We start from the raw sequence: 57,671 nt of genomic DNA on the forward strand, positions 1-57,671 counted from the left end.
AGAATGTACTGGTTTCTTCGCTGATAAAGAAAAAGCAGAAGCTCACATTAATGCAGGTGCTAAAAAAGTATTAATTTCTGCTCCAGCAACTGGTGATCTTAAAACAATCGTTTACAATACGAACCACACTGAATTAGACGGTACAGAAACTGTAGTTTCAGGTGCTTCATGTACTACTAACTCATTAGCTCCAGTAGCTAAAGTATTAAATGACGACTTCGGTTTAGTTGAAGGTTTAATGACTACTATTCACGCATACACTGGTGACCAAAGTACTCAAGATGCTCCACATCCAAAAGGCGACAAACGTCGTGCACGTGCAGCAGCTGAAAACATTATCCCTAACTCAACTGGTGCTGCTAAAGCAATTGGTTTAGTTATCCCTGAAATCGATGGTAAATTAGACGGTGGCGCTCAACGTGTTCCAGTTGCAACTGGTTCATTAACTGAAATCACTGTTGTATTAGAAAAAGACGTAAGTGTTGAAGACGTTAACAAAGCAATGAAAAATGCTTCTAACGAATCATTTGGTTACACTGAAGATGAAATCGTTTCTTCTGACGTAGTTGGAATGACTTACGGTTCATTATTCGATGCAACTCAAACTCGTGTAATGACTGTTGGCGATCGTCAATTAGTTAAAGTAGCTGCTTGGTACGATAACGAAATGTCTTACACTTCACAATTAGTTCGTACATTAGAACACTTAGCAACTCAAGCTAAATAATTTGAAGCAAAAATTAATTTAGCAAGCCCAATGTGCTTTGTTAAATTTAACGATAAGCTTAGGAGTAAGCGGGGAGCACAAACGCTTCTCCGCTTATTTTACTTTATTGTTCCATTAAGAGGAGGAAGTTTAGATGGCTAAAAAAATTGTATCTGACATAGAATTAAAAGGTAAAACTGTACTTGTCCGTGCTGATTTCAACGTCCCAATGAAAGATGGAGAAATCACAAACGATAACCGTATCGTTCAAGCATTAACGACTATCAATTATATTATTGATGAAGGTGGTAAAGTCGTATTATTCTCTCACTTAGGTAAAGTTAAAGAAGAAAGTGATAAAGCAGAATTGACTTTAAAACCTGTTGCAGAAGCTTTATCAGAGAAATTAGGTAAAGATGTTAAATTCATACCTGAGACTCGTGGCGAACAACTTGAACAAGCCGTTAAAGACCTTAATGAAGGAGATGTTCTTTTAGTCGAAAATACTCGTTTTGAAGATATTGACGGTAAAAAAGAATCTAAAAATGATCCTGAATTAGGTAAATACTGGGCTTCACTTGGTGACGTATTTGTAAATGATGCGTTCGGTACAGCTCACCGTGAACATGCTTCTAATGTAGGTATTGCATCTAACTTAGAAACTGTTGCAGGATTCTTAATGGAAAAAGAAATCAAATATATCGGTGGTGTAGTTGAGAACCCTGAGAAACCTGTAGTTGCAATTATTGGTGGAGCTAAAGTTTCAGATAAAATTGGTGTTATCACTAACTTATTGAATATTGCTGATAAAGTAATCATCGGTGGTGGAATGTCTTATACATTCTTTAAAGCACAAGGTAAAGAAATTGGTTTATCATTATTAGAAGAAGATAAAGTAGATTTCGCTAAAGACTTATTAGAACGTGCTGGTGACCAAATTGTATTACCAGTTGATTGTAAAGTTTCAAAAGAATTCTCAAATGATGCAGTAATTACTGAAGTTTCTATAGATGATATTCCAGCTGATCAAGAAGCAATGGATGTTGGACCGAAAACTGTAGAATTATTCAAAGAGCAATTACAAGGTGCGCACACAGTAATCTGGAATGGACCTATGGGTGTATTTGAATTAAGCAACTTTGCTAAAGGTACAATTGGAGTTTGTGAAGCAATTGCTGGCTTAAAAGATGCAAATACAATCATTGGTGGCGGCGATTCAGCTGCTGCAGCAATTTCATTAGGATACGCAGATGATTTCAGTCATATTTCAACAGGTGGCGGTGCATCATTAGAGTACCTAGAGGGTAAAGAATTACCAGGCGTTGTTGCAATCGCTAATAAATAAACGCACAACTAGTAAAATGATAGACATTGATGAAACGTTTTAAAACGTTTCATCATAATTAACTAATAGGAGTGTAATATAATGAGAAAACCAATTATCGCAGGTAACTGGAAAATGAACAAAACTGTTCAAGAAGCTAAAGATTTTGTTAATGCATTACCAGCTTTACCAGATACAAAAGAAGTAGAATCTGTTATTTGTGCCCCAACAATTCAATTAGACGCTTTAGTTACATTAATTAACGATGGTAAAGCGCAAGGCTTACAAATCGGTGCACAAAATGCATATTTCGAAGATAACGGTGCATTTACTGGTGAAACTTCTCCAGTTGCATTATCAGACTTAGGTGTGAAATTTGTTGTTATTGGACATTCAGAACGTCGTGAAATTTTCCACGAAACTGATGAAGAAATTAACAAGAAAGCACATGCTGTATTCAACCATGGCATGACACCAATCATCTGTGTAGGCGAAACAGACGAAGAACGTGAAAGTGGTAAAGCAAACGAAGTTGTTGGCAACCAAGTTAAAAAAGCTGTAGAAGGTTTATCTGAAGAACAATTGAAACAAGTTGTTATCGCATATGAACCAATCTGGGCTATTGGTACTGGTAAATCATCAACTGCTAAAGATGCAAACGAAATGTGTGCTTTCGTAAGAGAAACAGTTGCAGAATTATCTAGCCAAACAGTTGCAGATGCAACTCGTATTCAATATGGTGGTAGTGTTAAACCTAACAACATCAAAGAATACATGGCTGAATCAGATATTGATGGTGCATTAGTAGGTGGCGCATCACTTAAAGTTGAAGATTTTGTCCAATTGTTGGAAGGTGCAAAGTAATATGGCTAAACAACCAACTGCATTAATTATTTTAGATGGTTTTGCAAACAGAGAGAGCGAACACGGTAATGCTGTGAAACTAGCTAACAAACCCAATTTTGATCGTTACTACAGTAACTACCCAACAACTCAAATCGAAGCAAGCGGTTTAGATGTAGGTCTTCCAGAAGGCCAAATGGGTAATTCAGAGGTTGGACATATGAATATTGGTGCCGGACGTGTTGTTTATCAAAGTTTGACTCGTATCAATAAGTCAATTGAAGACGGGGATTTCTTTGACAATGACGTATTAAACGATGCAATTCAACACGTAAAAGATAATCATTCAGCGCTTCATCTTTTTGGTTTGTTATCAGACGGTGGTGTGCATAGTCATTACAAACATTTATTTGCTTTATTAGAACTAGCGAAAAAGCAAGGCGTTGAAAACGTTTATGTACATGCATTCTTAGATGGACGTGATGTAGACCAAAAATCTGCATTAAAATATATCGAAGAAACTGAAGCTAAATTTAAAGACTTAGGCATTGGTCAATTCGCATCTATCTCAGGACGTTATTATGCAATGGATCGTGATAAACGTTGGGATAGAGAAGAAAAAGCTTATAATGCTATCCGTAATTTCGATGGAGAAACATTTGAGTCAGCAAAAGCTGGTGTCGAAGCAAATTATGCTAAAGATTTAACAGATGAATTTGTTGAACCATTTATCGTTACTGATCAAAATAACGGTATTAATGATGGCGATTCAGTAATATTTTATAACTTCCGTCCGGATAGAGCGGGACAACTTTCTGAAGTATTTACTGACAAAGCATTTGAAGGCTTTAAAGTAGATCGAATTAATGATCTATTCTATGCAACATTTACGAAATACAATGATAATGTTGACGCAGAAATTGTTTTTGAAAAAGTTGACTTAACTAACACAATTGGTGAAGTTGCTCAAGACAATGGTTTAAAACAATTGCGTATTGCTGAAACAGAAAAATTCCCACATGTAACTTATTTCATGAGTGGTGGACGTAATGATGAATTTGAAGGTGAACGTCGTCGTTTAATTGATTCACCTAAAGTTGCAACTTACGATTTAAAACCAGAAATGAGTGCATACGAAGTTAAAGATGCTTTAATAGAAGAGTTAGATAAAGGTGATTTGGATTTAATCTTATTAAACTTTGCTAATCCGGATATGGTTGGACATAGTGGTATGCTTGAACCAACTGTTAAAGCAATAGAAGCTGTAGACGAGTGTCTAGGTGAAGTCGTTGATAAAATTATCGATATGGGTGGTCATGCAATCATTACAGCCGACCATGGTAACTCAGACATGGTATTGACTGATGATGACCAACCAATGACGACACATACGACAAATCCAGTTCCTGTAATCGTTACTAAAGAAGGTGTAACATTACGTGAAACAGGCCGTTTAGGTGACTTAGCACCGACATTATTAGATTTACTTAATGTTAACCAACCAGAGGATATGACTGGTGAATCATTAATTAATCATTAATCATTTTTAAATTAAAAATGAGAAAACAACAATGTTTTAAATACATGAATTTTTTTAAAATTAGTGTTGTTTTAAAGCATGGACAAACAAATTAAAAACAATTAAATTACTTTGTATTTATAGCTTTAGAGGCTATAATGAAGAGGAAATTTAATATTTCTAAACTACTTATTTATAAAGGAGATTATAAACATGCCAATTATTACAGATGTTTACGCTCGCGAAGTCTTAGACTCACGTGGTAACCCAACAGTTGAAGTAGAAGTATTAACTGAAAGTGGCGCTTTTGGTCGCGCATTAGTACCATCAGGTGCCTCTACTGGTGAACATGAAGCAGTAGAATTACGTGACGGTGATAAATCACGTTATTTAGGTAAAGGTGTTATTAAAGCAGTTGAAAATGTTAATGACATTATCGCACCAGAAATTATTGAAGGTGAATTTTCAGTTTTAGAACAAGTATCTATCGACAAAATGATGATTCAATTAGATGGTACTGAAAATAAAGGTAAATTAGGTGCTAATGCTATTCTTGGTGTTTCAATCGCCGTAGCTCGTGCAGCAGCTGATTTATTAGGCCAACCACTTTACAAATATTTAGGCGGATTCAATGGTAAACAATTACCAGTTCCAATGATGAATATTGTAAATGGTGGATCTCACTCAGATGCTCCAATTGCATTCCAAGAGTTCATGGTATTACCAGTTGGTGCAGAAACATTTAAAGAATCATTACGTTGGGGAGCAGAAATCTTCCACAACCTTAAATCAATCCTTAAAGACCGTGGTTTAGAAACAGCAGTAGGCGACGAAGGTGGCTTCGCTCCTAAATTCGAAGGTACTGAAGATGCTGTAGAAACAATTTTAGAAGCTATTAAAGCAGTTGGTTTAGAACCAGGTAAAGATGTATTCTTAGGTTTTGACTGTGCTTCTTCAGAATTCTTTGAAGATGGCGTTTATAACTACGCTAAATTCGAAGGAGAAAATGGTGCTAAACGTACAGCAGAACAACAAGTTGACTACTTAGAAGAATTAGTTAACAAATATCCAATCATCACAATTGAAGATGGCATGGACGAAAACGACTGGGATGGTTGGAAAGTATTAACTGACCGTATCGGCGATCGTGTTCAATTAGTTGGTGACGATTTATTCGTTACAAACACTGTTAAATTATCTGAAGGTATTGAAAAAGGTATTGGTAACTCTATCTTAATCAAAGTTAACCAAATTGGTACTTTAACTGAAACATTTGACGCTATTGAAATGGCTCAAAAAGCTGGTTACACAGCAGTTGTATCTCACCGTTCAGGTGAAACAGAAGATACTACAATTTCTGACATCGCTGTTGCAACTAATGCAGGACAAATCAAAACAGGTTCATTATCAAGAACTGACCGTATTGCAAAATACAACCAATTATTACGTATTGAAGATGAATTATACGAAACAGGTAAGTTTGACGGACTTAAATCTTTCTATAATTTAGCTAAATAATACACAGTTAAAAAAGAGTTCACGCGCTAACACGCAAGTCATTGACTTGCGTGTTTTTTATAGTCCTACTTTCTCAATGAAATTGAGATTAGTAGGACTTATGCAATAGCAAGGCTATTGTAAACGACCAAAGACTTTCTCAATGAAATTGAGATTAGTAGGACTAAGAAATTGAGATTAGTAGGACTATAAAATAAGATTTGGGATTGCAGTATTTTAACGTTATATATATCATATAGGAATATTTGAATACGTTTATTTCTAAGTACTTTCTATTTAAATAGTAGGAGTTGTTTAAATTGTTCATATTTCACTTTGAAACTGATATAATTAAAGATGTAAATTATAGAAGGAGTCCTAACTTATTATGGATTTAAAACCGAGTTCAAGAGAAACGAAAACGGCTCATCTGATTGCATATAGTTCACTAATCATCGCCATTCTTTATGCTATACATTTATTTGTTATTTTAGATGATAGTGTCGTTAAGCAAATGTTAATTAATAGTGGCCAGAAACCGTCAGATAACGCTGTTGGAACGATCAAAAATAGCTTTCAGTTTACCGGTGTGATGTACATACTTGCAAACTTAGCAGGTATCATTTCAATTTGGAATAGACACACGTATTTATGGTGGTTTATGTTTGCTGTATTTACTTCACAAATTTTATACAACCTCATTAATATTGGCGCTGTTTATGGGGCGATATTAGATAGTAAATCTATGATTAATATTCTTCCGTTAACAATTGTAATGGTCATGTCATTCATATTAGCAATTTATATGTTTATCGTTTCAATTAAACGCAAAAGTACTTTCAACAGATAGAAGTTTGCTAAAAAAGACGAACGTGTGATATAATGCGATTCGTATATAATGAATGGAGGACAATTTTCATGCATACATTAATCACGATCCTTTTAATTTTAGATTGTATTGCATTAGTAACTGTTGTGTTACTCCAAGAAGGTAAAAGTAATGGACTATCAGGTGCGATAAGTGGTGGATCCGAACAGTTATTTGGTAAACAAAAGCAACGCGGCATCGATTTATTCTTGCATAGATTAACAATTGTATTGTCTATCATTTTCTTCTTATTAATGTTAGGCATAAGTTATTTTGGTTTATAAGGTCCGACAATGTTAAAGTCGGGCTTTTTTATTTATAATGGATATATAAGATGTTGAAATTATAGTTAATGATAATATAAATGATATAAATAGATTATTAAAGTAGTTAAAAGCATAAGCGAAAGGGTTGGATCACGATGCAAATCAAACTTCCAGAACCATTCTTTTTTGAAGAAGGTAATCGTGCAGTACTATTGTTACATGGTTTTACTGGAAATTCATCAGATGTTAGACAATTAGGTCGATTTTTACAGAAAAAAGGGTATACATGTTATGCGCCACAATATGAAGGACATGCAGCGCCACCTGAAGAGATATTAGAATCAAGTCCTTATGTATGGTATAAAGATGCATTAGATGGCTATGACTTTTTAGTAGAAAAAGGTTATGATGAAATTGTAGTTGCTGGGCTATCCCTTGGTGGCTGTTATGCATTAAAATTAAGCTTAAACAGAGATGTTAAGGGTATTGTAACCATGTGTTCGCCTATGTACATTAAGACTGAAGGAGCTATGTTTGAAGGCGTCTTATCATACGCTCGTAACTTCAAGAAGTATGAAGGTAAAGACGAAGCTACAATTGAAAAAGAAATGGATGCATTTAAACCTACTGAGACCTTGAAAGAACTTCAAGGACAAATTCAAGATGTGAGAGATCACGTAGATGAAGTGATGGATCCATTATTGGTTATTCAAGCAGAACAAGACCAAATGATTAACACGGATTCTGCAAACATTATATACAATGAAAGCGAATCTGATGATAAAGATATTAAATGGTATGCGAATTCAGGGCATGTCATTACAATAGACAAAGAAAAAGAAGCTGTATTTGAAGATTTATATGTCTTTTTAGAATCATTAGATTGGTCTGAATAGAAATTAGAATTATTTATTAATAGAAAGGAGGGGCATAATGAATTTAAAACAATCCATTGAAGAGATTATTAAACAACCAGATTATGAACCAATGTCAGTATCTGATTTTCAAGATGCCTTAGGCTTAAATAGTGCCGACTCATTTAGAGATTTAATTAAGGTGCTTGTAGAGTTAGAACAAACTGGTTTAATTGAACGTACCAAAACAGATAGATACCAACGTAGGGAATCTAATAAAGGAAAGCAATCCAAATTGATAAAAGGTAAATTAAGTCAAAATAAAAAAGGATTTGCATTCTTACGTCCAGAAGAAGGTGACACAGATGACATCTTTATTCCACCGAATAAGATCAATAGAGCGATGGATGGAGATACTGTCCTAGTTGAGGTGCAAAATTCTAAGGGAGACCATAAAGGAAAAACAGAAGGTGAAGTTAAATCTATAGAGACCCATTCAGTCACGCAAGTGGTAGGGACATATAGTGAAGCGCGTCACTTTGGTTTTGTAATCCCTGATGATAAACGTATTATGCAAGATATCTTTATACCAAAAGGTCAGAACCTTGGTGCTATTGATGGTCATAAAGTATTAGTTCAAATTACTAAGTACGCAGATGGCACAGATAACCCAGAAGGCCACGTATCAGCTATTTTAGGTCATAAGAATGACCCGGGTGTAGACATCTTATCTATTATCTATCAACATGGAATAGAAATTGAGTTTCCAGATAACGTATTATCTGAAGCAGAAGCAGTGCCAGATCAAATTGAGCCTTCAGAAATAGAAGGACGTCATGATTTACGTGATGAATTAACAATTACTATTGATGGGGCAGATGCGAAGGATTTAGATGATGCAATCAGTGTTAAAAAATTAAGCAATGGCCATACGCAGTTAACTGTAAGTATTGCTGATGTAAGTTATTATGTGACAGAAGGTTCTGCTTTAAATGCAGAAGCATACGAACGTGCAACGAGTGTTTACTTAGTTGATCGAGTTATTCCTATGATTCCACACCGCTTAAGTAATGGTATTTGTTCATTGAACCCTAATGTAGACAGACTTACATTAAGTTGTCGCATGGAGTTGAATGAACGTGGTGAGGTAGTTAAACATGAAATATTTGATAGTGTAATTCACTCAAATTATCGTATGACATATGATGAAGTAAATGAAATTATTACTGATCAAAATGCAGAAACACGTGAAAAATATAGCGAAGTCACACCAATGCTTGATTTAGCACAAGATTTATCTGAACGTTTGATTCATATGAGAAAACGTCGTGGAGAAATTGACTTTGATATTAGTGAAGCAAAAGTACTCGTGAACAGTGAAGGTATTCCAACGGACGTAGAATTGAGAAAACGTGGTGAAGGCGAGCGTCTGATTGAGTCATTTATGCTAGCTGCAAACGAAACGATAGCTGAACATTTTGATCGTTTAGAAGTTCCATTTATCTATCGTGTACATGAACAACCTAAGTCAGAGCGTTTACGTCAGTTCTTTGATTTTATTACTAATTTTGGTCTTATGATTAAAGGTACGGGAGAAGAAATTGATCCTTCTACACTTCAAAAGATTCAACAAGAAGTTGAAGGTCAACCTGAGCAAATGGTTATCTCAACGATGATGTTACGTTCTATGCAACAAGCACGCTATGATGATGTGAATTTAGGACACTTTGGTCTTTCAGCAGAGTACTATACTCACTTCACATCACCGATTCGTAGATATCCAGATTTAATTGTTCATAGACTTATCCGTAAGTATATTGTAGAAAAATCTATGGATAAGAAAGCAATGAATAAATGGGAAGATGCTTTACCAGAAATTGCTGAACATACATCTCAAAGAGAACGTAGAGCAATTGAAGCTGAACGTGATACGGATGAGCTTAAGAAATCTGAATATATGGTACAACATATAGGTGAAGAGTTCGAAGGTATTATTAGTTCAGTTGCAAACTTTGGTATGTTTATCGAATTGCCGAATACTATTGAAGGTATGGTGCACGTATCTAATCTAACAGATGACTACTATCATTTTGATGAACGTCAAATGGCTATGATTGGTGAACGCCAAGCTAAAGTATTCCGTATCGGAGATCCTGTAACAATTAAAGTGATTAACGTTGACGTCGATGAACGTATGATTGATTTCCAAATCGTTGGTATGCCTTTACCAAAAAATGATCGTGGCAGCCAAAGACCGGCACGCGGTAAGACGATTCAAGCTAAGACACGTGGTAAATCATTAGATAAGTCTAAAGATGATAAGCAAAGTCAAAACAAGCGCAAACCACGCAAAGGAAAAAATCAACGTAATAAAGCTGACAAAGGTAGCGGCAATACGAAACACAAACCATTTTATAAAGATAAAAATGTTAAAAACAAAGCACGTAAGAAGAAAAAATAACTCAACAAAGAGGTGAAACTCAATGCCAAAGAAAAAATCACCAGGTACGTTAGCTGAAAATCGTAAAGCGAGACATGATTATAATATTGAAGATACGATTGAAGCGGGCATTGTGTTACAAGGGACAGAAATTAAATCGATTCGTCGTGGCAGTGCCAACTTAAAAGATAGTTACGCACAAGTCAATCGTGGTGAAATGTATTTGAATAACATGCATATTGCTCCTTATGAAGAAGGCAATCGTTTTAATCATGATCCACGTCGTTCACGGAAGCTATTATTACACAAGAGAGAAATAGAGAAGCTTGGTGAGCGCACACGTGAAGTTGGCTATTCAATTGTTCCTTTGAAACTTTATCTTAAACATGGACATTGTAAAGTCTTGCTAGGCATTGCGCGTGGTAAGAAAAAATACGATAAACGACAAGCTTTAAAAGAAAAAGCAGTCAAACGTGATGTAGCTAGAGAGATGAAGGCCCGTTATTAAGCGAAAATATTGCCAAAGACCTTAATCTTTGGTAATATTGAATGTGCTTTCTAAAAGCTCTATAACGATGATAGAGTGAACAGAAAGTACATTTAATTATTATTCTGGGGGCGTTTTTGGATTCGACAGGGGTTCCATGAGCTAGTTAAGCGTGTCGGAGGGTTGTCTCCGTCACCAACACACACAGTTATAATAACTGGCAAAGAAAACAATAATTTCGCAGTAGCTGCGTAATAGCACTCTGCATCGCCTAACAGCATCTCCTATGTGCTGTTAACCGCGATTCAACCTATAGTAGGATACGTTAGGCACTGCCGTTTGAAGTCTGCCTAGAAGAGATCAATCAAACTAGCGTAATGATGGATGTCTATCACCTCCCATTATGCGAAACTTAATGATAGACTACGCACGTAGAAGTGCTAGTATCAGAACCTCTGGACGCGGGTTCGAATCCCGCCGTCTCCATACTTAAACCTTTAACCTTAGTGGTTAAAGGCTTTTTATTTTGAATAATCCAGTTTAGCCTCAACTGCATAAGAATTAAATTGAGTATTTTGCAATTAAAAAAGATAAGTGATATTGTTTCAATACTATTCTGTTTACAGTTCAGTCAATAAGTATTTTAAGTGAGGGATTACAAATGATTAGAGAACAATTTCAAGCTTCATATAATTTATTAAAAAAGCATATTAAAGATATTGATGAAGAGAAAGCTACACTTCAACCAGCTATTGCTAATAATAATATCAAATGGCAATTAGGTCATTTAATATTGTTAAATGATTTTCTAGTATTTGAAACTATTAATGGGCAAAAAGTCTTAGAGCAAAGTGCTGCAAAATATTTTCTATGGGGGACATCACCAATAAATTTTGATGGAAATGAACCCTCTTTTGATGAATTAAAAGTATTGCTAAATGAACAACTTGATAGAATCTTTAATAGTCTAGAAAAGCAATTAGAGAAAGATAGAAATGAACCAATTGTGCTTAAAGATGTAGACATCGTTATGAACAATTTTAATGAATCTATCCATTTTGCTATTATTCATACTAATCGACACTTCGGTCAAATTGTATTATTAAAATCGATGATAAGTGAATTAGATTAAAATAATAATATTTTATTATTTCTTTTTGGATAGTAAGATAAATGGCCATAATGTGATATGACTTCTTCAATTGGTGTATGTTTTAATCATTAAGCAATAATGATTAAACTAGCACTTATGCGTGGAAATGGTTCATATTTAGGCAATGCGTCATTTAATACTTTAAGAATATTATTCAACCTTCTATCAATAAGTCCTTTGCTAAAAGTATTAATAAATGTTCTGAATAGTACATCATTATTTTACTAAATATTATTTTTTTTATACCAATTAAAATATTTTGTAAGTCATCTGTCATATGAGTAAGTAAATATCATGTGTAGTGGCTTTTGTTTTACGGGCTATCACTATACTGTGATAGCCGTTTTTTATATGAGTAAAATTTATTGTCAAAATTGATATCTTTGCATGTGAACGTTCTAATTTTTCATTATTTAAGACTCACCAACCGGTGGGTGTTTTAAATGAACGCAATCAATGAAGTGTATGATACAATTCAAAAATTTCTAGGTTCAGATAAAACAGCTTATCAAATTAAAAAAGATACTTGAGTTAGTAGAGCGAAAATAGTTAGTTTGAAGAATGGTAAAAATAAATAGATAATTTGATCTTAGCAATTTTATAAAGTGTGTCGAAAAAATCATTCAAATGAGTGGTTGTCCAAATAGTAATAAATGTAAAGAAGAGTATGCAAAAGCCCACTTAAATAACTAGGTGGGCTTTTATTATTTTATTTCGATAATATTTAAACCTTCTGAAAATTTAGGCGATTCGAAGAAACTAGAAACATACTCGAAAGTTTCTTTAGTATCGAATTGTTCTCTTGCTGGTTCTTCATTACGTCTTTTATTAATTCGTTTCAAACATTGATCATCGTTTATATTAAGAAAAATCAATTGATGATTTGCGTTAATTTCTGAAGCTATGCTCAATAACCATTTTCTTTGAATTGTAGTATTACCTGGAAAATCTAATACTACATTGCTACCGACTTTTAAAATACGCTGAATGTGTTCTTTCAATAATGGCTTTATCAACTTTGAGTAATTTAAGTAATCATCAAAACTATTAATTTGCTTTGGATATAATTTTTCTAACCATTCATCTTCAGATAATAACACTGCATTTTCAGTTTGTTCTATCTCTTTAGCTTTGGTTGATTTCCCTGCTCCCATTTTTCCAGAGAAAAAATATAAAGTTCCAATAGTACTCATTTTAAAGCCTCCATTAAAAAATCAAGATACTAACATAATTATTATAACTAAATAGCCAACTTAAATGAATAGGGAGGATATTGATACTATTTTGAAATCTTGCTTACAATATGAAGAACAAAAAATTTACAGTAATGCCTAACGATTATCAAGCAACTTCACAATTTGATATTAGAATTATTGGTATGAGATAACGATATTTTATTTTGTAAATCTTTTAATGACAATGCTAGTTTCAAAACAATAACTAATATTAAAGCCATTGCTATATAAGAAATTCTTATTCCTAATAATAGATTAGAAGTCGTTGAATGATATACAGATAGATGACTTATAAAATTGATAGCTTTAGAAAATAAAGTCACACCTAGTATTAGGCCAAATTGTCTAAAGGTATTTATTAATGCAGATCCTTGAAAAAGGTAAGCTGCATCTAAATTTATATATGCAATGCTTGTTAGCGGTGTAATAGTACAACCAATGCCGAACATGAATAGACAAAATACAATTATTGTTGTAACCATATATGAATGAATATCGATAAAAATAAATAATACTAAGGATACAGCAGTGGTTATTACTCCTATAATAATGATATTGCTGTTTTGGTTTTTATCATATAACTTACTCGATATAAATGTAGCCATTATTAATATTAAAGTCCCTGGGGTCATAATAAAACCTGATTCAATAGGTGTATAATTTAAAATTGATTGAGTAAAAATTGGTAATATACTCTCAACAGAAAGCAACAACATCATCACTAGAAATAAGGCAATTGTAGGCAATTTTATTATTCGAAAATTCAACAAGTTAAAATTAATCAATGAGACTTCACTATGCCTATCTAAAAAAATAAAAACAGTAAAAATAAGAAAACTAATAAAACCACTCAATAAGCTAAATATTATATTTAAATCCAAAAACAAAAGCATTAGAGATAGAAATACACTGCCCATTGCATACAGCGTAACAATCTTTTTATTTAATTTAGTTTTTTTATTTTCAAAAGTGTTACTTAAATAGATTATTGAGATAATTATAACTAAAATTTCGAACGGTAGTAATAGCCAATACATAATTTTCCAATTTAAAAACGCTAAAAATATGCCAGTAATCGGCGGAGCTATGGCTGGAGCAATATTTATTACGGAATTAAGTAATCCTAAAATAAAAGATTGATGCTTATTAGGAGCAATTTTTAAAAGTACTGATTGAGAGATTGGCAGAATAATTGCGTAACCTGCACCTTGTATGATCCTAGAAATTAATAACATATAAAAATTGAAGCTTTGACATCCTAAAAAAGTACCAAGTATTAATAAAAATAAAGCGGCTATTATTAGGTGATTAGATTTATATGTATCCGACAAATAATTTGTAAAAGGAATTAAAATCATTGTGGTAAATAGAAATAATGAAGTGAGTAATTGAATTTGACTATTATTTACATTAAATTCTCTCATTATAGTAGGATAGGCATTAATTAATAGGAATTGTGTGAAAGCAAATAGGAATGTTGCAAATAAAATTATAAATATAGATACTTTATTATATTTTTCCACTGAATACACTGCACCTTTCTATGTAAAAATAACTGATATATGTTATATTATTATCAAGTAAAATAGTTGCAAATGCAATAAAAAATAAAAGGTGGCAAAAGAATGATAAGAAAATGTGTCATGGAAGATTTAGAAGAATTACGAAACATAGCGTATCAAACATTTGATGAAACATTTAGAGCACAAAATAAAAAAGAGAATATTGATAATTATTTACTACGCACTTTCACTAAAGAGAAAGTATTAAAAGAATTTCAAAATCCAAATTCATTTTTTTATTTTATATTCTATCAAGAATCATTAGCAGGATACTTGAAATTAAATATTCAAGATGCACAAACAGAATTTTATGAAGGAAACAATTTAGAAATTGAACGTATTTATGTTTTAAATCAATTTCAAAAACTTGGTTTAGGCAAGCAGCTATATGATAAATCAATAGAGGTAGCTAAAGAATTATCATGCGACCATATTTGGTTAGGTGTTTGGGAAAAGAACTATAATGCTATTGCATTTTATGAAAAATTAGGGTTTGAAAAAATTGATGCGCATTCATTTTATATGGGGGACGAAAAACAAATTGACTATATTATGTTTAAACATTTATAAGCTGTTTATATAGTTGGTAAAGCATAGGATAATTATTTAAACAAACAACAAGCAAATTAAGACAATTATTAAGTTTAAAATGAACGTAGATGAATGAGAGACTGCTTTACAAGTTAATCAAGAACTAGCTGATATTTTCTATATACTTAATGATAATAAAATCACATAAGTGATTGAATTATGAGAACAAAAAACTTGGTAGATAGTGATTCAAGCTTTCTTAAAATTTAGGTTTTCTATTTTTATAAATAATTTTCCACAAAGCCACATCAAAAGCGTTATTCATTTTAGATGAAATATTTAATCATACAAATAAAGGAGTATTTATTATGATAACTAATATAAATGACATTAAGGTACCTGATAGTAAAATTATACAAAATGCTCAAGAAATTGTTAAAGAATATGGGAATGAATTAATTTGGAATCATTCAAATCGAGTTTATTTATTTGGAGAAATCAAAGGTCAACAAGATAAGTTAAATTATGATAAAGAACTACTCTATATAACTGCATTATTTCATGATTTAGGTTTAACAGAGCAGTATAGTAGTGATGATTTAAGATTTGAAGTAGATGGCGCTAATGCTGTAAGACAATTTTTGGAGGCTTACAATTACAATAATCAAGATTTACAGTTAGCTTGGGATTCTATAGCATTGCATACGACATTAGGGGTAGCTGAACATAAAGAAAGCAATGTAGCATTGTTATATCATGGCGTAGGAATGGACGTTATGGGGAATAATTGGGATCAATATGCTGATGACATCAGAAAAGCAATTATCACTAAATTCCCAAGAGGCAATTTTAAAAATGATGTCATCCAATCTTTTTACGATGGATTTAAACATAAGCCTGAAACAACCTTCGGAAATATAAAATCCGACGTAATTAAATATTTCGAACCAGAGTATCCACAAAATAATTTTTGTTCATGTATTTTACGTTCAAAATGGGATAGTTAATCATTAGTACTTGAACAAAATCGTATTAACAAGAAGCAAGGTGGACTTAGAATTGAGTCCATTTTGCTTTTAGTATGTTTATTCAAACTCAATTTCGTATAGTGACTCATTGATTTGTTCATACATTTCATGTTTTTCTAAATAATCTATCCATACGTGAGAGGGTTGCTTTTCTCTTTCTTCAACTAAAGATTTAACTTTTTCATATATACCTTTCATTAAATCTTTATACATATTATTGGCAGCTCTTTCTATTTTTGCTTCTGACCAACGTTTCTTAGGTGGTCTTCTACTGTCTTTTTCTAATTGGAAGTTAATCGCTCTATCGTAAAAGCTATCTAAAGCTGGTAATTTATCTTCTATGTGTGCTTGAAATTCTGTTAAATTCATAAACATTCTCCTATTTTTAGAACGTACGTTCTTTTTGATTTTAAAAAAATAATAATCATGTTGTCTAGCTTATGGTGAGAAGGCTATAAACTTCAATAAATGGTTTGAAATATAATCTTCTATAAAATGCTATTTTGTACATATGAGCTAATCCTTTTATAATAAGGGGTGTATTTTAGCACTTAAAACAATACGCTCTAATCGAATTTGCCACATGTATCATTGTCTGTATGTAAACAAAAGAAGCTCAAATGCGTGAGCATCAAAATCAAGATAAACTTAGCCTTTATCTTAGAGAGGCTTCACATTCGAGCGATAATTTAAGTTGGATATTTAATCCCTTATCAGTACTAATACTATAGCATTAGTAGCTGCAATACAATGAAAATACGCTTAAGTGTTTATAAAACAAATGTGCGACAACATAATTTATAACAGTTATTTTTTAATCATAGTGACAAGTGTGTTGCTACATTAAATCGCTAGCCGATATTTTTTGCATGATTAGTAGTGATGCTCACTCCGATTAAAGTAACGATTCCGCCAATAATTGCTACCATGGTAGGCATTTCACCAACCATAATAAAAGAAAGTACTAGCGCACAGGCTGGTGTTAAGTACAGGGACATTGTTGCATCAGCAACACCTACTTTATATATTGTATAAGCAAGTGCAAAATAGGGAATAACTGTTGGAAAAACGCCTAAATATAATACTAAAAGTAAAGTGTTAGTGTCCGCATATTGTAATTCATGAATAGCTCCGGGTAAAAATATAAAGGTGAACAACGATCCCGCAAGCATTGTGTAAATTGTAAATGGAATAAACCCATATTTTTTAAAATAACTAGATTGAAACACGAAATAGATACTTTCACCTATAGAGGCAATGAGCACTAAGGCAATGCCAATACACATTGCTATTACTTTAGAATCATTACCTAAAGCAATGCATGCAACTCCAATAAATGCAATAACCGAACCAATCCAAGCAAGTTTTGAAAATTTTTCTTTTAAAAAATAAGTTGCTAAAAGTGCAGAAAAAATGGGTGTTGTTGAAACGATTAAACTTGAAATCCCAGCACTAACATAATATTCTCCAAAGCTCAAAGCAATATGGTATAAGGTAAACCCACAAAAACCTAATAATAGTATAATAGGTATATCTTTAAAATCAGGTATAGGTATTTTTTTAATGATGATTAAAATTAAGAGAATCAAGCTAGCAATTGACAACCGTAATGATGATAAGTGTACAGCTGAAAAGTCGCTTAATGCTAATTTAATTACTGGAAATGCAGAAGCCCATAAGATGATGGTTATTGTAAAAGCGAAGTAGACCTTACCCTTATTTTGTATGTAGTTCATTATAATCACACTTTCTTATTTAGAATATATTTATCATAAATAATTAGCGTTATAGCGTGTGCAACCAATTTGTATAAAAATAACCCAACCAATTTAGAATGGAGGTCATCATTATGAAATATAAAGAAGTCGCTTCGTATTTAAGAAATAAAATAATAGAAGGTGACTGGTTTTATGGCATGAAGTTACCGTCGCAAAGAACATTAGCCAATCAATTTAATGTGAATAGAGTTACGATTATAAAAAGTATAGAATTATTAGAGTCAGAAGGATTTATATATACCAAACGTGGTAGTGGGACTTATGTTAACGATTATTTAAGTGAAGATTTTATAAAACATAAGTGGTTAGAGATGATGCAGTGGAGTTCAAGTACACGGAGTAGATATACAGTACAAATAATTAATAAATTAGAAACAAGTGATGCTTATATACATATTAGTAAAGGTGAATTAGGAAAAGCACTTATTCCACAGGACAAACTTAAAAAGGCAATGAATCAGGTTTCTCAATATATTGAATCCTTGTCGTTTGGTTATAATAATGGATATGGCTACAATAAGTTGCGTGAGTTAATTGCAAAACGCTTGAATGTGGAAGGATTTAATATATCTAAAGAAAATGTACTCATTACTTCTGGAGCTTTACACGCTATCCAACTATTATCGATTGGTTTTTTGAGTCAAAACACGATAATTTTTTCAAATACGCCATCGTATATTGATTCCACACATGCTTTTAATATTGGAAATATGAGAAAAGTGAAGATTTCATTAGAAACATTTAAAGATTTTAAACAAATTATTAACCAATACCCAAGTAGTAATGAAAAAGCGATTTATATTGAACCAACTTTTAATAATCCAACTGGACACGTGCGCTCTAAACAATATAGAGAAGATATATTAAAGTATAGCGAAAAGCATAATATTCCTCTTATTGAAGATGATATTTATAAGGATTTATGGTTTCAGAATAAACCACCAAAACCAATTAAAACCTTAGATAAAAAAAGTAATGTATTACATATTAGTAGTTTTTCAAAATCAGTAGCCCCTGCAATTAGAATAGGGTGGATTGTTGCTTCTGAACAAGTGGTTGAACAGCTAGCAGATATAAGAATGCAAATTGATTATGGTTCTAGTATATTATCTCAAATGGTAGTGTATGAACTGTTGAAAAGTGGTGATTATGATCATCATATTGACAATTTGCGCAATGCGTTAGAGCGTAAGAGAAATGATATGTTAGAAATTTTAGAGGAGCATTTTTCAGAAGTTGCAACATGGAATATACCAGAAGGTGGTTTTTTTATTTGGTTAAAAGTACAAAAAGAGGCTAATATAAAGAAATTATTTTCAGAGCTACTTAACAAAGAGAAAATATTATTTAATCCTGGATTTATTTATGGCAGCGATGAAAATGCTATTAGATTGTCATATGCTTATGAGAGTACTGAAAATATGCGTTATGCCTTAAAGATATTACTAAAATATGTAAAAAAAGAAATCGATGCTTTTTCGTGATTTTAAGGGATTCAACTCAAGCAAAGCCTACAATCATTTTGATTGTAGGCTTTGCTCATTGTTCATTAACTATGTAATGATGAGTGGAAACACTAAAAATGCAATTGCCAAGATGAATAACACAAGTGAAAATATAAGTATTTTTCTGGTTTGTGTTTTTATCCCATTCTTTTCATGAGATTCCAAAAACTTCGTGTATAACATTTTTCTCTCGTGTTTATATTCATATATGCTAAAGAGACTCAGAGCAATTAATATTAAAGCTACAACAATGCATATAATTAAAAATATGTTCAATATATATCACCTCGTTTAAATTTTGAAAAGACATATAATCATGCGGTGTATAGGAATGATTTTTCAATAAATAAAGGTAAAGGTTTATAGATATCTTTACTTAGTGGTTTAAGCTAAATATATGAAATTCATACAATATATCATATAAGTTTAAATACAGTATAGCGTGATTAATGTCCATCTTTGGCTTAATATTATAAGCTATTATAGCACATTTATTGTAGTGTGCTATTTTTATTTTAAAAAATGTTTATGTATACATATTAAGTGGTACAATATTTAAAGGCGTTTAATTTTTGTAATATGGAGGTAATATAGATGGGATTCATAATAATGTTAATTGTAGGCGGCTTAATCGGTTGGTTAGCCGGTGCAATTTTAGGTAAAGATATTCCAGGTGGTATCATTGGTAATATCATTGCTGGATTAATTGGTTCACTTATTGGTAGCAAATTGTTAGGTATGTGGGGACCTGTATTAGGCGGCGTACCGGTTATACCAGCATTAATTGGTGCAATCGTGTTAATTCTTATCGTTTCAATTATTTTAAAAGCTGTTCGAAAAAAATAGCAGTAAACACTTACGTTAAACGTGAGTATCAGAATATCGAAAAGCCAGACGCTAAATATAGTGTTTGGCTTTTTTGATTATTAACTGTAAATTTTAAATAAACTGAGGCCTTCATGACATTTTACCAGTCAAAGCACTATTTTTAGGTAATATGGCATCGGTGGGTAAGCGACCCGGCTGTGTCAAAATGACTAACCGAAGTCTGATTCACAACAACATACTAAGAAATATGAATAAAAACTGCCACCAGGTCTAAATATCATTTAAAAGTGAAGATTTTTTGATATCAAATATTTAATAATTAAATTTATAACAAATGTAATATACATTACAAATAAAATTTAAAAATTAAAATAAATTTCATATTAGTGTAATCAATTAGCAAAATCAGTATGATATATTATTGTCGTAATAAAAAATTCATTTACACTTAAAAATTCAGGCATCACAATATAAGTGTGACTTGTATATTTTATGTGAAATTTTGTTTTGAAAGGGAGAATTATGACAAAATATATTGTTCGAATATTTACATATTTGCTTATGGCTACGACTTGTTTATGGATGAGTAGCCAGGTAAATACTGCTTCAGCCGCAACAAGTGCAACGCATGAGGAATCAGTGGATCATACCAAATCTCTTGAAGGTAAGGGATGGGATTATGATAATGAATACGGTTGGCAGTGTTTTGATTTAGTGAATGAGCAATGGGACTACTTATATGGTCATGGTTTAAAAGGAGACTATGCAAAAGAAATACCTACTAAAAATAATTTTGATGGAGAAGCTACTGTTTATAAGAATTCAGCAACATTTGAAGCAAAAGCTGGTGATATCGTTGTTTTTAATGAGGAATTTGGTAACGGAGCAGGACATACAGCTGTCGTAACAGATGGAAATTATGATGGTAATCATTATAAATTTGAATCATTAGATCAAAATTGGAACGGTGGCGGCGCAGAAAAGACAGAAGTAGCACATAGAGTAGTACATGATTATGAATCGGAAATGTGGTTTATACGACCAGATTATAATCAATAAATAAAAACAAGGCACACTTTATGTGTGCCTTGTTTTTTAATAGAATTCAATAAATTTTTTCCATTTATATGATATTGTCACAGCAATACTCATTACTAATAAAATAATAACAAGTTCTGAGGACATATATCCTTGTGCCAAATGAACTGTAAATAAAGCGCCTAACATCGTAATAATAAAACCTAAAGCGATATAGTTAGAGAGGATACCTAGTATCATTAAAATGCCTCCAACGAATTCGAATAGCCCTAATACGATACCTAAAAAGGCTGGGAGACCTAAGCCTTGCATCATTTGTATTGGCGCTTCAAAGCCACTAAACACTTTTTGACTACCATGTATAAGAAATGTTAAACCTAACATTAATCTGATTAATAGCATGCCTTTTTTCAACTCACTGAACCTCCTTAAAAAATATAAGAAAACTGTTGCATAGATATGTATTTATAAAATAAACCATTAAAATCATATACATAACCCACAATCCTAATAAATTATCTAGATGTAAGTATTTATATAATATACTATTTTTATTATGATTAAATATCAGTTTCATGAATTTTGTATTAAAAAACGATCTATATTCAATATAGATCGTCGATTTTATGAATTTTTTCATAAAATATAATGAGAAATGGTATAGACGCCTTATGACCAACCAATGAGTTGTGCAATCACTAATGAAATGATAGAGATAATGGCCCATATGATAAACAATGGAAAGAAGAAACGTATCCATTTGGTATAAGAAACGCCACCGATAGCGAGAGCAGCCATAAAGTAACCACTCGTTGGATAGAAAATGTGAGTGAAGCCATCACCGAGTTGGAAGGCGAGTACAGCTGTTTGTCTTGTAACACCTAACATATCTGCGAGGGGAGCCATGATAGGCATTGTTACCAATGCTTGACCGCTTCCCGAAGATATAATGAAGTTGATGGCGACTTGGACTGCATACATACCTACTACGGCCACTGTCGGAGTTGTTCCATCTATGACTGATCCTAAACCATGAACAATCGTATCCATGATTTTTCCATTTTCTAACACGACTACTATAGAACGAGCGAGTCCTACAATAATTGCGCCCATCAGTACATCTTTAAAACCGTCATTAAAAGCTTCACATATCTCTTTTGTATTTAATCCGGTAACAAGTCCCACGATAATGCCCATAAATATAAATAAACCAGACATTTCTACCATAAACCATCCTTGTGTTGTTACACCGTATACAAGAATAATGAAGAAGAGTAAGACCACTGCAATACCTATCTTTTGGCGTTTTGTTGCAATTATAGGGTTTTGCTTTGTAATATTTTTATATAGTTGCCTTTTTTCAGTATCTTCTTGATAGACCGAACTAAGTGTAGGATTACTTTGTACTTTTTTAGCGTAGCGCATAATAAAAATAATGGTTACAAATAGTACAACAATAAAAATAATGATACGTAAGCCAATGCCAGAAAATACAGGAAGCCCGGATAGCTTTTGCGCTAAACCCGTATTAATAGGATTTAACACACCTACTGTAAATCCAACTACTGTACCGCAAAGTGCTATCGCTGTAGCTGTAATGGAATCGTAACCTAAAGCAATAATGAGAGGTATAATTACTGGAATATATACAAGTGAAAGTTCCGCAGTACCTATGAGTGTGGCTATAGTTGCAAATACCGCAGTCAATACAGGAATGATAAAAATACTGTGATTTAGAAAACGGCGTGCAAGTTTATCTACGCCAATTTCAATGATGCCAGTACGTCTCAATACCATAAACATTCCACCTATAATTAAAGTGAAAAAGACAATTTCACCAGCTTCAATTAACCCCTTAGGTATGATTGAAATAAAGTCTACAATACCGACTGGCGTGGAAGTTATATAATGAAATGAATCTGCATCTACCATTTCTCTACCTTCCGGCCCCTTGATACGTTTAAATTCTCCAGCAGGTATTAAATATGTAGATATTGTTGCAATAACCCCAAAAATAAATAAAATAACGTAAATATGTGGCATTTTACTAGTGTTTTTGGGTTGTTGTTTCTCTTTTTTACTAGTGTTTTTGGGTTGTTGTTTCTCTTTTTTACTATTAGATTTGCCCAAATGATTCATCCCCTTTGTATAATACTAAAATAAATTAATCTTAGCATATAAACGACAGGGAATTATTGTAATAATCTGAAAAATTAAAATATTTATTTGTGAGATATTACAATGATTTTTTGAAATATATTTAGTATGAAGGGGTTGTATAAAGGAGACAATACTATCTATAAAAATGAGGAACGAGCGCACACGCTTATAAAATTAAACAAGCTGTGTACATCCCCATTGAGAAGGGATTACAGGTCAAGCAAGCGTTGCACTTCAATATATTTCTGTTCATTTAATGTTCCTAATGGATCTTGAGCTATTTCAAAAACCAAGAAATCGTCATTCGAATTAAAAGAACTTTTAATTTTGTTACAAATTGTACTTTGGTCTAAACTGCTATTTAAAATCCATAAACCTCTGTATATATACAATGCGTTGCCTAATGCGTTTAATTGTGTTGGTAATTTTTCATAACCATAAGCTATTGAATTTAAATTATAAGACAGTATATATTTTGTCATTTGAATCACGCTCCTATTTAAGCATATCATTATATGTTAAGTAAAAGTTGGACAAAGATTGTCTTTACTAAAAAAATACAATTAGAATAGTATTAAAGGAAAGGATTATTTCTATATATACGTTTAAATGTCTTACTTTGATAGATGATAAATATAGTAATTTTGAGCAGTGTATTAAAGCTAATTTTAGGGTAGTTATTTATTATAATAGATAGCTTCATTAGAAATGAGATTTTAAAATATGATTATTATTTTAGGGTGTATGTAATGAATTATATTAAATATTTAACTTCTAAAGATGGAACAAGGTTATATACTAAGATAAATGAAGTCAAAGACGCAAAGGCGAATATCATTATTGTACATGGATTAGCTGAACATTTAGACCGTTATGATGAAATTACTGAATATTTAAATGCTAAACAGTTTAATGTTATACGATATGATCAACGAGGACATGGACGTTCTGATGGACAACAGACATACTTTAGTCACGTTGAAGAAATTGTTGAAGATTTATCAACAATTATTGATGAGGTGAAAGTAAATTATGGAGATAAAGTATATCTCATTGGTCATAGTATGGGAGGATATACTGTGATGTTATATGGAACTAAACATCCAAAAGTCGTTGATGGGGTAATCACTTCTGGCGCGTTAACACGATATAATTATGAATTATTTGGTGAATTGGATCGTAGTATATCTTCGCATACGTATATCGATAATGATTTAGGTGAGGGTGTCTGCTCTGATAAATCAGTAATCACTAAATATAAATTAGATGATTTGAATGCAAAACAAATATCAATGGGACTAATATACACGCTAATGGACGGTGTGCAATATTTAAAAAATCATGCAGATGCATTTAAAGTGCATATATTAATACTACATGGTAAAGATGACGGGTTAGTAAGTTATAAAGATTCAATGCAGTTATATGAAGAAATTGGATCTAAACATAAATCACTGCATATTTATGATGGGTTACAACATGAAATATTTAATGAAAGCTCTTATAATCAGAGTATATTTCGTGAAATTACCGATTGGTTAGAAAATGAAATATTGCAGGGTAACAAGGCGATTCAATAATAAGCAACTGTTCCTTAAAAGTATGATTTAGTAATCACTGTATATAGGATAAGGAGGGAAGAATAATATGAGAATTAAAACACTGCATATGAAATATGAAGAAGATTTTGAAGCTTTTGATGATCGGGTAAATAAATACTTACAACAATTGACTGACGCACAACATTATGAAATTGTAAGTGTGACACCAGCAGTGACTAATAGTGTAGAAGGTGTAGACTATTTTATTACGATAGTTTATAGCAAATGATTATTAGGATTAAGGTAAAGCAATATATTAAGTCTATGAGGATATAAAACACTTATAAGGGAATGTAACTAATAGTTTATGCATTTAGGAATACTGAAGTTGTCATATTTTAAAATAAAGGATAGGGTGAAAAAATTTGAAAATTATTGCTATGAGTATTTTTGTTGATGATCAAGAAAAAGCTAAGGTTTTTTATACTGAAAAATTAGGTTTTGACCTGGTACATGATAAAGATATGGGGGGAGGATTTAAATGGTTAACGGTCAAAGAAGCACATTCTAACAACCCTGTGGAAATTGTTTTAGAACCGAATGAAAGTCCAATAGCTAAAAATTATCAAGAAAGTTTATACAAAGCAGGCATACCTATAACGATGTTTGGAGTTGAAAACTTAGATAATGTACACCGTGCATTAGTTGAAGCGAATGTCACTTTTCATACTGAACCCAAAGAAGTCGAAAATATTAAATTAGCAGTTATAGATGATACATGTGGTAATTTAATTCAGTTGATTGAACAATGAAGTTGTTGAAAGTAATTTGAGTATTGATATGAAAGCGAGTAATATTATTTATATAATCATTTTATAAATAATATTTTTATAGTGCTAACTTTATTCCTAATAGTCATATTTAGTTTGATAAATAGGATGAAGCTAGTACTATTTTTAAACTTAGGTGGGATAATATGGATTTAATTGTGAAACATACAAAGGAACTCACTAATCATGAATTGCTACATATCCTTCAAGCGCGGGTGAAGGTTTTTGTTGTAGAACAGAATTGTGCTTATCAAGAAGTTGATGGAGCAGACTTTAATGCAATACATGTCATGCTTAAAGATGGAAATGATATTGTTGCATACACTCGCATCATCGATCATGAATCATATGTAAGTTTCGGTAGAGTTTTAGTAACGCAAAATTATAGAAAAAAGTATTATGGCCGTGAAATTGTGCAAAAGACGATTGATGTAATAAAGGCACAGTACAAACAAACTTTAATAAAGATATCCGGTCAAGCACATCTAAAATCTTTTTATAGTTCTTTTGGTTTTATTTGTATTTCAGAGGTTTATCTTGAAGACAATATTCCTCATATTGATATGACTTTAGAAGTGAAATGATTTTCTGTTTTACTTAGCAAAAACACCTCTGTAAACAGTATACCATTTACAGAGGTGTTTTTATATATAATTTTAAAAATGAAATACATTCGCCATTTCATCTGTTCAAAATAAATTATGAAGACTTGTTTAACAGAAAAAATAGCAAATTATATTTGGAATTAATGACTTGTCGAGGATACATTCATGCATGCTTTCTAGACAATAATTGATAGTATTATCTAAAAAGTATTAACTTTAAATAAAAAGTGAGTTTATATTTTCTTTTTGAAATATTAAGCGTATATTGATACTGCCCCTTAACTGCTATACAGTTATTGTTCTTAGAATATAAAATTTAATATATATCTTATCACACGCATAATCTACTTTTTCATTTTGTCTATATCCTGAGAAACTAACGTTAACAGTTCTTGTGTTTCTGTTTCTGTTAATTCATCGGAGCCTTTAATTCTAACAACAGAGCCTTTGTCAGTTTTGACATGGTAAACGGGCTCATCATCTTTATAAACTTTACGTAAGATTTCCATTCCATCATCCCTTTTTCTATAACACTTCTATGTGAATATATTTAATTAAACTAAAATAACAAAGAAATTCACTTTGAATATAACAGCGTTAATATTACTATTTAATAAGCGTATTTATAAACACCTTATCTATAGGATAACTTTTTGTTTAGTTGTTTTCCAACAGTATGGTTGATTTTAATTAAATTTTTACAAAAGTAACTTGCAGAATTATAAGTTATAAGTAGTAATGAATGCCAATCAAAATTTATTATTGAAAGCGCTTAATTTTTTTGAATATTTCAGTTTTTAATTATTTAAAAGGGGTATATAAAGAGTAAGCACAAGAAGTCCTCCAAACTCTAGTGTGAAATTATATTTTCTAGTAGGCACGCCACTTTATAATGTGGCGTGTTTTGATTTGATTGAAAAATCTCATGGAAATATAAAGAGAATAGGGGAACGTTAAAGTCTTTGTAACGTATTATTCAATATTACTTTTTAATTTCTCATCCATATCATTAGATATATTAGTGAGTGTTTGTTCAACTTCCTCATTACTTAAATTCGCGTGTGTTTTAACTTTAATAATTAATCCTAAATTTGTTTTTATATGATAAATAAGCATTTCATTTTCATTAACTTTTCTTAAAATTTTCATCTTTATCACCTCATTAAAGGGATTACGAGTGTGCAAAGGTTTAACCGTATGTCACTAGTTGTGAGAGAACGAAAATACATAAGTGTAAAATTACATCTAGTTAACAGTTTATACCACTTTACATGAAAATAAAACTATTTGAATCGTAAAAATAGACAACAAAGAGAAGAATAATGTGAAATAATGAATTAAAAATAGCAACAGTACATTTTAATATGAATGTACTGTTGCTATTAAAATATTCGACAATGATTCAGTTCCAATCATAGGAGAGATTAAAACTGTGTATTTGTTCTATCTTCATCTGCCATGTCATCAATCTCGGCACTATCATCTTCTGTAAGAAAACTAAAAATAGATATTTCTAAAAATAGCAATGTACCAGCCCCTAATAAAAATAAAGGAAGTTTCTTCAAAACATCAAGCCCCTTTGCTTTAAATTACTTAAATTAACCTATGCATAGAAAAAATAGCATAATTAAGAAAAGTATTACTATTATTTTATATCAGTATCACACATTTTTCGAATATAAACTTTTAAATTAAATATATAATTTTGAGTTATATAATTTACATTAGTATGAAATAGATCTGCGCTATTTTATAAATTTAGGTATTAATTTGATGTAAACTAACTCACCGAATAATTCAGTAAGTGTTTGCGTTACGATGACTGTCGTAGCAATTGTGACCCATTGATTTGGTAAGGAGAGCGCTAAGGGTAAAACAACGAGTGCATTTCTTGTACCATTGCTGAAAGCTAAGGTGCGTAATGTAGGTACATCTAATCGAAAAAGCTTACCACATAATACACCTAAACAAGGTGAAATCATCATGAAGCATAAGTAAATAGGGATAACAGTTAATACAATGGATAAGTCTTGAATAATTGTATTGATTTGTGAGCCTACTACTGTAAAAAGTACAAAGGCCATAAACAATTCTGGAAGCCAACCAACCATAACTTGTAATTGTTGCATAGGTTTAAACTTACCACTAAATAGTTGCAGGAGTATTGCAAATATTAGTGGAAGAACTATAAAGGTTAAAAAGGCTTCTAAAAATGGCTGTCTATCTATTTGTGTGAGTACATGACTATTTAAAAATAAAGCACAGTAAAAGGGTAACAATAGTATTTGTAGTATAAATAAAATAGGTGTTGAAATTAACATATATTGAGCATTTCCTTTTCCTAAAGCCGTGAATACAATGACATAGTCAATGCAAGGGGTCAATAATACTAAATATAAACCTATTAAAATTGGTAAAGAAGTTATATTGAATAAATGAATTAATCCATATACTAAAATAGGAATAAGAAAAAAGTTTGATATGACCAATGCAATGATATATTTAACCGGTAAAAAATGGTTTTTAATAGTTGAAAATGGTATTTGTGAGAACATACTAAACATTAATATAGCTATAAAAAACGTGACAAAATAATCTAAAATATTAGACAAAGTAATTGAAGACATTCCAGCAATAGTACCTAGAATTAATGCTACAAAATAGATGTAAATTTGATGATGTTCTATGCGTGTTTTTAAGTTTGACATAATTACCTCGATTTAAATGAATGTTTTACATTATTTTACTAGAATGCTCTAGAAATAAAGTGGTTTAAGCCGATAAAATTAGAAAAACACAATTAACAATTCCATAAGGAAACGTAATTGTGTTGTAACAAAACTATCATTTTTGTTTATCTTGTACACTTACTTTATTCTCAACTTTCTCCTCGTTTGAATTATCTACACTTAATAGCAATGCACGTATGACTAATACACCTGTTATAAGAAGAAGTATATTTTTGAATAATTTCATATTCATCACTCACCATTCATTAGTAGAATTATATTGAATATCAGTTCAATATTTTTGATAAATGTAAGAAGCTAGTGTGGTATATATTTTGAGATATAAACGAATTTAGACTTTAATTAAAGATCTAAAATTTTAATTTGCGACTGCGCTTCATTGACTTCAATTTTAAGTGCTTTACTATTGTTCTCAACTTTTGTAGAAGTGACTTCATCGTTATTGATAGTAAAAAAGACTTGGCTCAATATCCCCATAGCATAGTCGTTTATAGGACTTACTAGAGAAAGGGAATTTGAATCTTCCTGAATAACAAATTGTTTTTGACTTTGATTAATGACTTCCCATTGGGGTAAATAAGTTAATTTCAAAGTGATCCCTCCTAATTCATTTTTATCGGTTTATCTCGCGTTCATATGGTTACATACATTATAAACCATAAATACAAAGAATTACTAATTTATAATAGTATATTAAAATAATGTAAGTAACATAGTCATTAAGTTTTGAACATTAGGGAATAAGGTCAGTGAAAATGAAGTGAAATTGAGGTGACGATATGAATTTATTGCTAGCTATTATTTTAGCACTAGTATTTGCCTTTTTAGCAACCATGCCTTTTTTGTTTATCAATACTCGATTGCATGAAAATGTAAATCACTCACCTGAGAAAATTAAAGAAGAGAAGTATAGAGCATACAAACGATTTATATATTACTTTATTTTAATATTAATCATGTTAATGATTTACAGTTTTTTAACTGATTAAGGTTTGAAAGAGAAACAGCTAAAAAATAAAGTTCTGAAACGCAATCAATAGCATAATGACTATAGCATTACGTTTAACATGGTTTCAGAACTTTATAAAATTTAAGGTTTAACTAAATATAAGGGAGAATAGTATCCCAACAACTCCAAAAAGCATTAATATTACAGTTAATCCAAGTAGAGATTCTTTAGCTTCATGTGAACCTTTAATCTTGTAGGCAATGAGAGATATGATGCCAGCAACTAGAAAAACAAAGGATAACCAGAAGACGATCATGAAATGTAGACTCAAAACGCTACACCTCCTTCAATATATAAGAACTTTTAAATGATGAAAAAATTGTTTGATCAATGATGTGATGTACAAAGATGAAATTGCAATTTATTATTATAGCATTATTATCTTATCACTATTTAAGTACTAGCAATAGTAAAATATGAAAATTAGATATATTGTGCGCTCATATATCTATAAATATTTAGAAATGTAGGTTTTAGAAAGTATAAATAAGGTAACATAAAGACTATATTATTTTAATAAATAACATTAAAAAAGGGGCCTATTAAAATGGGGGAAAATAATGTGAATTTAGATGAAATAAAGGGATTATTACAAGAGTTAAAAGAAAATGATGGGGATCAACTGAAGTATGAGGAAGTTGAAGCGGAAATTGTTGAACAAAAAAATAGGATACGTAGTTATTTAATGCCAGATAATCAACAAGAAGATGAAAGATTAAAGCAAATTGCCAGTAAGATTGAAGCACATATACAAACAGGATTTGAATCATTTAATCAAGTTGATGAAATTATTAATTATTTAGAGCCTGTCTTTCAACGTGGAAAAATAGATAAAGTGTATGGCAGGGCTGTAGTACTTATTGAAGAAAATACATTAATTGAGCAAGTAAAAAAACACTTTAATCATCCTGCTACAGATTATCAATTACTTGACTATGTTTTATCACGAGCGATTGAACTCAGTAATGAAATTATGCCCAGCGAATATACAGAAATTTTGAAACTTGAAAAAGCATTTTTTGAAGAAGTTTATAACCATTCATAAAGAATAAAGTGATAATTAATTTAAATAGTATATAGCAAATGATTATAAAGTATAGTGTTAAGGAGATGAAAGCATGAATGAAGTAAATAAAGTCATTTATATTGTCCTCGCAATCTTCTTAGGTGGATTCGGTATCCATAAATTTTATGCCAGAAAAACTATAATAGGATTACTCTATTTAGTATTTTGTTGGACAGGTATTCCCCAAATTTTAGCTGTGGTAGGAGCTATTATTACGCTATTTAAACCTGCTGATCAGAATGGAAATATTCTAGTATAAATACAAAAGCGGCGCCTTTCAAAATTATGGAAAGGCGTCGCTTTTGTACATTAACTAAAATGACATAAATTTTTTACATTTTTTACACATTTGAATTAAATATTGCTATGAAAAGAATGTGAGAACAATTTTGATATAAATTTAAATATACCGTGATAGACAAATTTTAAATATTTGATATGATTAAGCAAAGATATAAATACAACAAAACATGTAACGATTAAAATATATATAATCGAGGTAATGCTTATGACATTTTATGATTTTGTAATAGGTTTTGAAGCAGATGATACTCCACTTGGTCAATTAGCTCATAACATAAGAAGAGACAAGTTTTTCCCAAAACAAGCAACATGTTATAAAGAATTACACTCATATTTTTATAGTAATTATATGGATCATGAAGTTTTGGCCTCTGCTAATAGAGCACTTAGTTTATACCGTACTAATTTAAATTTAGCTTAATAAGAAAAGACTTATGTCTCATAGTACCAATTTTGTTTTGCTAGTGCTTCTCTAATATCTTTGGTTTTAAAATTTAATTCGTTATTTCTAATAGAGAAGGGTTCAATTATATTTTCTGCCATCCAAGCATTGATTAGTTCTTTTGGCAATCCATCCAATTCCATGTCAGTTTTACTAAGAACAAAACATTCCCAATCTAGTGAAACTTTTGAAGGATTAATATAATTACATTCACTAAGCCGATTCATAAAAAACACTCCTTAATAATGTAAATTCTACGTTAACTTTTACCCGATAGGCATTAATTAAAACGATAATTAGTAAATGATTTATGTTGAATTATATTCCCTAGTTTTGTAATAACGTTTGTTAAGGTGTTATGTTTCTTATCTATACCCAAGTTACGAACTAAATTAATCAAAATATTTTTAAATATTTATTAATTGTTGTTCAAAGTAGATATATTTATATTATGTATAAATGTATGACGTGAATCATATAAAAAACCTGGAAACACATTTATCGAGTGCTTCCAGGTTTAATTTTATATTAAAATGATTTTGTAGTTATTACCAAGGTATGATACCAAGGATACAAGCAACTAATATCATAAATAAACTTGAGCCGACTGCCCACTTAATAACAATACGTTGGTTTTGTCCATATTCAATATCTAGCATACCGACGAGTAAATAACCTGCAGCATATAAAGGACTTAATACATGTAACGGTTGTCCTAAAACGGATGCTCTTGCCATATCTACTTTAGAAATACCAAACTGTTGTGCCGATTCTGCAAGTATTGGTAAAACTCCATAATAAAAAGGGTCATTAGCCATAAAATATGTAAATGGACCACTAAGAATGGCAGTAATTAATGCAAAATGATTACCCATTGCATCGGGAATAATATGTACTAAAGCATTAGCCATTTCGTTAACCATTTTCGTTCCGTTCATGACGCCTGTGAAAATACCAGAAGCAAACACTAGACTGATTACAGCTAGCACATCACCAGCGTGTTTTTTTACTACGGAATTTTGAATACTCAGGTTAGGGTAGTTGATTAATAATGCTACACCAAACCAGAGCATAAACATAACTGGTATAGGTAATAAACCAATAACAAGACAAACAATTAAAGAAATTGTCAATATTGCATTAGGTATAATCATTTTTGGACGTTTTAATAAAGATTCTTCTTTTGTATTATTTACTTTAACATCGTTTAAATCAATATTTGTACTAGATGTGATATATTTTCGTGCACGCTGTCCTAAGATGTACGCGACACCAAATGCAAATACAATACCTGCAATCATAGCAGGTATGATAGGTACAAATACTTCTTCAGTAGTGACCTGTAACGATGAAATGGCCCGTGCTGTGGGTCCACCCCAAGGTAACATATTCATAACGCCTATAGATAAAAGTGCTAATGTTGAAAGTGTGTATAAACTCATACCAATCTTTTTATAAAGTGGCATCATTGCTGTCACAGTTATAATGAAAGTAGTTGTACCATCGCCATCTAAGGCAACCATTGATGCCAAAATAACTGTACCAATTGCAATTTTAACTGGATCCCCTTTGACCACTTTAATGATTTGGTTGATGACAGGCTCAAACAAACCTGCATCTATCATAACCCCAAAATATAAGATAGCGAATGTAAGCATGATACCAGTTGGTGCGACAGTCTCTATGCCTTCGAGCATGTATTTACCAAGACCAGCATAGAAACCTCCTATTAATGCAAAAATTGTCGGAATGACAATCAAGGCAATTAATGCTGACATTTTTCGTGTCATAATTAATATCATAAAAATGACAATCATGACAAAACCTAATATAGCTAAATTCATATTTCTTATTCCCCCCTTATTTTTTCATTATAGCGCTTTCAGAATATTTGTAAAATTAAAATGTGAAAAATCCCAATAAATAATTTAAAGTAAATAAACAGCAATAGAAAAACGCTTTATACTAATTTTGAATTTAGTACAAAGCGTTTAGGATAAGGCTAAACATGCAATAGTCATTCTATAATTGAAGTTTTAACCTATAAAAGCTGTTATATATGTATACCATAAAGGATAACTTAATAAGATAAATGAAAATATCGATACAACCATTGCGAATATATTAGCGATGCGATCGCCACGTAAAAGAGCATATAAATTTAACAATAAAACACCTAAAATAAACAAACCTCCAGCCAATATAGAAAGGTTACCATCTAATATTTTATTAACTGATAATAAAGGCGTGGCAAGTGTGATTAATGATAAAAATAATGATAATAACGTCGTAGCATATTTCAAAATGTTCAGTCCTCTCTAAATATGAAAGATGATTTATAAAGTCACAAATAGAAACTGAATAGATGTGACGAAGGATAACTTAATAAAATGATATTGTCTTATTAAAGTAATTGCAAGTTATTTTAAAAAATTATATTTCAAATGAGAAGAGTTTATAGCTCAAACTGTGCAATGGACTAACAGATACACAATTGTTTATTCTTTAATCAAATATCTCGAAGTCATTGCCGTTAAAGTAGTAAATCAACCAATGCTCATCGACATAATAATTGTCGTATTTTCTAGCGTGATGTTCTAAACCAAGTGTTTCAAAGTTAAGGTTGCTAAAAAATACTTTGCCACTGATATTATTTGAAACAAGGGAAGTCATTAAAATTTCAATTTCTTTTTCATGACAAATTTGAAAGATATAGCGCATTAATAATTTAGCGATACGTTCTTTTGAACTATGATCATTTCCTTTAACACACATATTTTCCATAACTGCTTTATGTGAGATATCGTAAGTATTATCATGAATGAGTGTCACTGCCCCAATTAATTCATTTTGTTCGAAAATACCAATGACTGTGTAATTGGTATTATGTTCTGACAGTAAGCCTTTTATATTAGTCTTGGTTAAGCATTTTTCATTTTGTAATTTCCAAGCATAAACTTCATGCTCTTTATGGATGCCTTGCAATAAAAATGTATAATAAATAGATAAATCATCAATTGTTAAATAACGAATATGAGTCATTGAAGGCCTCCTGAATTTTCCGAAGTATTTATTATAAAAATATAATATATGTTCTGTTAATTAATTCTAATACTAAAGGAAAAAAATTATTTCAGCAATACTATCTTTGGTTTTTAACAAAAAATATGTAAGCGCTTATAATTCGAAATGCAAAAAAATATTATTTTATAGAGTGTATAAATTTCTTGATATTATTTTTAAGTAATGACCTAGTATAGAATAAAAAGAGAATAAAATTGTTGTAATTAAGAAAGTTGGTTTAATATAGGTGTATAATCATTGAAAATGAATTGGAAGATAGGGAAGCGAATATAGTGAGATTTTGGTATATAAGGGGTGACTGATTTTTTTACGACATGCTAATACATAGGATAAGACAATGATTAAGGAAGCATATAATCTTAAATAATTGTGCAATCAAAAAAAGTACACCTCCACTAAAAAGTGAAGGTATACTTTTATTTTAAACATGGACCTTTGTGTCCTGAATGTTTGGTATGAAATATATTAGTCTACTACTTCTACATTTAAATCTACATCGATATTACCGCGTGTGGCTTTTGAATATGGACAAAAGTCATGTGCATCTTGTAGGTATTTTTCTGCATCCTCTTGAGATAATACACTTTTTACTTTAGCGTCAATAGATACACTTAATTTAGGACTCTCTGCATCTGGATCATCCTCTAAACGTACAGTTAAAGTAACTTCTGGTTCTGCACCTCTTACTTTATTCTGTTTTAAAATTAAATCAAATGCACCGTTAAAGCATGAAGCGTAGCCCGCTGCAAATAATTGCTCAGGATTTGTACCTTTTTCTGCATCAGCTTGAGCTGGTGGGATAACTGCAACATCAATTGCTTTATCATCAGTTTGAACGTGGCCATTTCTACCACCTGTATTTGTCGCTTTCGTTTCATAGTTCACTGCCATTTTATTACCTCCTAAAAGACTTAATAATATTCTTTACCCTTAGAAAAATTTTTAAATCATATAAATAAGTATTAATATATAATAAATTCAATTAAGCACATAAGCTATTTAATGATTGTGTTATTTTCGAAAATTGTTATACAATCATTTTAATCATTAAAATAAAGGACGTAATCATTATGACTAAAGTAGATATAGCAGTAACGATAGCACCAACAGAAGGTCTATCACAGTCTACCATTGATGACTTAGTACAATATCAAGATGCAATACAAATTATTGAATTAAGAATAGATCAATGGCGTAACTTTGATAAAACACATTTAGCAGGGGTATTAGATCATCTCTATCGATTACATTTAGGAAAAAAAGTTTTAGTTACTTATCGCACAGCGTCACAAGGTGGGGAAGGCGTTCTCTCATACGAAGATTACCTACACACGTTGAGTGAAATAGCTACTATGAAATGTATAGATATGTTAGATATTGAATTTGATAAGATGAAAGACACACAACCATTGCAAAATTTGATTAATCAAGCTCATAATAATCAAATAAAAGTGGTATTGTCACATCACAATTTCAAAAAAACGCCGACTTTAGAAGATTTAAAACATCTTTATTTTAAAATGCATCAGCTAGAGCCAGATTATTTAAAAGTTGCGGTCATGCCACACGATAAACAGGATGTCCTTAAGTTATTAGAAGCAATGGCAGAAACAGCTGATGCTGTATCTCAAAAAGTGGTAGGTATTGCAATGTCTAAGCTGGGTATTGTGTCTAGAACTGCACAAGGTTTATTTGGGGGATCAATTTCATATGGTTGTTTGGATAGTCCTAAAGCACCTGGTCAAATACACGTGCGTATGTTGCAACAACAATTGGACATATATGAGTAATTTGAAAATCATAGGCTCCTGATTTATAATTGAAAATAGTTATCATTAACGAAAGGACGATACTATTATGGAATTACAAGATGCGATAGCGCAACGGAGAAGTGTAAAAAACTTCAAACGAGATATGACCATAGATGATAATGCTTTATACAAAGCAATTAAACAAGCAACTGATGCACCCAATCATGGTCATAGAGAGCCATGGAGAGTAGTCCACATCGCTAAAGATAGATTAGGGGATATGAGCAAATTACTTACCAAAATAGCATTCGCAGAGCAACCGAAAAAGCAAGCAGATCATTATCAGGTCGTTACAAATCTAGGTGGCATGTTGGCTTTGATTTTAAAAGAAGATACCAAACAACTAGATAGTTTAGAAAACAATATGGCGTTTGGTGCTTTTACTCAAAATCTTATGTTGTTATTGCACGAAGTGAATATTGGTAGCTGTTGGAAAACACCACCATATATTTTTGACCCGAACATTGAGGCATTATTTGATGTGAAAGAAGATGAACGTTTAGTAGGCTTTCTATATTTAACGGACTTAGAAGATGAAATGCCTTATAAAAAACGCCATACAGAAAATATCATTAAAAAATTTTGACAATATACAATAAATTAATATTAATAAGATATAAAAAAGGTAGGTGCTCAGTTAAAGATGCACCTACCTTTTTAAGGAAAAATAGCTATGACTTACTATTTAAATGTTTCTTCTAAAAATGATTCAACTTGTTCTGGAGATTTTGCATTAGCTGAATGTAAATGAGCAAGTTTTTCACCATTTTTAAATACTAACAAACTAGGGATACCCATAACGTCATTGTCAGCTGCTACATCTTCTAGTTCGTCTCTATTGACGGTAAACCATTGATAGTCATTATATTTTTCAGTAATTGGATCGATCCACATATCCATTGCTTTACAGTCTGGACACCAGCCTGCTTCGAATTTAATGATGACTGGTTTATCGCTTTGTACGGTCTCTTTAAAATAATCAGTTGTATTAATTGATTGCATCGTAATAACTCCTTTATTTACTTATTATGAACCATATTATAGACGACTTTTAACTATTATAAAAAAAATCAGCTTGATATTTAGAGCGTTTTGCTAATAAATTTGATATATTAGTGTTAACTAGACATAGGAGGTACAGAATCATGATAAAATTTTACCAGTATCCTAATTGTACAACTTGTAAAAAGGCCGCTAAATTTTTACAAGCATATGGTGTGAGCTTTGAACCAATTGATATTGTACAACACACACCTACTAAAAGTGAGTTTAAAGATATTATAGAAGCAACAGATATTGAAATTAATAAACTTTTTAATACACACGGGGCAAAATACCGTGAACTAGGTTTGAAAGACAAACTTAAAGATTTAACAGATGATGAGAAATTAGATTTATTGTCACAAAATGGTATGTTGATTAAACGACCATTGGCGGTTTCTGGAGAAAAAGTGACTGTTGGGTTTAAAGAAGACGAATATAAAGAAACTTGGTTGTAAAAAGTAATGCTAGAGATAGTAAAAACTTGTCAAAGTAACTAAGTATTTAATCAATTTAAGAAAACGCTTTATCCTTTCGTGCTAAATCCTTTGAATTTGTGATTATATTCAAGGAAATAGTTGCTTGAAGGCTATTCGTGTGGCATCATTAAACATGTAAAATCATTTAGGAGGGGATTCTCGTGGCAGTACCGAGTGAATTAAAATATTCTAAAGAGCATGAATGGGTTAAAATTGAAGGTAACACAGTAACAATTGGAATAACTGAATATGCGCAAGGTGAATTAGGCGATATCGTATTCGTTGAGTTACCGGAAGTTGACGATGAAATTAATGAAGGAGACACTTTTGGTAGTGTTGAATCCGTAAAAACAGTTTCAGAATTATATGCACCAGTATCTGGCAAAGTTATCGAAGCTAATGAAGCATTAGAAGATAGCCCAGAATTCGTAAATGAATCACCATTTGATAAAGCTTGGATGGTTAAAGTTGAATTAAGTGACCAAAGTCAATTAGATGAATTATTATCAGCTGAGCAATACTCTGAAATGATTGGCGAATAAAATATTTGAACTCCACGATATAACATATCTTGGAGTTTTTCTTTTATATAAGTTAATGATGTTAAGATACGCATGTGTAATATAAATAGTTTGTAAAGCATACTTGTTAATATATGTATTAAAGGTGCGTTGAAAGCCTTTAGATGACAAAAAGTTGTTTTGATAATAAGATGAAATTAGGAATATGTAAATTATGTTTATAAACTTAAGCTATCGTGAAAAACTAAATAGAAAGCATTAACTATCAACTTTTAGAGGGTGGATGTCATGACGTTACTAAACCAAGTGATTGTTGTCGAAGGAAAATCAGACAAAAAGCGGGTAAAGCAAGTGATTGATCAGCCGATAGATATCATATGTACAAACGGTACTATGGGCGTCGGAAAACTAGACGAAATGATAGAATCTTTGTATGATAAACAAGTATTTATTCTCGTTGATTCAGATCGTGAAGGCGAGAAAATACGTAAATGGTTCAAACGATATTTAAGTGAAAGTAGACATATAAGAATAGATAAACAATATTGCGAAGTTGCTCGGTGTCCAAAACCATATTTATCTAGAGTGTTAAGTAAGCATGGTTTTGCTGTAAAAGATGAAGAAAAAGTAGCAAAAGCAAAATTGGATTATATAGCTGAAAGGGTAAGTTTATTGACATGAATGTAATAAAGGAAGAACATGTAGATATACATGAACATGATGAAAAAGAAAAACATCTCATATTTGGTTATACACCGACGTGTGGGACATGTAAGATATCTGAACGTATGTTAGATATCGCAAATGAAATTTTAAAATTACCAGTAACAAAAATAGATTTGAATTTTCATCCAGATTTTAGCCAAATAAATGAAATACAATCTGTGCCAGTACTTATGGTCATGTCGAAAGGGAAAGAACAAAAAAGAATCTATGCCTTTCAATCAGTACCTTATTTGTTAGAAAATTTGAAATAGTTATTGACGAAACATTAGTGCGATGGTAGGATTAAAAATAATTAAATAATGAAACTCTTATCACGAGAGGTGGAGGGATGTGCCCTTTGAAGCCCGGCAACCGTCTGTAACAGAAATGGTGCCAAGTCACATAAAGTTACTTTAACTTTAGAGATGAGAGAAGCGATTAATGCTTTCTCTATTCTTAAGTGAACAAAGGGAAAGCATTTTTTAATTGATAGAGCAATAATTTAGGAGGCAACTGTGATGATTGAGTTAAATCAAATAGTCAAAAGGTACAAGACGAAAAAACAGGACGTACTAGCAGTAGATCATGTTGATTTAAGTATTCAATCAGGCTCAATTTTTGGTGTAGTTGGATTTTCTGGAGCAGGAAAAAGTACATTAATTAGACTTTTAAATAACCTAGAACAACCGACTTCAGGTGACGTTATCATTGATGGAGATACAATTGGTAAGTTATCTAAATCAGAGTTAAGACAAAAACGTCAAAAAGTGAGTATGATTTTTCAACATTTTAATTTACTATGGTCACGAACTGTATTAAATAATATTACTTTTCCTTTAGAGATAGCTGGTGTATCGCGTCGTGAAGCGAAACAAAGAGCGTTAGATTTAGTGGAACTCGTAGGGCTAAAAGGTAGAGAACATGCTTATCCATCAGAACTATCGGGTGGTCAGAAACAACGTGTAGGTATTGCACGCGCATTAGCAAATGAACCGACCGTGTTACTTTGCGATGAAGCAACGAGTGCACTAGATCCCCAGACAACAGATGAAATATTAGAACTGTTATTGAAAATTAAAGAAGAAAGAAATTTAACGATTGTAATTATTACACATGAAATGCATGTCATCAGACGTATATGTGATGAGGTTGCGGTAATGGAAAATGGTCGTGTTATAGAGCAAGGTCAAGTTTCAAGCGTATTTGAGAATCCGCAACATGCAGTTACAAAACGTTTTGTTAAAGATGATTTGGATGATGAGTTTGATGAATCTATTACAGATCTTGTACCATTAAATGCAAATGATTATATCGTGCGTTTGAATTTTACAGGTAAAAATACTACGGAACCATTAGTATCCTATATCACAAAGACACACAACATTGATGTTAACATTTTGGAAGCGAATATCAAGCACACCAAAGATGGATCAATTGGGTTTTTGGCGGTACATATTCCGAATGTAAATTCAGAAAAGTTCGAAAAATTCATAAATGATTTAGAAGCGCAGCATGTTTCAGTGGAGGTGTTAAAGCATGGGTAATTCATTTAGTGACATTCTCCAAGAGATGATTACAATGCCAAATGTGAGTTGGAGTGAAGTTTGGTTAGCCACTTATGAAACATTATATATGACTGTGATTGCGACAATATTTTCATGTATATTTGGTCTTATACTTGGTGTGCTACTGTTCTTATCAGCGAAGAGTAAATCATCGGTAGCAAGAGTGTTTTATAGTATCGTTTCATTTGTAGTCAATTTATTTAGAGCTATTCCATTTATTATTTTAATCCTTTTATTAATACCATTTACAAGTTTAATATTAGGTACAATAAGCGGTCCGACTGGTGCACTACCAGCGTTAATTATTGGTGCAGCACCATTCTATGCCAGACTTGTAGAAATTGCCTTTAAAGAAATTGATAAGGGTGTAATTGAGGCAGCTTGGTCAATGGGGGCAAATACCTGGACGATTGTGAAGAAAGTACTTTTACCAGAAGCTATGCCAGCACTAATTTCTGGAATCACCGTTACAGCAATTGCTTTAGTTGGTTCTACGGCAATAGCAGGTGTAATTGGTGCAGGGGGCTTAGGTAACCTTGCTTACTTAACTGGATTTACACGAAATCAAAATGACGTTATTTTAGTATCTACAATTTTAATATTAATCATTGTGTTCATCATTCAATTTATTGGTGACTGGGCTACAAACAAAGTTGATAAACGATAAACTTTAAAGGAGGACTTTAATATAATGAAAAAATTATTCAGTTTAGCTTCAGTATTAGTTTTAGCATTAGTTTTAGCAGCCTGTGGTAATGGCGGTGGTGGAAAAGATAAGACCATTACAGTTGGAGCTTCTCCTGCACCACATGCTGAAATATTAGAAAAGGCTAAACCATTATTGAAAGATAAAGGCTATGATTTGAAAATTAAAACTATTAACGACTATACAACGCCTAATAAGTTGTTAAATAAAGGTGAACTTGACGCAAACTTCTTTCAACATACACCTTATTTGAAAACAGATAAAAAAGATAAAGGCTATAAAATTGAATCTGCAGGTAATGTTCATTTAGAACCAATGGCAGTTTATTCAAAAAAATATAAAAAGTTAACAGATTTACCAAAAGGTGCGACAGTTTATGTTTCAAACAATCCAGCTGAAGAAGGCCGTTTCTTAAAATTCTTTGAAGATGCAGGATTAATTAAACTTAAAAAAGGTGTAAAACCTGAAAATGCAACATTTAAAGATATCGCTGAAAACAAAAAAGATATTAAATTTAATAATAAACAATCTGCAGAATACTTACCTAAGATTTATCAAAATGAAAAAGCAGATGCCGTAATTATTAACTCTAACTTTGCTATCGACCAAAAATTAAGTCCTAAGAAAGATTCAATTGTAGTGGAGAAAGCGAAAAACAATCCTTATGCTAACTTAATTGCAGTAAAAGATGGACAAAAAGATGACAAAAAAATTAAAGCGCTAATGGATGTTCTACAATCTAAAGAGATTAAAGACTACATTAATGATAAATATGATGGCGCCGTTGTACCAGCAAAATAATAGCGAATGAATCACAAACACCTCTTAACGATATCAGTTGAGAGGTGTTTTTTTGTAAAAGTGTTTAAAATGTATATTGAAAACTGCGTAATAATAGATGACTCAATAATCACTTGTTACATGTTGTATATTATAAATGTAGCGTTACACTTACAAAGTTTGAGAGCACATGACTTTAATTAAAGATATTAGTTTAACTTAATAAGAGGTGAATTTTTATGATAGAAAAAATTGACAGCATCAAAGAAGCACCGTTCAGTCTGTTATTATTAGCAGATCCTTCAAAAGAATTCATTTTAGAGCATCTTAGAAAAGGAGAATGTTTTGTATTTAAGGAGAATATGGAAATTATAGGATGCTATATATTAAGAGAAGTAAGCATGGAATCTGTGGAAATCGTTAATATAGCAGTTGCTGAAAGTAAGCAAAACTTAGGCATTGGTAAGAAACTATTAGCCAATGCTTGTGATTATGCAAAAGAAAAAGGTTATATAGAAATTTGTGTAGGAACGGGAAATTCAAGTGTGCAACCACTTTTATTTTATCAAAAATCAGGTTTTAGAATTACGAGTATAGATTTTGGCTTCTTTGAAAGGAATTATGAAGATCCAATATATGAACATGGTATTTTATGTCGGGATATGATTTGTTTATCAAAGCGATTATAAGTAGTGATGAACATTGAATACTAGTTAAAGAGAAATATATTTACGATTCAAGTCCAAGTCGTATTTGTTTTTGCAGTTTAATGAAAAAACCACCTCAATTAAAAGGTGGTAATTTATGAATGCGCAATGCATACATAACATGCATTTTTATAATTCAAGCGCTGGTCAAAGGATAATTTTTGTGTTATTTGAATTTGTTGTGATAGTAGTATATCCATTTTAAAAAGCTTGAAGAACTATAATACCGTCTTGCTGTATAAAACAACTAGAAAGTATAAGCAACTTTGAAGTCAGAAAAATTAAAAATATAATCGTTTGCGTATAGTGCTCAATTATTTCAGAAAATTAATTGAATGAATAGAAGAACATTTGAAATAAAGGTCTTGGATGTCACTGATTTTAAAGAAATCACATTCAGCAAAAATACCTAGTATTACTTTTTCAAAGTCTGAGGTATCTAAATCACTTATGGATGATATGTGGTTATTTAAAGTATTAGAAAACACAACCTGGCTGTTAAAATAATCTATATTTGAGATGTTTTTTACAGCATGGATATAAGTATCTTTATATAAGTCAATACGATTGTCATTAATAAAAGTTATTGTAGCTAATTTTACCATATGTCACACCACCTAAATGTTATTAATGATAAGTATAACATTTAGGTGGTGTGATTTTGTAATTGAAGCTATCGGTATATATAATCAAGCTATTTAAGGAGTGCTATGATGTTTACTATGAAAAGTTGATATAGTTTATTTAAATATTTATAAGTGGATATGGCCCTTGGCATAATAATATCTGCGATTTTTAGGGTTTACAAAAATAGGAGCTAGCGTTAATAGGCCTATCTTTCCGCTCAGCATTACTATAATAATTATAATTTTGGTTATAGTGCCATATTCCGTTGTAAAATCCATACTTAATCCAACAGTTCCAAATGCAGAAATAACTTCAAATAACACTTTTACAAATAGTGTGTCAGCATTTAAAAGACTCAAAATGAAAGTCGTAGCTAGTACATAAATAAATGATAATAAAAATATTGTTAATGCGTTACGTATTGTTTTTTCCGAAATAGTTCTATGGAACAGTGAAGGACGCTCAACATTTCGTAAGCTACTGAATAAAAATACAAGTATTACAGCGAAAGTAGTTACTTTTATACCACCAGCAGCACTTAATGGCGCGCCACCTATGAACATTAGACCCATCATTAGAAGCGCTGTTGATGTGTGAATATCACCAATATCAACGCTATTGAATCCAGCAGTACGCGTAGTCACAGATTGGAAAAATGAAGCGCCTAGTTTTTCAATCAATGTCATACCATTTAAGGTATTATATTGTTCTAGAATAAAGAAAAATAGTGCACCAATAGTGATTAAGCCAAGCGTGGTTGCTAGAACTACTTTTGAATGTAAAGATAACTTTGCTAACTTTTTAGAATGAATTAAATCAATTAATACAAAATTACCAATTCCTCCCATTATTATTAATAGGGGAAGCACTGTCATTGTAATAGGATCCTTTGTGAAATCCATTAGATTGTTTTTGAAAAGTGCAAAACCAGCATTGTTAAATGCTGATACGGATGTGAACAAACTTACGAAAATACCTTTGCCAACACCGAATTTTGGTATATACGATAAACATAGTAATAACGCTCCAATAAATTCGGTAGATAAACTATAAATTAATAAATGGATAATTAATTTTACTACACCGCCAGGTTCATCAATATTCCAAGTTATCATGAGTAGGTGCCTATTTTTAATAGTTATTTTTTTATTTAAAAATATTAAGGTAAGTAAAGTAACGGTTACAATACCTAATCCACCAATTTGAATCAGTAAGAGGATGATAGATTCACCAAGCATATTAAATTGTGATGAAATGTCTATAGTAGACAAACCAGTTACTGTAAAAGCACTGGACGCAATAAATAAAGCATCTATAAAATCTAATGGCTTTTTCCCTGTATAGGGAAGATATAATAAAGCAGCACCAACTAATGTAGTTGATAAAAATAACAAAAGATAAAAATATATAGGTTTATTTATTTTATTCACGTATACAATCTCCTTATGGAACAATTATATTTTGGCTTTTCATTACTTAATAACTAGGAAACTTGATTATAACGTATGCTTTCACGTTAATTTTTTAGAGTTTATGTTAATAGATAATTATAATACGCTTTATTAAAATTTTTTCAATCTTTTTATAGTAATAAAATCAATAAATTTAACTGTCATTTATATCAATGAGAGTAATTGGAATTATATTACATCAGATATTTAAATTTATCGTTTCATGTTGTGGCATAAATTTTAAAAGTAGCTAAATTAAATTCTAACCAAACGATACCAATCATAAAAGAGACGATATAGAAATTGTAAAGCTATCCTAGTCATGATAGATCGAGCGCTTAATATAAAAAAGTACACCTCCATTTAAGTGGAAGTGTACTTTTTTAGTAAAACGATGCATAGCTTTACGATTTTAAAGTTGAATCAAGACGTAATCATATGTCATTGCTTAGCGTTGATCATGTTCGTCTTTGATATCGCCGACAATGTTTTCGAGTATGTTTTCCATAGTAATAATACCTAGGGGCTGCCCATTTTCATCTTCTATGAGTGCGATATGAATTTGGTTGCTCTTCATTTGCTCGAGTACTTGATGATATTTGGTATTGAGACGTATTTTAAGGATATCATGGGTAATGCTTTTTATTGAAGTAACACTGTCGTTTAGCAAATCTTTGGCGTGGATATAACCAATGATATTTGTGTTATTTTCCTTATATACAGGAAATCGAGTATAATGCGCATGACTGATATAAGATTTCGTCTCGCTAATTGACTTGTCTATATTAATTAGCGAAGCATCCTTGATAGGTATATAGCCATCTTGGATAGTCATTTCATCAAAGGCAAATGCACGATTGATATGCGTTAATTCATTCTCAGAAATTTCGCCGCCTTCATGGCTTTCTTTAATAAGTAACTTTAGTTCTTCTTCAGAATGATAAAGTTCACTTTCCTTAGAAGGTTGCATACCGAACAATTTTAAAATTAAGCGTGCCGAACCGTTGAGTATAAATATAAATGGATAAAATAATTTAGAAAACATAATAATAGGTTTAGCAATTAATAAAGTAAGTTGTTCAGCTTTTTGAATGGCAATCGTCTTAGGCGCCATTTCACCAATTACAACATGCAAGTAAGTGGCAATGATAAAGGCACTAATAAGTGTGAAAATATGGATCATAGTTTCAGACAAGCCTAAGCTACTGAAAAGAGGGTGCAATAAGAACTCAAAGGTTGATTCTCCAACCATACCTATACCTAAAGCAGTGATTGTAATACCTAATTGACAAGCCGCCAAATACTCATCTAAATGCGTGACAACTTTTTGAGCTGCAAGCGCATTTTTATTATTTCCATTGGCCAGTGTATTAATTCTCGATGTTCGCACTTTGACTATTGCGAATTCTGTGGCAACAAAGAAAGCGGTAAGTGCTAATAGAATGATAAATGTAATTAAACTAATAAAGGTTCCCAAAAATTAATTAATTCCTCCGATATAATAAATCTTCAATCTTTAAAAGATTGAAGATTTATTATATAAAAATATATGAATGATTGCTACTGTAACGAATTACACTTTATCTCGTTAAAAATGAAAATCCACAATATATGTTAAAAATAAGGATGAGATAAAAGAAATTAACTAATCTACATTGTAAAATATATGAGTGATTTATATAAATATTAATGACCAGTTTCGTTAATATGACCTAACTTATAACTAATGAAAAATCCTATAATTAATGTTAGTGCTGAAATAAACCACATGAATATAGAAGTAGGTAATCCAGGAAATACTGCATAGAGTGAACCTACCACAAATCCAATAATTAAGGCGTAGGTTAAAGATGTATGATAGTTTAAGAAATATTGTATTGCTTTACTAGATAATAAGAAACCAGCGATAATACCAAGTCCAACTGTTAATAATATGGGCACGGCATTGAAATTGAATGATAAAAATTCTGAAATTGCATACATAATTGTGCCATAAGCTCCAAATACTAGTAGCATAAATGAACCTGAAATACCTGGTAATAACATTGCACTTGAAGCGCAAACTCCAGCGATAAAATATTTAATAAAAAGACTTGTAGAAAATGTTAGCGTTTCACCTGCATGTTTATTACCATTATTTAATAAAGTAATCACTACAATAACGACAATACCCAATACTACTAGCATATAATGCTTAGCTGTAAAAGTTTGTTTGAAGCGTGAAGTTTTTAATAAATATGGAATAATACCTAAAATAAGTCCAACAAAAAAGAATAACGTTGGGATAGGGTGTGTATTTAATAAAAAGTTAATCAACTTACTTAATGAACCAATAGCGATTAACATTCCAAGTACAATGGGAATTAAAAACTTTAAACTTTCCCAAAAACGTTTAGAGAAAATACCACTGATAGAACGTATGAAATCATTATATATGCCTAGCAAAAGGGCGATCGTACCACCACTAACACCAGGAACTAAATCTGAGGTCCCCATAGCGAATCCACGCCATAAATTAGACCATTTAATCTTCGACATATTTATCTCCTTTCTATATAAATTGTATAAATGATATTATCATAAAATTTAAGTATTACAATATTAAAGTGAGTTATTAAACGTAATATATGACTTTAACATGCATTCTATTGTAACAATGACTATACATAGCGAATATTATTGAGAACATCATATCTTAAATTATCAGTTACGAAAATCTTAGTATTGTTATCGAAAATGATTATGTTTTAATAACTATTTTAATTTAGCGCTTGAAAAGGTTTATATTCAAATATAACTACGTTATAATTAGAGGATGTAATTTAGTTTTAGTCTTTTGACTGTAGATTAAAATTATTATAAACTAGTAAAGAAAAACATATCATATATTACGGAGGGAATATGTATGCCATCAACATTAGAAATTAAAGACCTACATGTGTCTATTGAAGATAAAGAGATTCTAAAAGGTGTTAATTTAACAATTAACACGGATGAAATCCATGCAGTTATGGGGCCTAACGGTACAGGTAAATCAACATTATCATCTGCGATTATGGGACACCCTAGCTATGAAGTAACACAAGGTGAAGTATTATTAGACGGCGTTAACATTTTAGAATTAGAAGTTGACGAACGTGCAAAAGCTGGATTGTTCTTAGCAATGCAATATCCATCAGAAATTACAGGCGTTACAAATGCAGAATTCATGCGTTCAGCAATAAATGCGAAACGTGAAGAAGGCGATGAAATAAATTTAATGCAATTCATCAAAAAATTAGATAAAGAGATGGGTTATTTAGATATAGATGAAAATATGGCGCAACGTTATTTAAATGAAGGTTTCTCAGGTGGAGAGAAAAAACGTAATGAAATCTTACAATTAATGATGTTAGAACCAAAATTCGCTATTTTAGATGAAATTGACTCTGGTCTAGATATTGATGCTTTAAAAGTAGTTTCTAAAGGTATCAATAAAATGCGTGGAGAAGCGTTTGGTGCATTAATCATCACTCACTATCAACGTTTATTAGACTATATTACACCAGATCACGTACATGTAATGTTCGGTGGTAAAGTAGTAACTTCAGGAGGACCTGAATTAGCTAAACGTCTTGAAGAAGAAGGTTATGAATGGGTTAAAGAAGAGTTCGGTGCTACAGAATAAGTCTCAACTCATATGTAAATATTAATTTAGATGAAGATTTAAGGTTTGATTTAGATACTATAAACGAATCATACAATCATCAAATGGGAGGAAAAAAGTATGACGACTGAAACTTTGAACATTTCTGAAGCGCAACTAGTTGAATATTCACAAGCCCATAATGAGCCTGCTTGGATGACAGAATTACGTAAAGAAGCGTTGAAATTAACTGAAACTTTAGAAATGCCAAAACCAGATAAAACAAAAATAAATAAATGGGATTTTGACTCATTTAAACAACATGAAACGACAGGAGAAGTTTTCAATGCATTAGATGAATTGCCTGAAGCGGTAAAAGAAATCATTGATATTAAAAATTCTGAAAATTTAATTATACAACATAATAATACGCTTGCATTTACTAAGGTTTCAGAATCAGCAAGCAATGATGGTGTTATTGTTGAAGGTTTATCAGAAGCACTAGTGAATCATCCAGATTTAGTAAAACAACATTTAATGAATGAAACAGTGACTGTAGATGAACATCGCTTAACAGCATTACACACAGCACTTATCAATGGTGGTATTTTTGTATATGTTCCTAAAAATGTAGTTGTAGAACATCCAATTCAATATGTTGTATTACATGATGATGCTGATGCTAGTTTTTATAATCATGTGATTATTACGACTGAAGAAAGTGCAGAAGTCACATATGTAGAAAACTACTTATCAAATGCTGCTAGTGAAGCTGGGCAACTTAATATTATTTCAGAAGTCAATGCAGGTGCAAACTCAAAAATCACTTACGGTTCAGTAGATTACTTAGATAAAGGATTTACTGGTCATATTATTCGCCGTGGTGTCACAGCAGAAGATGCAACGATTAATTGGGCTTTAGGTCTAATGAATGAAGGTAGTCAAATTATTGATAATACTACGAATTTAATTGGCGACCGCTCTGAGAGTGCATTGAAATCTGTAGTAGTTGGTACTGGAGATCAAAAAATTAATTTAACTTCTAAGATTGTACAATATGGTAAAGAAACTAATGGCTATATTTTAAAACATGGTGTAATGCGTGAACATGCATCTACTGTCTTTAATGGAATTGGATATATTAAGCACGGTGGCACGAAATCTGTGGCTAACCAAGAGTCTCGTGTATTAATGCTTTCAGAGCACGCACGTGGAGATGCTAACCCAATATTATTAATTGATGAAGATGATGTAGAAGCAGGACATGCAGCATCAGTTGGTCGTGTAGATCCTGAACAATTATACTACCTTATGAGTCGCGGTATTTCTCAACAAGAGGCAGAACGTTTAGTTATTCATGGTTTCTTAGACCCAGTAGTACGTGAATTACCAATTGAAGATGTAAAACGACAATTAAGTGAAGTCATCGAACTTAAAGTTAATAAATAAACAGTAATCAACCATAGAAGTTAAACTCAAGACAATAGTACTAAAGTGCTAGGAACGGCCAAAGCAACCATTTATAGTGCTTATTATAGATGGTGCTACAGCATGTTCCTATCATATACTAAGGTCTGATTATAGATTCTTAATTTAGAAAGGTCTGTGGATAATTTGACCGAATTATTAAATGTTAATGAAATTATAAAAGACTTTCCAATTCTTAATCAACAAGTTAATGGCAACAGACTGGCATATTTAGATTCTACAGCGACGAGTCAAACGCCAGTACAAGTGATTGATGCGATTGATGATTACTATAAACGTTATAATTCTAATGTTCATCGTGGTGTTCATACACTTGGCTCTTTAGCTACTGATGGTTACGAAAGCGCCCGTGAAACAGTTAGACGTTTTATTAATGCAAAATATTTTGAAGAAATTATATTTACGCGTGGTACAACTGCAAGTATTAATATTGTTGCGCATAGTTATGGTGATGCTCACATTTCTGAAGGCGATGAAATTGTCGTTACTGAAATGGAACATCATGCGAATATTGTGCCTTGGCAACAATTAGCCAAACGAAAAAATGCAGAATTGAAATTTATTCCTATGACTGAAGATGGAGAATTAAATATCGAGGATGTAAAAGCAACAATAAATGATAACACTAAAATTGTTGCAATCACTCATGTATCTAATGTGCTTGGAACGGTAAATGATATCAAGGCAATTACTGAAGTAGCACACGCACATGGCGCGATTATAAGTGTAGATGGTGCACAAGCTGCCCCTCATATGGACTTAGATATGCAAGACCTAGACGTGGATTTCTATAGTTTTAGTGGTCATAAAATGCTTGGTCCAACAGGTATCGGTGTGTTATATGGTAAACGTCGTTTATTGAAAAACATGGAGCCTATTGAATTTGGCGGTGACATGATTGATTTTGTAGGGAAATATGATGCTTCTTGGGCTGACTTACCTACAAAATTTGAAGCCGGTACACCTTTAATCGCACAAGCAATCGGTTTAGCAGAAGCAATAAAATATCTTGAAAGTTTAGGGTTCGATGCCATTCATCAACATGAAACGATGTTGACACAATATGCTTACGACAAAATGTCTGAAATAGAAGGTATTGAAATATATGGACCTTCTAAAGAACGTCGTGCTGGCGTGATTACGTTTAACATGACTGATGTTCATGCGCATGACGTTGCTACAGCAGTAGATACAGAAGGTGTAGCTGTCAGAGCAGGTCATCATTGTGCACAGCCTCTTATGAAATGGTTGAATCAATCTTCAACAGCACGTGCGAGTTTCTATATATACAACACTAAAGAAGATATTGACCAAATGGTTGAAGCCTTGAAACAAACGAAGGAGTTTTTCTCATATGAATTTTAATAATTTAAATCAGTTGTATCGTTCAGTTATTATGGATCATTATAAAAGCCCGAGAAACAAAGGCACATTAGATAATGGTTCCATGACTGTAGACATGAACAATCCAACATGTGGGGATCGTATTCATCTTACGTTTGATATAGAGGATGGTTTCATTAAAGATGCAAAATTTGATGGAGAAGGTTGCTCAATATCAATGTCTAGTGCTTCTATGATGACTGAAGCTGTTAAGGGTCATTCATTAGCTGAAGCTATGAAAATGAGCCAAGAGTTCACAAAAATGATGCTTGGTGAAGATTTCGAAATTACTGAAGAGATGGGCGACATAGAAGCACTACAAGGTGTATCTCAATTCCCAGCGAGAATCAAGTGTGCTACTTTAGCTTGGAAAGCTTTAGAAAAGGGTACAGTTGAAAAAGAAGGTAACACAGAAGATTAAGTGGAACTGATGCATTGACATCGTGTAATATTCCATTCAAACTAGTAGATACAACAGGGAACTAAATTTAAGAATAATTCAATATAAACAGACTTTCATTACAGTCATTGAAGGTAAAAATACAGTAAATGATCTTGCACACAAGTCGTTTTTAATATATAAAAGGAGTGATTGAAATGGCTAAAAAAGCACCTGATGTTGGAGATTATCAATATGGTTTCCACGATGAAGATGTTTCCATTTTTAGATCAGAACGTGGTTTGACGGAGAATATTGTCCGTGAAATCTCAAACATGAAAGAAGAACCTGAATGGATGCTTAACTATAGATTGAAATCATTAAAACAGTTCTATAAAATGCCGATGCCACAATGGGGCGGAGACTTATCAGAATTAGACTTTGATGATATCACTTATTATGTTAAACCTTCAGAAAATACAGAGCGTTCATGGGATGAAGTACCTGAAGAAATTAAACTTACGTTTGAAAAATTAGGTATACCGGAAGCAGAACAAAAGTATCTTGCTGGGGTTTCAGCGCAATATGAATCAGAAGTTGTTTACCATAACATGGAAAAAGAACTAGAAGATAAAGGTATTATTTTTAAAGATACAGACAGTGCGTTAAGAGAAAATGAAGAATTATTTAGAAAGTATTTCTCAACTGTAGTACCTGCTGCAGATAACAAATTCTCAGCATTAAACTCAGCTGTATGGTCTGGTGGTTCATTCATTTATATTCCTAAGAATGTTAAGTTAGACACACCATTACAAGCATATTTCCGTATTAACTCTGAAAACATGGGTCAATTTGAACGTACATTAATCATTGCTGACGAAGGCGCTTCAGTAAACTATGTAGAAGGTTGTACTGCACCAGTTTACACAACAAGCTCGTTACATTCAGCTGTTGTTGAAATTATCGTACACAAAGATGCACACGTACGTTATACAACAATTCAAAACTGGGCGAACAACGTTTATAACTTAGTTACTAAACGTACATTAGTATACGAAAATGGTAATATGGAATGGGTTGATGGTAACCTTGGTTCTAAATTAACTATGAAATATCCTAACTGTGTACTTATGGGTGAAGGTGCTAAAGGTAGCACATTGTCTATCGCATTCGCTGGTAAAGGCCAAGTACAAGATGCCGGTGCGAAAATGATTCACAAAGCGCCAAACACATCATCAACAATTGTGTCTAAATCTATTTCTAAAGATGGCGGTAAAGTTGTTTACCGTGGTATCGTGCACTTTGGACGTAAAGCGAAAGGCGCACGTTCAAACATTGAATGTGATACGTTAATCTTAGATAACGAATCTACTTCAGATACGATTCCTTATAATGAGGTATTTAATGATAATATTTCATTAGAGCATGAAGCGAAAGTATCTAAAGTTTCAGAAGAACAATTATTCTATCTAATGAGCCGTGGTATTTCTGAAGAAGAAGCTACTGAAATGATTGTAATGGGCTTCATTGAACCATTCACAAAAGAGCTTCCTATGGAATATGCTGTTGAAATGAACCGTTTGATTAAGTTCGAAATGGAAGGCAGTATCGGTTAGTTTTATAGATTGAAATCTAAAGCTTTCAAATAAATAAAAGCACATGCAATACGATTTTGATAACACTTATGATTGAATGTTATCGGAAACTGTATTGTATTGTGCTTTTTTTATGTTATTCAATTAACTTTTATTGCGTTCATCCAGTTTATTAGCTATGACTTTCAAACATTTTCTAACCTGTATAGATGAAGTGTCCTTAGGTAATTTGTGAGAAAAAATAATGCCGTCTTCTGTTTTGACTGTATAATTAATATTTCTAATGCCTACTTCGTAATCTAAAATTTGCATGTGTTTTATCGCTCCAACTTAATTTAATATTATGATGAAAATTCAAGATGTAAATACATATGGCATTATCAATACCCTCAATACATTAAGGTAAACTTAATTGAATTTCTTTTTAATGCGATGCAACCCAAAAAACTTGCATAATTAATCATCATATAAGGCTTAGTTAACGTAATTTAAAAAAATAAATGCGAAAATAGGATTAACATCATAAAGTGATAATGTTTACAACTTTGTATCTAAGGCGTTTATATAAATTAAAAGACGGGAATCATTTAATAATCTATCAATTTTTAAATACAGTTAATATTAAGGAGTTATGTATTTATGATTATTGTAATAATCATACTTTTATTTGCTTCTTTTTTCTTTTCTGGTAGTGAAACTGCGCTAACTACCGTGAATAGAATAAAGATACAAACAGAAGCTGATCAAGGAAATAACAAGGCAGCACAAGTTAATCAATTATTAACTAAACTGAGTACTGTGTTAACGACTATGCTTATTGGGAAGAATATATCAAAAGTTATTCTAGCAGCACTTGTAACGATTATAGCGATAAGGTCGGGTGTAAAGGTTGGAATACTTGCTGCCCTAATCACAGTGATCGTCATTGCGATATTAGAAGTAATTGCTAAATCATTTGCCGCGGCAAATCCTTATAAAACTTCACATTTAGTTTATGCACCTGTTTCTTTTTTGTTGTGGTTTTTATGCCTATGACTAAAGTACTTAACGTTATTGCAGGCATAGTTAATAATATTATAGATGGTAGGCAAGAGAATCATGATTTTTCAAAAGATGCACTTAGACACATGCTCGCAATTGCAGATAGAGAAGGTGCATTGAATGAAATGGAACGAGAACGCATTCAAGGTGTTATGAATTTTGAAAAGCTAAAAATTAAAGATATTAGTACAACGCCAAGAATTAATGTAACTGCGTTCCCTTCTAATATTTCATATGAAGAGGCATATGATGTGATTATCTCTAAACCTTATACGCGCTATCCTGTGTATGGAAACGATATGGATCATATTATTGGGGTTTTTCATTCGAAATATTTATTAGCATGGAGTAGAGAGACTTCGAACGATATTTTACAATACACGTCGGAGCCCTTGTTTGTGAATGAGCATAACAAGGCAGAATGGGTGTTAAGAAAAATGACAGTAGCACGTAAGCATTTAGCTATCGTATTAGATGAGTATGGAGGTACAGATGCAATAGTGTCACACGAAGACTTAATAGAAGAAATGTTAGGTATGGAAATAGAAGATGAGATGGATGAAGAGGAAAAAGAAAAGCTTAAACATCAAATGAAAGCATACAATAATAAATGATGAATATATTTATGTTATGAATATGAGATATGTTTTAAAAGGAGTGTATGACATGAAGTTATCAACACGAATCACTGATTTGTTAGGCATTGAATACCCAATAATACAAGCAGGGATGGCTGGTAGTACAACACCAGAATTAGTTGCAACAGTGAGTAACTCTGGCAGCTTAGGAACAATAGGTGCAGGCTACTTCAATTCTGAAAAACTTGAACAAGAAATCACACGTGTTCAAGCGTTAACAGATTTGCCGTTTGCAGTAAATTTATTTGTACCAAGTGAAAAATTATATATTCCAGAAAAAATTGAACACATGAATGCTTGGTTGAGACCGTATCGACGTGCGTTTAATTTAGAAGAACCTGTACTAAATATTAGTGAGGAACAGGTGTTTAATAAAGCAATTGATATTGTGATTGATAAAGGTGTGAAGATTGTTTCTTTTACGTTTGGCATTCCTAACCAAGCAGTTATAAAAAAATTGAAAGCGCACAATATTATTATAATAGGTACTGCGACTTCAGTTGAAGAAGCGATTGCGAATGAAAGTGCAAACATGGATGTAGTCATTGCACAAGGCAGTGAGGCAGGTGGGCATCGAGGTTCGTTTACCAGAACATCCAATAACCAAATGCCTTTAGTCGGTACGATGTCACTCGTTCCACAAATTGTTGATAATGTAAATATTCCGGTGATTGCTGCTGGTGGAATTATGGATGGAAGAGGCTTAGTAGCAGGATTAGTATTAGGCGCACAAGCTGTACAAATGGGCACCGGTTTCCTCACAACGGAAGAAAGTGCAGCTACTGAATTATATAAAAATGCTATCAAGCAAAGTTTAGAAACAGATACAGTCGTTACTAACGTCTTTAGTGGTAAACCAGCACGTGGTATTGATAATGAATTTATTCATAATATGGAAGGTTATAATGACGATATTCCAGATTATCCAATTCAAAATCAATTGACAAATGCTATTCGCAAAGCTGCAGCTAAAGAAGGGAATGCACAGTGGACGCATTTATGGAGTGGACAAAGTCCAAGATTAGCACAACGCCTTTCGGCAGCATTATTGATTGAAAAAGTTGTGAAAGAAGCTGAAAATATACTTCAGCAATAGCATATATAATGTCTTAAACAAAGCAAATTGAAATGAAATAACGTTTTAAATATATAATAAAATGGCTGCTAATACATGATGTAATTAGCGCCATTTTTATTAATATCTAATCATACATAATGAGAAGCCCAGTATTGATTTATAGAAAGTTATGAAAGCATAGTTCTATTTCTTTAAGTTAACGTAAATTGAATTTAATCTAGTGAATCCGATAAAACATCTGTGGTATCATTAATTTGGTGATAATATGATAAATATTGGATTAACAGGTTGGGGAGATCATGATACCTTATATGAAGATTTGCAACGTAAATCAGATAAGCTAATTACATATGCAAGTCATTTTCCTATAGTGGAATTAGATGCTACTTATTACGCAATTCAGCCTGAAAGAAATATAAAAAAATGGATAAGAGAAACACCTAAACGTTTTGAATTTATAGTTAAAATTCATCAAGCTCTAACATTACATGCAGACTATCATGATTACGCAGAAACACGCCAAGAATTATTTAATCAGTTTAAAGCTATGCTTCAACCGCTTCAAGAAGAAAGTAAGCTCGCAATGGTATTAGTACAATTTCCACCTTGGTTTGATTGCTCAGTGCAAAATATTACATATATCCGTTACGTCCGAGAACAATTAAAATCATTTCCTATCTGTGTAGAATTTAGACATCAATCATGGTTCAATGAAACATATAAAGAGGAAACATTAGCATTTTTAACACAGCAACAAATTATACATGCTGTTTGTGATGAACCACAGGCGGGTCAAGGC

64 protein-coding genes, 1 other RNA gene, 2 pseudogenes and 1 riboswitch (2 of these 68 cut by a window edge) are annotated in these 57,671 nt (G+C 31.7%); of the genes and pseudogenes, 43 read left to right on the forward strand and 24 right to left on the reverse strand.

The genetic code is table 11. The features are described from left to right. The 12 genes from gap to BK821_RS06375 form a co-directional block, all read left to right on the forward strand. Nucleotides 1-727 carry the 3' portion of a type I glyceraldehyde-3-phosphate dehydrogenase gene (gene gap / locus BK821_RS06320; RefSeq protein WP_046837230.1) on the forward strand. It extends 281 nt beyond the left edge of the window, so the window shows 727 of its 1,008 coding nt (coding positions 282-1,008); its start codon lies beyond the left edge, outside the window; the stop codon is at nt 725-727. A 133-nt stretch (nt 728-860) separates the two neighbouring features. Then, a complete protein-coding gene (locus BK821_RS06325) occupies nt 861-2,051 on the forward strand; it encodes a phosphoglycerate kinase (protein WP_069823250.1) in 1,191 nt (396 codons plus the stop codon). An 81-nt stretch (nt 2,052-2,132) separates the two neighbouring features. After that, the gene (tpiA, locus tag BK821_RS06330) at nt 2,133-2,894 is read left to right on the forward strand and encodes a triose-phosphate isomerase (protein WP_046837232.1); all 762 of its coding nucleotides are present in this window, start codon (nt 2,133-2,135) and stop codon (nt 2,892-2,894) included. 1 nt (nt 2,895) lies between these two features. After that, nucleotides 2,896-4,413, forward strand: coding sequence for a 2,3-bisphosphoglycerate-independent phosphoglycerate mutase (gene gpmI / locus BK821_RS06335; RefSeq protein WP_046837233.1), 1,518 nt, complete (start codon nt 2,896-2,898; stop codon nt 4,411-4,413). Nucleotides 4,414-4,605: 192 nt separating this feature from the next. After that, the gene (eno, locus tag BK821_RS06340) at nt 4,606-5,910 is read left to right on the forward strand and encodes a surface-displayed alpha-enolase (RefSeq protein ID WP_046837234.1); all 1,305 of its coding nucleotides are present in this window, start codon (nt 4,606-4,608) and stop codon (nt 5,908-5,910) included. 367 nt (nt 5,911-6,277) lie between these two features. Next, complete coding sequence (locus tag BK821_RS06345; protein ID WP_046837235.1) at nt 6,278-6,739, forward strand: hypothetical protein; 462 nt, start codon at nt 6,278-6,280, stop codon at nt 6,737-6,739. A gap of 68 nt (nt 6,740-6,807) precedes the next feature. Then, nucleotides 6,808-7,041, forward strand: coding sequence for a preprotein translocase subunit SecG (gene secG, locus BK821_RS06350; protein WP_046837236.1), 234 nt, complete (start codon nt 6,808-6,810; stop codon nt 7,039-7,041). Between the two features lie 137 nt (nt 7,042-7,178). After that, a complete protein-coding gene (locus BK821_RS06355; protein ID WP_046837237.1) occupies nt 7,179-7,919 on the forward strand; it encodes an alpha/beta hydrolase in 741 nt (246 codons plus the stop codon). A gap of 37 nt (nt 7,920-7,956) precedes the next feature. Next, nucleotides 7,957-10,338 (forward strand): ribonuclease R, encoded by a 2,382-nt coding sequence (gene rnr / locus BK821_RS06360; RefSeq protein WP_071331433.1) that lies wholly within the window; start codon nt 7,957-7,959, stop codon nt 10,336-10,338. A gap of 22 nt (nt 10,339-10,360) precedes the next feature. Further along, nucleotides 10,361-10,825 carry an SsrA-binding protein SmpB gene (gene smpB, locus BK821_RS06365; RefSeq protein WP_046837239.1) on the forward strand — a complete coding sequence of 155 codons (465 nt, stop codon included), beginning with the start codon at nt 10,361-10,363 and terminating at the stop codon, nt 10,823-10,825. Nucleotides 10,826-10,931: 106 nt separating this feature from the next. Continuing rightward, nucleotides 10,932-11,293, forward strand: a transfer-messenger RNA (tmRNA) gene (gene ssrA, locus BK821_RS06370). 172 nt (nt 11,294-11,465) lie between these two features. Beyond that, nucleotides 11,466-11,936 (forward strand): DinB family protein, encoded by a 471-nt coding sequence (locus BK821_RS06375; protein ID WP_046837240.1) that lies wholly within the window; start codon nt 11,466-11,468, stop codon nt 11,934-11,936. A 725-nt stretch (nt 11,937-12,661) separates the two neighbouring features. Here the strand turns inward: BK821_RS06375 and BK821_RS06380 are convergent. Further along, on the reverse strand, nt 12,662-13,150 hold the full coding sequence (locus tag BK821_RS06380; protein WP_071331434.1) for a P-loop nucleotide/nucleoside kinase family protein: 489 nt from the start codon (nt 13,148-13,150) through the stop codon (nt 12,662-12,664). A gap of 158 nt (nt 13,151-13,308) precedes the next feature. Next, nucleotides 13,309-14,715 carry an MFS transporter gene (locus BK821_RS06385; RefSeq protein WP_053042479.1) on the reverse strand — a complete coding sequence of 469 codons (1,407 nt, stop codon included), beginning with the start codon at nt 14,713-14,715 and terminating at the stop codon, nt 13,309-13,311. Between the two features lie 102 nt (nt 14,716-14,817). On the opposite strand from BK821_RS06385, the gene BK821_RS06390 reads away from it, so the two are divergent. Both BK821_RS06390 and BK821_RS06395 read left to right on the forward strand, forming a co-directional pair. Next, nucleotides 14,818-15,324: a GNAT family N-acetyltransferase gene (locus BK821_RS06390; RefSeq protein ID WP_046837242.1), complete on the forward strand. Its 507-nt coding sequence runs from the start codon at nt 14,818-14,820 to the stop codon at nt 15,322-15,324. A 329-nt stretch (nt 15,325-15,653) separates the two neighbouring features. Further along, nucleotides 15,654-16,292: an HD domain-containing protein gene (locus tag BK821_RS06395; RefSeq protein ID WP_046837243.1), complete on the forward strand. Its 639-nt coding sequence runs from the start codon at nt 15,654-15,656 to the stop codon at nt 16,290-16,292. Between the two features lie 78 nt (nt 16,293-16,370). Here BK821_RS06395 and BK821_RS06400 read toward each other — a convergent pair whose 3' ends face one another. After that, nucleotides 16,371-16,682 (reverse strand): hypothetical protein, encoded by a 312-nt coding sequence (locus BK821_RS06400; protein ID WP_046837244.1) that lies wholly within the window; start codon nt 16,680-16,682, stop codon nt 16,371-16,373. Nucleotides 16,683-17,164: 482 nt separating this feature from the next. After that, nucleotides 17,165-18,049 carry a DMT family transporter gene (locus BK821_RS06405; protein ID WP_046837245.1) on the reverse strand — a complete coding sequence of 295 codons (885 nt, stop codon included), beginning with the start codon at nt 18,047-18,049 and terminating at the stop codon, nt 17,165-17,167. Between the two features lie 110 nt (nt 18,050-18,159). Here BK821_RS06405 and BK821_RS06410 point away from each other — a divergent pair, with 110 nt between their 5' ends. From BK821_RS06410 to BK821_RS06420, 3 genes and pseudogenes are all read left to right on the forward strand, one after another. Further along, nucleotides 18,160-19,575, forward strand: coding sequence for an aminotransferase-like domain-containing protein (locus tag BK821_RS06410; RefSeq protein WP_169746241.1), 1,416 nt, complete (start codon nt 18,160-18,162; stop codon nt 19,573-19,575). A gap of 615 nt (nt 19,576-20,190) precedes the next feature. Further along, nucleotides 20,191-20,442: a GlsB/YeaQ/YmgE family stress response membrane protein gene (locus BK821_RS06415; protein WP_046837247.1), complete on the forward strand. Its 252-nt coding sequence runs from the start codon at nt 20,191-20,193 to the stop codon at nt 20,440-20,442. 633 nt (nt 20,443-21,075) lie between these two features. After that, a pseudogene (locus tag BK821_RS06420) lies at nt 21,076-21,483 on the forward strand (CHAP domain-containing protein); the annotation flags it as partial. Between the two features lie 36 nt (nt 21,484-21,519). On the opposite strand, the gene BK821_RS06425 reads toward BK821_RS06420, so the two are convergent. The 3 genes from BK821_RS06425 to BK821_RS06435 form a co-directional block, all read right to left on the reverse strand. After that, nucleotides 21,520-21,876, reverse strand: coding sequence for a DoxX family protein (locus tag BK821_RS06425; protein WP_071331436.1), 357 nt, complete (start codon nt 21,874-21,876; stop codon nt 21,520-21,522). Nucleotides 21,877-22,131: 255 nt separating this feature from the next. Next, nucleotides 22,132-23,592, reverse strand: a complete 1,461-nt coding sequence (locus tag BK821_RS06430) for a YfcC family protein (RefSeq protein WP_371261093.1) — start codon at nt 23,590-23,592, stop codon at nt 22,132-22,134. A gap of 239 nt (nt 23,593-23,831) precedes the next feature. Continuing rightward, nucleotides 23,832-24,104 carry a hypothetical protein gene (locus BK821_RS06435; RefSeq protein WP_071331438.1) on the reverse strand — a complete coding sequence of 91 codons (273 nt, stop codon included), beginning with the start codon at nt 24,102-24,104 and terminating at the stop codon, nt 23,832-23,834. A gap of 267 nt (nt 24,105-24,371) precedes the next feature. Here BK821_RS06435 and BK821_RS06440 point away from each other — a divergent pair, with 267 nt between their 5' ends. The 4 genes from BK821_RS06440 (at nt 24,372) to BK821_RS06455 (ending at nt 26,577) form a co-directional block, all read left to right on the forward strand. After that, nucleotides 24,372-25,202, forward strand: coding sequence for an alpha/beta hydrolase (locus BK821_RS06440; protein ID WP_071331439.1), 831 nt, complete (start codon nt 24,372-24,374; stop codon nt 25,200-25,202). A 67-nt stretch (nt 25,203-25,269) separates the two neighbouring features. After that, nucleotides 25,270-25,452: a hypothetical protein gene (locus BK821_RS06445; RefSeq protein ID WP_071331440.1), complete on the forward strand. Its 183-nt coding sequence runs from the start codon at nt 25,270-25,272 to the stop codon at nt 25,450-25,452. A gap of 136 nt (nt 25,453-25,588) precedes the next feature. Continuing rightward, nucleotides 25,589-25,975 carry a VOC family protein gene (locus BK821_RS06450; RefSeq protein ID WP_046837254.1) on the forward strand — a complete coding sequence of 129 codons (387 nt, stop codon included), beginning with the start codon at nt 25,589-25,591 and terminating at the stop codon, nt 25,973-25,975. A gap of 164 nt (nt 25,976-26,139) precedes the next feature. Next, nucleotides 26,140-26,577, forward strand: coding sequence for a GNAT family N-acetyltransferase (locus tag BK821_RS06455; protein ID WP_046837255.1), 438 nt, complete (start codon nt 26,140-26,142; stop codon nt 26,575-26,577). 365 nt (nt 26,578-26,942) lie between these two features. Here BK821_RS06455 and vraX read toward each other — a convergent pair whose 3' ends face one another. From vraX to BK821_RS06465, 6 genes are all read right to left on the reverse strand, one after another. Further along, nucleotides 26,943-27,107, reverse strand: coding sequence for a C1q-binding complement inhibitor VraX (gene vraX / locus BK821_RS13460; RefSeq protein ID WP_157821428.1), 165 nt, complete (start codon nt 27,105-27,107; stop codon nt 26,943-26,945). A 463-nt stretch (nt 27,108-27,570) separates the two neighbouring features. After that, nucleotides 27,571-27,747: a hypothetical protein gene (locus BK821_RS13465; RefSeq protein ID WP_169746240.1), complete on the reverse strand. Its 177-nt coding sequence runs from the start codon at nt 27,745-27,747 to the stop codon at nt 27,571-27,573. Nucleotides 27,748-28,022: 275 nt separating this feature from the next. Beyond that, the gene (locus BK821_RS13470) at nt 28,023-28,163 is read right to left on the reverse strand and encodes a hypothetical protein (RefSeq protein WP_177165124.1); all 141 of its coding nucleotides are present in this window, start codon (nt 28,161-28,163) and stop codon (nt 28,023-28,025) included. A 180-nt stretch (nt 28,164-28,343) separates the two neighbouring features. Continuing rightward, nucleotides 28,344-29,306 carry an arsenic resistance protein gene (locus tag BK821_RS06460; protein ID WP_071331441.1) on the reverse strand — a complete coding sequence of 321 codons (963 nt, stop codon included), beginning with the start codon at nt 29,304-29,306 and terminating at the stop codon, nt 28,344-28,346. A 136-nt stretch (nt 29,307-29,442) separates the two neighbouring features. Further along, entirely contained in the window at nt 29,443-29,574 is a 132-nt protein-coding gene (locus BK821_RS13615) for a hypothetical protein (protein WP_256201623.1), read from the reverse strand. Between the two features lie 116 nt (nt 29,575-29,690). Then, a complete protein-coding gene (locus BK821_RS06465) occupies nt 29,691-29,939 on the reverse strand; it encodes a hypothetical protein (RefSeq protein WP_046837257.1) in 249 nt (82 codons plus the stop codon). Nucleotides 29,940-30,127: 188 nt separating this feature from the next. On the opposite strand from BK821_RS06465, the gene BK821_RS06470 reads away from it, so the two are divergent. Further along, nucleotides 30,128-30,337: a hypothetical protein gene (locus tag BK821_RS06470; RefSeq protein ID WP_046837258.1), complete on the forward strand. Its 210-nt coding sequence runs from the start codon at nt 30,128-30,130 to the stop codon at nt 30,335-30,337. Between the two features lie 108 nt (nt 30,338-30,445). Here the strand turns inward: BK821_RS06470 and tsaT are convergent, their stop codons facing one another. Then, nucleotides 30,446-30,628: a type II toxin-antitoxin system toxin TsaT gene (gene tsaT / locus BK821_RS13620; protein ID WP_046837259.1), complete on the reverse strand. Its 183-nt coding sequence runs from the start codon at nt 30,626-30,628 to the stop codon at nt 30,446-30,448. A 276-nt stretch (nt 30,629-30,904) separates the two neighbouring features. On the opposite strand from tsaT, the gene BK821_RS06480 reads away from it, so the two are divergent. The 3 genes from BK821_RS06480 (at nt 30,905) to BK821_RS06490 (ending at nt 32,147) form a co-directional block, all read left to right on the forward strand. Beyond that, the gene (locus BK821_RS06480) at nt 30,905-31,402 is read left to right on the forward strand and encodes a hypothetical protein (protein WP_071331442.1); all 498 of its coding nucleotides are present in this window, start codon (nt 30,905-30,907) and stop codon (nt 31,400-31,402) included. Between the two features lie 73 nt (nt 31,403-31,475). Then, on the forward strand, nt 31,476-31,682 hold the full coding sequence (locus BK821_RS06485; protein WP_046837261.1) for a TM2 domain-containing protein: 207 nt from the start codon (nt 31,476-31,478) through the stop codon (nt 31,680-31,682). A gap of 249 nt (nt 31,683-31,931) precedes the next feature. Beyond that, complete coding sequence (locus BK821_RS06490) at nt 31,932-32,147, forward strand: YozE family protein (RefSeq protein ID WP_046837262.1); 216 nt, start codon at nt 31,932-31,934, stop codon at nt 32,145-32,147. An 11-nt stretch (nt 32,148-32,158) separates the two neighbouring features. Here BK821_RS06490 and BK821_RS06495 read toward each other — a convergent pair whose 3' ends face one another. The 5 genes from BK821_RS06495 to BK821_RS06515 form a co-directional block, all read right to left on the reverse strand. After that, complete coding sequence (locus BK821_RS06495) at nt 32,159-32,395, reverse strand: hypothetical protein (protein WP_046837263.1); 237 nt, start codon at nt 32,393-32,395, stop codon at nt 32,159-32,161. Nucleotides 32,396-32,716: 321 nt separating this feature from the next. Next, the gene (locus BK821_RS06500; RefSeq protein ID WP_046837264.1) at nt 32,717-34,012 is read right to left on the reverse strand and encodes a CitMHS family transporter; all 1,296 of its coding nucleotides are present in this window, start codon (nt 34,010-34,012) and stop codon (nt 32,717-32,719) included. Nucleotides 34,013-34,204: 192 nt separating this feature from the next. Beyond that, nucleotides 34,205-34,471: a hypothetical protein gene (locus tag BK821_RS06505; protein WP_046837265.1), complete on the reverse strand. Its 267-nt coding sequence runs from the start codon at nt 34,469-34,471 to the stop codon at nt 34,205-34,207. Between the two features lie 202 nt (nt 34,472-34,673). Further along, nucleotides 34,674-35,210, reverse strand: a complete 537-nt coding sequence (locus BK821_RS06510) for a GNAT family N-acetyltransferase (protein ID WP_046837266.1) — start codon at nt 35,208-35,210, stop codon at nt 34,674-34,676. Between the two features lie 507 nt (nt 35,211-35,717). Beyond that, entirely contained in the window at nt 35,718-36,143 is a 426-nt protein-coding gene (locus tag BK821_RS06515; protein WP_046837267.1) for an organic hydroperoxide resistance protein, read from the reverse strand. 179 nt (nt 36,144-36,322) lie between these two features. Between BK821_RS06515 and aroD the strand changes: the two genes are divergently transcribed. Continuing rightward, a complete protein-coding gene (gene aroD, locus BK821_RS06520) occupies nt 36,323-37,042 on the forward strand; it encodes a type I 3-dehydroquinate dehydratase (protein WP_046837268.1) in 720 nt (239 codons plus the stop codon). Nucleotides 37,043-37,109: 67 nt separating this feature from the next. Beyond that, nucleotides 37,110-37,649 carry a nitroreductase family protein gene (locus BK821_RS06525; protein ID WP_046837269.1) on the forward strand — a complete coding sequence of 180 codons (540 nt, stop codon included), beginning with the start codon at nt 37,110-37,112 and terminating at the stop codon, nt 37,647-37,649. Between the two features lie 95 nt (nt 37,650-37,744). Here BK821_RS06525 and BK821_RS06530 read toward each other — a convergent pair whose 3' ends face one another. After that, nucleotides 37,745-38,065 carry a thioredoxin family protein gene (locus BK821_RS06530; protein WP_046837270.1) on the reverse strand — a complete coding sequence of 107 codons (321 nt, stop codon included), beginning with the start codon at nt 38,063-38,065 and terminating at the stop codon, nt 37,745-37,747. Nucleotides 38,066-38,208: 143 nt separating this feature from the next. On the opposite strand from BK821_RS06530, the gene BK821_RS06535 reads away from it, so the two are divergent. From BK821_RS06535 to BK821_RS06570, 8 genes are all read left to right on the forward strand, one after another. Further along, nucleotides 38,209-38,562, forward strand: a complete 354-nt coding sequence (locus BK821_RS06535; RefSeq protein ID WP_046837271.1) for an arsenate reductase family protein — start codon at nt 38,209-38,211, stop codon at nt 38,560-38,562. Nucleotides 38,563-38,744: 182 nt separating this feature from the next. Then, the gene (gene gcvH / locus BK821_RS06540) at nt 38,745-39,125 is read left to right on the forward strand and encodes a glycine cleavage system protein GcvH (RefSeq protein ID WP_046837272.1); all 381 of its coding nucleotides are present in this window, start codon (nt 38,745-38,747) and stop codon (nt 39,123-39,125) included. A gap of 267 nt (nt 39,126-39,392) precedes the next feature. After that, entirely contained in the window at nt 39,393-39,785 is a 393-nt protein-coding gene (locus BK821_RS06545; protein WP_046837273.1) for a toprim domain-containing protein, read from the forward strand. After that, nucleotides 39,782-40,081: a thioredoxin family protein gene (locus BK821_RS06550; RefSeq protein WP_046837274.1), complete on the forward strand. Its 300-nt coding sequence runs from the start codon at nt 39,782-39,784 to the stop codon at nt 40,079-40,081. The genes BK821_RS06545 and BK821_RS06550 overlap by 4 nt, the downstream gene beginning before the upstream one ends. Before the next feature lie 54 nt (nt 40,082-40,135). After that, a riboswitch (SAM riboswitch) is annotated at nt 40,136-40,241 on the forward strand. An 86-nt stretch (nt 40,242-40,327) separates the two neighbouring features. Next, complete coding sequence (locus BK821_RS06555) at nt 40,328-41,353, forward strand: methionine ABC transporter ATP-binding protein (RefSeq protein ID WP_046837275.1); 1,026 nt, start codon at nt 40,328-40,330, stop codon at nt 41,351-41,353. Then, on the forward strand, nt 41,346-42,041 hold the full coding sequence (locus BK821_RS06560) for a methionine ABC transporter permease (RefSeq protein ID WP_046837276.1): 696 nt from the start codon (nt 41,346-41,348) through the stop codon (nt 42,039-42,041). The genes BK821_RS06555 and BK821_RS06560 overlap by 8 nt, the downstream gene beginning before the upstream one ends. 24 nt (nt 42,042-42,065) lie before the next feature. Beyond that, nucleotides 42,066-42,881 (forward strand): MetQ/NlpA family ABC transporter substrate-binding protein, encoded by an 816-nt coding sequence (locus tag BK821_RS06565; protein WP_071331443.1) that lies wholly within the window; start codon nt 42,066-42,068, stop codon nt 42,879-42,881. 218 nt (nt 42,882-43,099) lie between these two features. After that, the gene (locus BK821_RS06570) at nt 43,100-43,549 is read left to right on the forward strand and encodes a GNAT family N-acetyltransferase (protein WP_071331444.1); all 450 of its coding nucleotides are present in this window, start codon (nt 43,100-43,102) and stop codon (nt 43,547-43,549) included. Nucleotides 43,550-43,881: 332 nt separating this feature from the next. On the opposite strand, the gene BK821_RS06575 is transcribed toward BK821_RS06570, so the two are convergent. The 4 genes from BK821_RS06575 to popT form a co-directional block, all read right to left on the reverse strand. After that, a complete protein-coding gene (locus BK821_RS06575; protein ID WP_046837279.1) occupies nt 43,882-44,172 on the reverse strand; it encodes a hypothetical protein in 291 nt (96 codons plus the stop codon). A gap of 147 nt (nt 44,173-44,319) precedes the next feature. Next, the gene (locus tag BK821_RS06580) at nt 44,320-45,624 is read right to left on the reverse strand and encodes a TrkH family potassium uptake protein (RefSeq protein ID WP_071331445.1); all 1,305 of its coding nucleotides are present in this window, start codon (nt 45,622-45,624) and stop codon (nt 44,320-44,322) included. A 469-nt stretch (nt 45,625-46,093) separates the two neighbouring features. After that, nucleotides 46,094-47,122, reverse strand: coding sequence for a hemolysin family protein (locus BK821_RS06585; RefSeq protein WP_046837281.1), 1,029 nt, complete (start codon nt 47,120-47,122; stop codon nt 46,094-46,096). Between the two features lie 209 nt (nt 47,123-47,331). Next, nucleotides 47,332-48,183 carry a polyprenyl-phosphate transporter PopT gene (popT, locus tag BK821_RS06590; protein ID WP_071331446.1) on the reverse strand — a complete coding sequence of 284 codons (852 nt, stop codon included), beginning with the start codon at nt 48,181-48,183 and terminating at the stop codon, nt 47,332-47,334. 367 nt (nt 48,184-48,550) lie between these two features. Between popT and sufC the strand changes: the two genes are divergently transcribed. The 8 genes and pseudogenes from sufC to BK821_RS06630 form a co-directional block, all read left to right on the forward strand. After that, nucleotides 48,551-49,312 (forward strand): Fe-S cluster assembly ATPase SufC, encoded by a 762-nt coding sequence (gene sufC / locus BK821_RS06595; RefSeq protein WP_046837283.1) that lies wholly within the window; start codon nt 48,551-48,553, stop codon nt 49,310-49,312. 99 nt (nt 49,313-49,411) lie between these two features. Beyond that, nucleotides 49,412-50,719 carry a Fe-S cluster assembly protein SufD gene (gene sufD, locus BK821_RS06600; protein ID WP_046837284.1) on the forward strand — a complete coding sequence of 436 codons (1,308 nt, stop codon included), beginning with the start codon at nt 49,412-49,414 and terminating at the stop codon, nt 50,717-50,719. 165 nt (nt 50,720-50,884) lie between these two features. After that, nucleotides 50,885-52,123 carry a cysteine desulfurase gene (locus BK821_RS06605; protein ID WP_046837295.1) on the forward strand — a complete coding sequence of 413 codons (1,239 nt, stop codon included), beginning with the start codon at nt 50,885-50,887 and terminating at the stop codon, nt 52,121-52,123. Continuing rightward, nucleotides 52,113-52,562 carry a Fe-S cluster assembly sulfur transfer protein SufU gene (gene sufU, locus BK821_RS06610; protein WP_046837285.1) on the forward strand — a complete coding sequence of 150 codons (450 nt, stop codon included), beginning with the start codon at nt 52,113-52,115 and terminating at the stop codon, nt 52,560-52,562. The genes BK821_RS06605 and sufU overlap by 11 nt, the downstream gene beginning before the upstream one ends. Before the next feature lie 176 nt (nt 52,563-52,738). Beyond that, nucleotides 52,739-54,136, forward strand: coding sequence for a Fe-S cluster assembly protein SufB (sufB, locus tag BK821_RS06615; RefSeq protein WP_046837286.1), 1,398 nt, complete (start codon nt 52,739-52,741; stop codon nt 54,134-54,136). 618 nt (nt 54,137-54,754) lie between these two features. Continuing rightward, nucleotides 54,755-55,770, forward strand: a pseudogene (locus BK821_RS06620) (hemolysin family protein). A gap of 52 nt (nt 55,771-55,822) precedes the next feature. After that, a complete protein-coding gene (locus BK821_RS06625; RefSeq protein WP_046837288.1) occupies nt 55,823-56,890 on the forward strand; it encodes an NAD(P)H-dependent flavin oxidoreductase in 1,068 nt (355 codons plus the stop codon). Nucleotides 56,891-57,137: 247 nt separating this feature from the next. Beyond that, nucleotides 57,138-57,671 carry the 5' portion of a DUF72 domain-containing protein gene (locus tag BK821_RS06630; protein ID WP_063410201.1) on the forward strand. Its footprint extends 315 nt past the window's final position, so 534 of the gene's 849 nt are visible here — the first part of the coding sequence; its start codon is at nt 57,138-57,140; its stop codon lies beyond the right edge, outside the window.

Source organism: Staphylococcus sp. LCT-H4 (genome assembly GCF_001866145.1).
GTDB lineage: Bacteria > Bacillota > Bacilli > Staphylococcales > Staphylococcaceae > Staphylococcus > Staphylococcus succinus.

What these genes read in the sequence shown, in the direction of transcription:
- BK821_RS06390 (WP_046837242.1), top strand. Translation starts at nt 14,818, where the DNA reads ATGATAAGAAAATGTGTCATGGAAGATTTAGAAGAATTACGAAACATA.
- sufD (WP_046837284.1), top strand. Translation starts at nt 49,412, where the DNA reads ATGACGACTGAAACTTTGAACATTTCTGAAGCGCAACTAGTTGAATAT.
- eno (WP_046837234.1), top strand. Translation starts at nt 4,606, where the DNA reads ATGCCAATTATTACAGATGTTTACGCTCGCGAAGTCTTAGACTCACGT.
- BK821_RS06550 (WP_046837274.1), top strand. Translation starts at nt 39,782, where the DNA reads ATGAATGTAATAAAGGAAGAACATGTAGATATACATGAACATGATGAA.
- BK821_RS13615 (WP_256201623.1), bottom strand. Translation starts at nt 29,574, where the DNA reads ATGAAATTATTCAAAAATATACTTCTTCTTATAACAGGTGTATTAGTC.
- BK821_RS06405 (WP_046837245.1), bottom strand. Translation starts at nt 18,049, where the DNA reads ATGAACTACATACAAAATAAGGGTAAGGTCTACTTCGCTTTTACAATA.
- tpiA (WP_046837232.1), top strand. Translation starts at nt 2,133, where the DNA reads ATGAGAAAACCAATTATCGCAGGTAACTGGAAAATGAACAAAACTGTT.
- BK821_RS06400 (WP_046837244.1), bottom strand. Translation starts at nt 16,682, where the DNA reads ATGAATTTAACAGAATTTCAAGCACACATAGAAGATAAATTACCAGCT.
- BK821_RS06480 (WP_071331442.1), top strand. Translation starts at nt 30,905, where the DNA reads ATGGGGGAAAATAATGTGAATTTAGATGAAATAAAGGGATTATTACAA.
- gpmI (WP_046837233.1), top strand. Translation starts at nt 2,896, where the DNA reads ATGGCTAAACAACCAACTGCATTAATTATTTTAGATGGTTTTGCAAAC.
- BK821_RS06440 (WP_071331439.1), top strand. Translation starts at nt 24,372, where the DNA reads ATGAATTATATTAAATATTTAACTTCTAAAGATGGAACAAGGTTATAT.
- BK821_RS06415 (WP_046837247.1), top strand. Translation starts at nt 20,191, where the DNA reads ATGGGATTCATAATAATGTTAATTGTAGGCGGCTTAATCGGTTGGTTA.
- BK821_RS06555 (WP_046837275.1), top strand. Translation starts at nt 40,328, where the DNA reads ATGATTGAGTTAAATCAAATAGTCAAAAGGTACAAGACGAAAAAACAG.
- vraX (WP_157821428.1), bottom strand. Translation starts at nt 27,107, where the DNA reads ATGGAAATCTTACGTAAAGTTTATAAAGATGATGAGCCCGTTTACCAT.
- BK821_RS06570 (WP_071331444.1), top strand. Translation starts at nt 43,100, where the DNA reads ATGATAGAAAAAATTGACAGCATCAAAGAAGCACCGTTCAGTCTGTTA.
- BK821_RS06495 (WP_046837263.1), bottom strand. Translation starts at nt 32,395, where the DNA reads ATGAATCGGCTTAGTGAATGTAATTATATTAATCCTTCAAAAGTTTCA.
- BK821_RS06375 (WP_046837240.1), top strand. Translation starts at nt 11,466, where the DNA reads ATGATTAGAGAACAATTTCAAGCTTCATATAATTTATTAAAAAAGCAT.
- BK821_RS06435 (WP_071331438.1), bottom strand. Translation starts at nt 24,104, where the DNA reads ATGACAAAATATATACTGTCTTATAATTTAAATTCAATAGCTTATGGT.
- BK821_RS06455 (WP_046837255.1), top strand. Translation starts at nt 26,140, where the DNA reads ATGGATTTAATTGTGAAACATACAAAGGAACTCACTAATCATGAATTG.
- rnr (WP_071331433.1), top strand. Translation starts at nt 7,957, where the DNA reads ATGAATTTAAAACAATCCATTGAAGAGATTATTAAACAACCAGATTAT.
- BK821_RS06355 (WP_046837237.1), top strand. Translation starts at nt 7,179, where the DNA reads ATGCAAATCAAACTTCCAGAACCATTCTTTTTTGAAGAAGGTAATCGT.
- BK821_RS06490 (WP_046837262.1), top strand. Translation starts at nt 31,932, where the DNA reads ATGACATTTTATGATTTTGTAATAGGTTTTGAAGCAGATGATACTCCA.
- BK821_RS06470 (WP_046837258.1), top strand. Translation starts at nt 30,128, where the DNA reads ATGAATTTATTGCTAGCTATTATTTTAGCACTAGTATTTGCCTTTTTA.
- smpB (WP_046837239.1), top strand. Translation starts at nt 10,361, where the DNA reads ATGCCAAAGAAAAAATCACCAGGTACGTTAGCTGAAAATCGTAAAGCG.
- BK821_RS06500 (WP_046837264.1), bottom strand. Translation starts at nt 34,012, where the DNA reads ATGAATTTAGCTATATTAGGTTTTGTCATGATTGTCATTTTTATGATA.
- BK821_RS13465 (WP_169746240.1), bottom strand. Translation starts at nt 27,747, where the DNA reads ATGAAAATTTTAAGAAAAGTTAATGAAAATGAAATGCTTATTTATCAT.
- BK821_RS06380 (WP_071331434.1), bottom strand. Translation starts at nt 13,150, where the DNA reads ATGAGTACTATTGGAACTTTATATTTTTTCTCTGGAAAAATGGGAGCA.
- BK821_RS06460 (WP_071331441.1), bottom strand. Translation starts at nt 29,306, where the DNA reads ATGTCAAACTTAAAAACACGCATAGAACATCATCAAATTTACATCTAT.
- BK821_RS06445 (WP_071331440.1), top strand. Translation starts at nt 25,270, where the DNA reads ATGAGAATTAAAACACTGCATATGAAATATGAAGAAGATTTTGAAGCT.
- BK821_RS06535 (WP_046837271.1), top strand. Translation starts at nt 38,209, where the DNA reads ATGATAAAATTTTACCAGTATCCTAATTGTACAACTTGTAAAAAGGCC.
- sufB (WP_046837286.1), top strand. Translation starts at nt 52,739, where the DNA reads ATGGCTAAAAAAGCACCTGATGTTGGAGATTATCAATATGGTTTCCAC.
- BK821_RS06530 (WP_046837270.1), bottom strand. Translation starts at nt 38,065, where the DNA reads ATGCAATCAATTAATACAACTGATTATTTTAAAGAGACCGTACAAAGC.
- BK821_RS06395 (WP_046837243.1), top strand. Translation starts at nt 15,654, where the DNA reads ATGATAACTAATATAAATGACATTAAGGTACCTGATAGTAAAATTATA.
- secG (WP_046837236.1), top strand. Translation starts at nt 6,808, where the DNA reads ATGCATACATTAATCACGATCCTTTTAATTTTAGATTGTATTGCATTA.
- sufC (WP_046837283.1), top strand. Translation starts at nt 48,551, where the DNA reads ATGCCATCAACATTAGAAATTAAAGACCTACATGTGTCTATTGAAGAT.
- BK821_RS06575 (WP_046837279.1), bottom strand. Translation starts at nt 44,172, where the DNA reads ATGGTAAAATTAGCTACAATAACTTTTATTAATGACAATCGTATTGAC.
- BK821_RS06345 (WP_046837235.1), top strand. Translation starts at nt 6,278, where the DNA reads ATGGATTTAAAACCGAGTTCAAGAGAAACGAAAACGGCTCATCTGATT.
- BK821_RS06515 (WP_046837267.1), bottom strand. Translation starts at nt 36,143, where the DNA reads ATGGCAGTGAACTATGAAACGAAAGCGACAAATACAGGTGGTAGAAAT.
- BK821_RS06560 (WP_046837276.1), top strand. Translation starts at nt 41,346, where the DNA reads ATGGGTAATTCATTTAGTGACATTCTCCAAGAGATGATTACAATGCCA.
- BK821_RS06525 (WP_046837269.1), top strand. Translation starts at nt 37,110, where the DNA reads ATGGAATTACAAGATGCGATAGCGCAACGGAGAAGTGTAAAAAACTTC.
- aroD (WP_046837268.1), top strand. Translation starts at nt 36,323, where the DNA reads ATGACTAAAGTAGATATAGCAGTAACGATAGCACCAACAGAAGGTCTA.
- BK821_RS06565 (WP_071331443.1), top strand. Translation starts at nt 42,066, where the DNA reads ATGAAAAAATTATTCAGTTTAGCTTCAGTATTAGTTTTAGCATTAGTT.
- BK821_RS06625 (WP_046837288.1), top strand. Translation starts at nt 55,823, where the DNA reads ATGAAGTTATCAACACGAATCACTGATTTGTTAGGCATTGAATACCCA.
- BK821_RS06325 (WP_069823250.1), top strand. Translation starts at nt 861, where the DNA reads ATGGCTAAAAAAATTGTATCTGACATAGAATTAAAAGGTAAAACTGTA.
- sufU (WP_046837285.1), top strand. Translation starts at nt 52,113, where the DNA reads ATGAATTTTAATAATTTAAATCAGTTGTATCGTTCAGTTATTATGGAT.
- BK821_RS06510 (WP_046837266.1), bottom strand. Translation starts at nt 35,210, where the DNA reads ATGACTCATATTCGTTATTTAACAATTGATGATTTATCTATTTATTAT.
- popT (WP_071331446.1), bottom strand. Translation starts at nt 48,183, where the DNA reads ATGTCGAAGATTAAATGGTCTAATTTATGGCGTGGATTCGCTATGGGG.
- BK821_RS06545 (WP_046837273.1), top strand. Translation starts at nt 39,393, where the DNA reads ATGACGTTACTAAACCAAGTGATTGTTGTCGAAGGAAAATCAGACAAA.
- BK821_RS06485 (WP_046837261.1), top strand. Translation starts at nt 31,476, where the DNA reads ATGAATGAAGTAAATAAAGTCATTTATATTGTCCTCGCAATCTTCTTA.